Below are 57,671 nucleotides of genomic sequence, written 5' to 3'. Positions count from 1 at the left end.
AGCGAGTCGATGGGTGAGCCGGTCATCAAGCGGCTGTTTGAGGAGCTGTTGGATCGGCTGGATGCGGAGGGCAAGGCAGAGGTGCTGGCGAGGATGGCGGTGGTGATGCCCTTCCCGGGTCCGGCCTGGGGCTTTATCGAAGTGCCGGTGTTTGGCAGCGAGGAAGGGGAAGTGCGGATTCCGGTCATCGATTTCGTTGGGTGGCAGGCGCGGATGCATCAGTTGCTGGTGGTTTTTGAGGAGGAGGGCGAGGAAGAGCTGTATCGGTTTTACGAACGTTTGCTGCAAGAGGCGCAGCAGCTTGAGGCTCAGCAGGAGTGTGCGGTTGCCCGGCTGATTTGTGGCGAGGGCGATGACAGGCCGTTGTGGGACCGGCTGGCGTGGTTATTACAGGCGCGTTGTGAGAAAGGAGGACAGGAATGTATCTGAACGGACGTGTTGAGTTTGCCCAGATTGGTCGGTTTGTGGATAGCATCGACCTGGTGGTGGTGGATCGAGAGGTGCTGACTCCGCGGGGAGAGCGTCCTCAGTATCACATCAAGGTGGTTGGAGGGTGGCCAGGGCTGGCAGAGGTACAGCAGTTGCAGAAGGAGGTCAAGGCGGGTCGGGCTTCTCAGGAAGAGTTGCTCAAGTTTGCTCAGCAGCATCTCCGCCTGCCTGAGGAGGATGCGAATGTGGGGTTGCTGGTGATTGACAAGCGGGTGAAGGGGTTTCTCCAACTGGTGGCACAGGTGGTGCCGACATCGTAGGCAAGCAGGGGAGGTGACAGATGCGCTGGTTTGATCGCTTGTTGCATGAGATGCTGCATGGGTTGTTGCGGGTGGTGGCGTTGGTGTTTTCGGCAGCTTCCGCGGCTTCGATTTTCTGGCTGTTTTCGGACGTGGTGCAGGGTTGGCTTGGGATGATTGAGGCGGGGGCAGTCACGAGCGCGTTTGCGCTCACTGGCTTTCTGGTGATGCGGGCGATTGCGCTGCGCGTGCTTTCCAAGCGTCGTTTGGGCATGTTGCTGGGGGTAGCACTGGTGTACGAGTGGGTTGAAGTGGTGGCCAATGTGCTGCATGCGCTGGTGGCGCTGCCGCGGTTGCAGTGGCTCGGGAGCCTGGCGGCCCGGTGGCCGGCGATGTGGTGGGTGGTGGTGCTGACGCTGTCGATTCTGCCGCTGACGACGCTGGTGCTGGCGGCTCTGGATGCCGATCTGATGCGTGAGCGCGGCGCGGCTCCGGTGTCGGTGTCGGGGCCGGAGCCAAAGCGGGTGGTGCCCTCGACGGTGTCGCCTGCGCCACCAGCGCAGCGGGGGCCGGCTGGGCCGGTGGCAGAGGGGCCGCGGTTGCCGGTGCCGCTCAATCCTCTGCAGAAGTGGTACCAGGACCGGCGTACTGCGTCGGGGGGCTGAGGCATGGGACCTCGGGAGAGGAGAACCCTCCCCCGGGGGGTCTGCCGCGCCCTTTGTTCCCGCGCCCGCTCCTGCCAGGGAAGGCAGCCAGCCAGGAGCCGGGGTCAAGGCCGCCCGAAGGGCGCTCGTCTTGGCCTTGACGCCGGCGGGAGTGGAGTGGAAGGGGTGTGGGGCCTGGCTGGCGAAGCCTGGGCCGTCGAGCGGGCGCGGAACAGCTTCGCCAGGGGGCTGGCACGCGCGTGGGTCTGGATGCGAGCGGCGGCGGGCGGCAGTGCTGTGGAGGGCCTGGGGCCTGCGCGTGAGAGACCAGCGCGTGCCAGCCCTTCCGCTTGGAGGGGGGTGTGGCGAGCAGCCGCGCGAAGCGCGGCGTGCGCGCGCGAAGCGCGCGACTCGCCGCCCCTTCACTTGATCTCAAGAAGCGTAAGTCACACAAGTCTGTGAAGGAGGGATGGGCGATGACTGGCATGGACATCGTGCTGGCCTTGGAGCGGTCGGGGCTGGATCGCTATCAGGAGGTGGTTGAGCGCTTCTTGGAGGAGTGGCCGCGGCTGGGAGAGGAGTTCGCGAGCTTGATGTGTCTGGCGATGGTGGGCCGCTTACGAGGAGGGGCAGCGCTGCTGGTAGCGCTGCTGGTGTTTCTGCAGGGGCCTGCGGTGTATGGGGACGGAGTGACTGTAGGGGGCAGAGAGGTGCGTTTGTGGGACTGGTCTGGGTTTCGTTGGTCCATGGAGCGTTTGCGAGACTGGGCGAGGATGAAGCACAAGAGGGTGCTAGCGGAGGTCTGTGAGGCATTGGTGGCGTGGGCAGGGGTCCGTTGGGAGGTCCAGGACGACTGTTTGCTGTCGTGGCATGCCCGGTTGGGTGTCTTGGAGGCGTGAGGGATGTGGCTGGGTCTTGGTCTGGCAGAGCTGGCTTGCGAGCTGGTGTGGGGGGGTGAGCTGTGGTGAGGCAGGGCAGAAGAGGAGAGCGGTACTCGAGCTGGCGGCGGCCCTTCCGGTTGCAGTTGTCGGCAGAGGCGGCCAGGGGCTTTATTGGGCCGGCTGATCGGGGGCGGTGTCGGTGGCCGGAGTGTGATCGGTTCGAGTGGTGCAATGGAGCCAGGTATTGCCGGGAGCATTTCCTGTTGCAGTATGGGCAACAGGAGCTGCCTGACCGGCGTGCGATGTGGAGGAAGCATGGGGAGTGAGCAAGTGGCAGGGGCGGCGGGAGAGTGGCCACGTGCTGCTCTCCCGACTGTGGCTGTGGAGAGGAGTGCTCGTGAGCGGCTGGCGGATGGGACGTGGAGGTGGTTTGTCTGCGGGCATCCCTGGGCGTTGCGACATCGGCTGGTCTCGCGGGAGACGGGAGAGATGGTGCCGATGCGGTGTGGGCGGTGGTCGTGTCGCTATTGTGGGCCACGCAAGGTGCTGGTGTGGAGGCGGTTGATTGAGCAGGCGGAGCCGGCGCTCTTTGTGACGCTGACCAGGGCGGGTCGGACGCTTCAGGAGGCGTCGCGGGCGCTGACGACCTGGGTGCAGGCGGTCAGGCGTGGTTCCAGGCGGGAGGGCCGTCCGGCGTATCGGATTGAGTATCTGGCGGTGCCGGAGTGGCATCGCAATGGGTGGCTGCACTGGCATGTGCTGATCAAGGGGGTAGCGTATCTGCCGCATGGGGTGATCTCGGAGCTGTGGCGCTCGGCGACGCGTGGTCGGCGACAGGGAGAAGAGGCAGAGGAGCGAGAGGCGTATGTGGTGTATGTCGAGCGGGTGCGTTCGGGCAAGGTGGCTTCGTATGTGACGAAGTACCTGCTCAAGGCTGTGGGCAGGTGGCAGGTGCGGACGCGGCGGCTGCGGTACTCGCGTCGGTTCTTTGAACAGTCGGTGGCGGTACTGCGGCGGCTGTTGTGTGGCCAGGGGAAGGCAGAGGAGGGTCAGGAGGAAGAGCGAGCTGGGATGCTGCGGCAGGATGGTGGCGTGACTGATCATCCACCTGCGGGTGATCGGACCGAGGCTGGCTGGCTGTTGTGGGAGTGGCACGGGGAGTTTGACTCGGTGTGGCAGTACAGGCGGGTCTTGGAGCGGGTGTTGAGGGAGCGTCTTGAGCAGTGGAGAGCTGGGGAGTGGAAGTTGTCACGGTTCGTGATACGTTCTGCAGAGTGGTTTGCTCAGGAAGGAGAGGAGTAGGATGCGTTTTGATGAGGCTGTAGACCAGTTTCTGTTGGATCTGGAAGTACGTGGGCGGTCGGTTGGGACAGTTCAGCTGTATCGGAGGGTATTGTCTTTGTTGGCACGGTGGTTAGTAGGTAAGGGAGTGGAGCATTTGGAGGCTGTGACTCTCTTTCATCTCAGAGAGTTTTTACAGTTTCTACGTTCTTCTTCTTCTGAAGATCGTGGGATAGCTGGTGGTGGTCAGAGGCGGCTAGCATTGTCAACGTTTGTTTTGCATGTAAGTCTGATCAAGGCTTTTTTTCGATGGTGTCATGAGGAGCGTTTGCTAGATAGTGATCCCTCGGGGCGTTTGAGGAAGCCAAAGTTGGAGAAGAGGGTGAAGCTGACGTTACGTCCGGAGCAGGTGGAGGCTTTGTTGGGGGCTTGCGATGTCTCTACTAGGGATGGGTTGCGGGATTATGCAATTGTGGCGGTTTTGCTGGATACGGGGATCAGGGTTTCGGAGCTGGTTGGTCTTGAGCTGAGTGACCTGGATCTGAGGCATCGGTGTTTGAAGGTGAGGGGAAAGGGAAGGAAAGAGCGGGTGGTTGGGCTGTATCCTGCGGTTGTGAAGGTATTGTTTCGCTATCTGCAGGTGGCTCGGCCTCGGTTTGCTTCGGTGTCCTATAGTAGCCGTCTTTTTCTCGGGCGTCGTGGTCCATTGACGGTTAGGGGGGTTAGGTTTATTCTGGATCGTTTGGTGAGGTCTGCTGGTCTTGAGAGCCAGGTCGAGCGTGGTGAGTGCCCTCGTGTGCATCCTCACGTTTTTCGGCATACTTTTGCAAAGCAGTATTTGCTTGCTGGGGGAGATTTGTTCAAGTTATCGACAACGCTTGGCCACGCTTCGGTCCAGGTGACCTCAGAGGTTTATCTGTCTGATTTTAGGAGCGCGGATGCTTTGGTTGATCATGACCAGTATTCACCTGCAAGGAGGGTTCGCTTTCCTTCGGGGCGGCAGGTTCGTCGTGGTAGGTTGGAATCGTAGAAAAGCTGGTTGTATTCCTGCACAATGTGCGTTTGTTTGTGCCTTATATCGTGGTTGTTGTTAGTATTCTTCCTTGTGAGGGGGTCAGTGTGGCTTGTGTTGAGCTGGCTTTAGGTGTGGTTTGTTTTGGTTGGTTTATGGGAGCTGGTGCTTGTTAGTTTGAATAATGCTATTATAGGAACGTAATTCGCGTAGAAGGGAGAGGGATCAGTCGACCTATGCTCCGAATAATTTACATGGGCACTCCCCAGTTTGCTGTGCCCCCCCTGGAAGCCTTGATCGGTGGGGCCAGACCCGGGGCCGTGCTGGAGGAAGGCTATGAGATCGTGGCGGTGATCACGCGCCCCGATAAACCTGCCGGGCGAGGCCACCAGGTGGTCTTTTCGCCGGTGAAAGAGGTCGCCCTCGCTCACGGCCTCCCCGTCTGGCAGCCCGGTTCTCTCAAGCGCCCAGAAGCGATCGAGGCGCTGGCAGCCTACCGCGCCGACCTCTACATTGTCACGGCTTTCGGTCAGATTCTGCCGCAGGCAGTGCTGGATCAGCCGCGCTACGGCACCCTGAACATCCATGCCTCGCTGCTGCCGAAGTACCGCGGCGTCTCACCGATCAGCGAAGCTATCTTGCAGGGAGAGAGCGAGACCGGCGTGACCATTATGCTCCTCGATGCTGGCATCGATACCGGCCCCATCCTCCATCAGCGCCGTCTGCCGATTGCGCCCGACGATACGACGGCCACACTGAGCGCTAAGCTGGCCCAGTTGGGGGCCAGCGCCCTGCTGGAGACCCTGCCGCGCTGGGTCGCCGGCGAGATCGTACCGCAGCCCCAGGACGAGAGCCAGGCCAGCTATACTCGAATGCTGCGCAAGGAGGATGGTCAGATCGACTGGCAACGGCCCGCAGCCTGGCTGGCGCGTATGGTGCGCGCTTATACTCCCTGGCCCGGCAGCTACACGTTCTGGCAGGGTAAGCTGCTCAAGATCCTCACAGCCAGCGCACTGAGCGAGGAAGAGGCCGCTCGCCCACAGAGCCTGGCCCCCGGAACCGTCGAGCGGCAGATGGTCGCCGGCGAGGAGCGGCTGGCGGTCGCCTGCGGGGAAGGCTGGCTCCTGGTGAGTCGCCTGCAGATGGAAGGGCGCAAGGCCCTGAGCGCAGCCGAGTTCCTGCGTGGCTATCCCCAGATCGTCGGCAGCCTGCTCGGAACCTCGCACTAGCCCGCTCCAGCTCCTCTTCCCCGGTGAGGAGTCCTGGGAGACCAGCTGGTCCCTGCAGATAAAATAAATGGGCAGAGAGAGCAGGCCAGACAGACCCCTCTCTCTGCCTGAACTGTCCTCCCAGAAGAGAAGGTCTCTTGCTCGCTCCTCCAGCGCTTCCCTTCCCCTGGGGACTGGCAGACGCTCAGGCAGCTCGCGGGCGTGTCACCAGAGCGCCAATGACGCAGATGATGGCGATCGCGAAAAAGAGCACGGCATGCTTTACATGTACGGCAGTTGGCGGCGAAGCGAGCACATGCGGAATGCCCGGGATCAGATAATAGATCCCCGCGATCAGGGCCACGATAGCTACCACGATGGCCAGCACGAATACGGTGGGATTAGAAGAGTTCTTCACCGTTCCACCCTTTCCTAAAGGAAATAAGCTACTATATCAGTTTTGCCCGCCCAGCGGAGCGAGCGACCCACCCTCGCTCCGGCCTGCTCCAGGCCGCTCGGCCCTCGGCAGATAGGCCGGATCAGGCCGGACGACGATCTTGCTTCGAACAGGCAGAGACCTAAAAGAAAAAGGGAAACAGGGAACAGCCTGTCGGGAAGCCAGCCCTTCCTTCCCCCCTCGGGACAGCTCCCTGCCTCACCTCTCTGGTCGCTCAGCGGTTCAACATCTATCGGTCCTGTCCGCCCGCCCGACCAGCGCGGGCAACAACGAGCCAGCCAGGGGCCAGCACGAGCCTGGCCTGGCTAGGCCGTCTTGGGGCGCCCCATCACTAGACCGACGATCCCAACGATCAGCAGGATCGCACCGACGATCAGGCCGACCAGGCCGCGCGTAGGATGGTGAGTTGCCTCGAAAACGGCTCCGAGGATAAGGAGAATAATACCTACAGCAAGAGCGGCGTAAAAGAGATACTGGTTCTTCATACGCGGTGTTCCTACCTTTTCCTCAAGAGTTGCAAATAGGGACCTCGGTTCGCGAGAGAGGTACAGCTCTGCCAGGGCTGGCGGCAAAGCCCTCCCCCTTCAGAACGGGGCCATTGCCAGGCTGGGGAGCAGCAGCCGCTGTAGACAGCGCCTTCTTCGTCCACAGCAGCTTGCCTACCCCAACAGCCTCTAAGCAATTCTACCTAATCAGGGGGCGGTGTGCAATACGAAGAAGAGCAAAACAAGCCCGATCAGGCCAGCGATCCAGCAATAGACGGCAAAAGGATAGAGGTTACCCGTCTCAAAATACTTCAGTAAGAATTTAGTACTGAGGTAGGCCGCCAGCCCGGAAAGCACCATACCAGTGAAGACCAGCAGCAGGACGGAACCGGAGAGTCCAAAGAGCTGGGGGATTTCCAGCACAGCCGCCGCAAAGATGATCGGCGTTCCCAGCAGAAACGAGTAACGTGCTGCGTCCTCGTGACTGAGGCGCACGCCTAAACCAGCGACCATTGAGGCGCCGGAGCGCGAGATGCCAGGGATCAAGGCCAGGGACTGTCCCAGGCCCACCAGTACGGCCTCTTTCCAGGAGAGGGAGGCCAGGGGACGCAGGAGCACCTTGCTGTCATTGCGGGCCAGGCGCCGTTCCTCCTGAGCGGCCAGATAGCGACGCAGGGCCTCGCCAAAGAAGAGCAGTGAACCGTTGACTACCAGGAAAGTAGCTGCGATGACAGGGGAGGCAAAGAGCTGCTTGAGGGGCTTTTCTAGAAACACTCCCAGAATCCCAGTCGGGATTGAGCCGATAATGATCAACCAGCTGACCCATTCCTCGGTGCCGCGCCGTACCTGACCTTCCTTGACGCTCTTCCAGAGCGTGCGCAGTACCTGGAGCCAATCGCGCCAGAAATAGATCACAAGCGCCAGGGCCGTTCCCAGGTGGAGCGCCGTAATCAAGGGCAGAAACCTCTCATTGTCCACCAGATCTCCCCAACCCAGCAGCCCGGGGATCACAACCGTGTGCCCCAGGCTGCTGATCGGGAACAGCTCGGTAATACCCTGCAACAGAGCTAGGAAAATGACCTGTCCGAGATTCAGATTCATCAGCTCAACTCTCGCTGTTGCTTCCTTATGTTACTTTAGATACCGCTGAACCTCCTGATCGAACTCAGCCTTTGTCTTGGCAAAGACGGCCCGTCCATTATCAGGCCGGTTCAGGAAAAAGTAGTAGTCGGTTTTGGCTGGCGAGGCTGCCGCCTGCAGGCTAGCCAGACTGGGGCTGCAGATCGGCGTAGGCGGCCAGCCCTTATGTGTATACGTATTCCAGGGGCTATCGGGCATTACCTGACTACCTGACTCATTCAGGGCCGCCCAATAGCTCTTTGTGCCAGCTTGCGAATCGCGGGCGTACTGGACGGTGGGATCGGCGTCCAGAAAGCCAGCGGTCTCTGCGTTGGGGCGATAGATGCGGTTCCAATAGACGCTAGCGATCAAGGGGCGATCGCTATCAAAGGCCGCCTCGCGCTCAACGATCGAGGCTAGAATGACCATCTGGTAGAGGCTCATCTGGTTGGCCGCCGCCTTGGTGTCGAGATGATACTGCTGGACCTTGGCCTGGAACTCCGTCAGCAGGCGATCGATAACATCGGTGGTCGTCGCCCCGAGATCGAAAAAGTAGGTATCTGGGAAGAGTAACCCTTCCATTGTCGCCCCCGACGGGAGCTGCTTCAAAAAGGGGAACTTGTTGCGATCGGGAAACCTGGCCGGATTCTTGGTATAGGTCAGAAAGTCCTGCTTACTGAAGCGCGGCAGGCCAGCCGCGGCGATCTTGTCCGCAATCTGTTCCAGGCGCCAGCCCTCGGGAACTCGCACGACGATCTGATCGGGTTGCCCGGTCATGAGCGCATCGATGAGATCGCTCATGCTCATGCTGCTGTTCAGATTGCGATAGACGCCGGCCTGTAAGTGCTGATCCAGGCCCTTGATCTTGGCCCAGAAGCGAAAGGCCAGGGCGTTGCGGATCAGCCCCTTGGCCTGGAGGTCGTTGGCCAGCTGCTGGACCGTCTCGTTCTCTTGAACAACAATCGTCACTGTATGACCCTGGCCAGGAGGACTGACTGGTTCCAGGACCGCCGTGACCAGATTCCAGGAGACGTAGATGAGGCCCAGAACCAGGGCAAAGACCAGAAAGGCAATCAGTATGGCCCCCCGCGAGCGAGGAGGGCGAGGACCTCGTACTTTCATTGTGACGCTTCCTCTGAAGCTTGGTGCCGGTGATTCAGGTACTGCTGCAGAATAAGTGCCGCTGCCAGAGCATCGAGTCCCTGCCCCTGCCGGTTTCTTCCCTTTTTGCCCTGACCACCTTGACGGCTACCACGCCTGGGACGCCTCCCTCCCTCCTCCTGCTCTCGCTCCGCGAGCAAACGCTGCGCCTCCACCGTTGAAAGGCGCTCATCCCATAGGTCGACCGGGATCCTGATATGGCGCTTCAAGCGCTCGACAAAGGCTAGCACGCGCTCTCCCTGCTGATGGATCTGCCCATCAAGGCTCACGGGTAGCCCCACGACGAGGGCCTCGGCCTCGTTCTCCTCAACGATGCGTCGCAGTGTCTCCCAGAGCCGGGCCTCGTTGCCGGCCACTTCCAGCGTTGTATAGGGCGAGGCCAGAATCTGCGAGGCATCACTGATGGCCACTCCGATGCGGGCCTCTCCCACGTCTAAAGCCAGTATGCGAGCCATATAAAAGTGAAACTAGCCTGTTGTCCTTCCCTGTGACTTCACTACTAGAATAGAGCAGTATCCATAGCATTCTAACGAAGGAAGCCGTCTCTGTCTACGCCGCGAGAGAAAGAATGGCAATGGTTGGTCTGGCAGGCAGTGTCTCCCTTCTCGCGCGGTCGCTGGTCTTGCTCGTCCCATCCTGTCCGCTCTCTCCTGAGATTTGCATCCTCATCCAGACAAAGAAAAGGCCGACGGGCTGAGGGCCAGCTCCAGCCAGGCCGGGGCCGGCCTCCTCTCCCGTCGGCGCTCGTGTTGTTCGTTCACCACATGCGCTGCATGGTCACGAGACCAGGACGATGTTGCGATGGATATGAATGTGATCGCGCAGCAGTGGCATCCAGGGGTAAAAGCCTGGATTGACTGAGATGGCCGCCTGAATATCGACCGTTTGCTTTCCAAGACGCGCGGCCAGCAGGCTATTGAGATCGCTGAGGGCCTGATCTTTGGCCTTGCCGCTGAGTTGATTCTGCAGTTCCTGGTCACTGATTGCCGGAGCCACCAGCCCTGTGGCAGTAAAAGCCAGCGCGAGTGAGTTGCCCTTGTCGTTGGGCGTCCCCTTCAAGTGCGCGATGGTCACGGGCTTCTCGCTTAGCAGGGCATATCCCTGCTGTTGCTTCTGGATGGCCGCATTGAGAGCGGCGCGCGCAGCCTGCTGAATATCGGAGGCGCGGACCACCAGAATGGCGGCCTGCAGCGTCAGGGTTGCCTGGAAGCTGCCCGTTGCCGTTACCTGACCGACGGCGGGGACGGCATTCACCTGCTCCTGTACCACCGGTTTACCGGTCAGATCGCCATCGTGCACTTGTTGCTTGAGCCAGTCCTGCATCTCCTGCTCCAGCCGGGCAGCGAGCTGGTTCTTCAGGGTGTTGACATCGGCGGCAGTCACCTGGGGGACAGTGCCCAGGCCCCCGCCCGAGGTAGGTTGAGGATTGGTGACCGTCAGTTCGCTGGCCGAGGCTCCGATCTGCTGCAGACTGTCGGCGGGAATGACCGTGATGCTATTGGCTGGCACGTTGCCGCTGGTACCAGGATTGACGGCCTCGACCTGCACCGGATAGGTTGTCCCGGGCGTAATCAGTGGCTCAGCTGTAGTTTTGAATTGAATGCCCGAGGGAGTGGCCACGATGGTGCCGGTGGGGATCACGAGTGAGCGGTTGCTCTTATTGGTGAACTCGACCGTGCCATGGGCCTTGACCACACCTACCCTGGCCTGTCCGCTGGCCCGTCCCTGAGCTTGAGCATTGCGGCTAAAGAGCAGGACCTCTGCCGGCAGCGTATGAGCGGCCAGACTCAAGCGCGTGGTGGAACTGGCCGTGAACTGGAGATTCTGGCTAAAGGCCCGTGCCGGCAAGGTGAAACTCACCTCAGCCGAGGGGAGATAGTAGGCGAGAACGCCAACGAGGATCAATACGAGCACCAGCAGGCCCACAACGAGCAGCGGCCCCCGCGCTCCGCCGGTGCGCGTGGCGGCTGGTCGACGAGGAGGGCGCGCCGTTGTCGCTCGTGCGCCGACCCCGGTAGGGGGCGCGGCCTTGCTCTGCGGGCGACCCGAGACCGCCTCTCTCGGCCCGCGGGAGGCGCTTCCCGAAGGGGCCGTTCTCGCCCCTGACGAGCCAGCTGGCGCCTTGACCAACGAACCGCTGATCACCCGCGGAGGCTCAGGAGCGGAGCGAGGGGGCAGCGCGCGCGTGGGAAGTGCCTCGATATCGGGCAGACCAAAATCACCTTCCTCCTCGCCTTCCTCGTCAGGTTCAGGGCCGGAAACAGCCGTCTCTCTACCCAGCCCGCTCAATCGCGAAGAGGCCGATCGCTCGTAGGGCTGCCGCCCTAGCCGGGGCAGCGAGGACGGAAAATCCCCTTCTTCTTGGGATGGCTCCTCTTCAGGAGGGGCACTCCAGCGCTCGGCAGAGAGGTGCGTCGATGGCAGGGCGATATCCCCCTGATCACCCAAATCCTCGACTTCGGCTTCGAGCAGCGTACCGCGTCGACTGGAGATGGCCGGGATGTCGTCCTCGATCTCATCGACGGGTGCGAAGGCCCCGCGCTGTTCGGGAAGGGGACTGGGGGAGATATCTTCGATGCGACCGAAGGGGTCGGCTGGCTCCTCCGCTTTCCGGCCTTCTTTGGCTTCGAGGGGAGCAGTAGTATAGGACTGCCGATCCAGGCCGGCAGGCGTGGAACTGCGCTGAGCGGCCTGGCGAATGTGCTGGGCGGTGCGGAAATCCTCCAGCAGCGTATCTTCACCTTCATCCTCCTCCTGCTCAGAGGGAATGAGTGGAGAGATCGCCGCGGAGGCATCGATTGGTTCGATATGAAAGTCATATGAGTGCTCGGTCGATGGCTGAGAGTATCGGCGGGCGGAGCCGCCGGCCTCAGCGGGGCGCTGAGGACTGGCCAGGTCTTCGATGAATGGCTCCCGACTGTCTGGCTTGCGCCCAAAGGAGCCTGATAGAGCGCTGCTCTTCTTTTCCGCCACGTCCTGCCGCCCCTTTTGGTCGGCGAGCGGCGCACGCGGCGCTAGCGGTCTCCTCCCCTCTCCTTCAGCGCCGGTCAGGGAGCTGGGTTGCTCAGCGCGCGTACGGGCTGCCAGGCCGCGAGCAGCTGATCGCGAGCCAGAGCCTTGCTGCAGGGACCGGGCTGGCCGGCTGCCCGGGCGCGCCCGGCTGCTGGGGGGAGAGGTCAGCGACTCGGCCACCTTAAAACCTGCAGCCTTGACCACCACGCGGACCTGGCGATCCGAGCTGACGACGAGCACATCCTTGCCCAACTCGCGCGCGCGCGCATGGAGCAAGCGCCAACCTACGTGACTGCGCAATTTGGTCTGCGGGGGCACCACCAGAATGAGGCGCCGCGCCGGGGCCTTCTCCAGGCGCTGGCGCACGTCGGTCAGTTCCTCTTCGGGGCCTAGATAAATAATCTGCTGCTCGTCAGACATGTGCCCTACTCCCTGCATGCAGGCCAGCACGCGACTGCTTCTACGTGGGCCCTGTCTTCTTCTTCTTCTTATGCCGTTGTCTCATCCCTGTCTGTGCTCTTCAGCTTGTCGGCCAACGTGAAAGTGGGAACGCAGACCTGCCCTTCCTGACGGCTGGCTGGCTGGTTGGTTGGCTGGCTGGCTTGCCGCACGCCGATGAGTCAGAGATGCATGTTTTGGATTACCTTGTAGAGCGCTTGCTCCAGGGCACTGTTCTCGTTCTGCAGCTCGATGGCCTGGTAGGCCAGGGCCATCGGCGTGATGTCCTGGGCATCGCGCAGCAGCTGATGCGGATCAAGAATGCTGGTGACCATATCTGGCTGGACCGTCTCAATCAGCGGCGGGCGAGCGAAGGGCAGGCGCTCTGTCCACGGGAAGCTGCGCAGTTTTTCCTGAAGGTCGGGCAGCGCAGAGCCACCGCCGACCATGTAGATTGCCGGCGGCAGTAGCTCGTTCTTGGCCAGCTCCTCGATGAGCAGCTCGACGCTGTCCATCCAGGTCTGACACTCGGGAGCCAGAATAGCCTTGATCTCATCCCGCTCGTGGCCCTTGACCATCCCATTGCTGTAGAGCACCTTGAGCTTCTCCGCCTCTTTCAAAGGAAGGCCCTTGCCCGTCGCCAGGCGCCGCGTGAAGGTGCGGCCCCCCAGGGCAAACATGCGCGTTTCCTCGATCCCACCCTGACGCACCAGGGCGATATCGGTGGTTCCTCCCCCCACGTCGATGAAGATCGCCCCGCTATCAGCGCTGGCGTTGGTGCTGAGGCAGCGCGCCAGAGCGTAAGGCTCCGCCACAATGGCCACCAGACGCAGGTCCAGGCCCTGAGCTACCGTCTCCAGTGCCCCTAGCTGCATGAGGGGGGCAAAGGCACTGAAGAGCGTGAGGGAAAGATGGCGCCCGCGAAAGCCGATGGGATTCGTGACTACTTGCCCATCGACACGCACCGAGATCACCGCAGCGTTGGTGAGACGTACCTCAATATTCTGGTATCCGGTCTCCGCCGCGATGCGATCGCGGGCGCTCTTCAGCAGCTTCTGCTGCGCCATGCCAATCAGGCTCTCCAGCTCATCAGGCGTAATGAACTTGTTCGGCTGCTGACGGGTCTTGGTCACGGTGATCGAGCTACCTTTGACCAGCTCCCCCGCAATGCCGATCACAGCATCCGGCGCCACAATATCGCCGGCAGCCCGCTCAGCCTGGATGAGGGCCTCATTGCAGCCCTGGATGACCCCCTCGATATCCGTGACGATGCCATCGGACATATGTGAGTAGCTCTGGCGATGTCGGCCCACGCCCAGCACGATGCCCTGATCTTCCACCACCTCGAAGACAATCGCCTTGGCATACTCTGTGCCAATATCAAGGGCAGTATAGAACTGGCGCCCACTCCCGTTATCGTACTGCTCCTCGTAGCCGTCTTCGGGGATATACTCGTAGCTGCCTTCTCGGATCTGTCCCCCGAAGAGAGAGCGCAAGCGGTCAAAGAGCTTTACCATCAGAACTCACAACATCCCCTGTTGATGCATGCCACAGAGAACATGCCGCCTTTCGGTCCAGGCTTTAATAGGTGAACACGAGCACTACACGTACGTTATAACACAATGCCTGCTGGACAACAAGGGGCAGCCTCTTCGCCACTCCCACCTCTGCCAGCCTCCTTGCACCTGGTCTGGTTGGCGTCCGCCCTCCCATTCCACTGCTCGTCCCGCCATGCTCGGCGCTTCTTCTGGCTTTGTCTTCCTGACCGCGAGGCAGCTACCGCTGACAGGCAGAGCCGGCCCAGTGCCTGGCACTTGTGCGGCGGCGTTCCTGCCTTCTTGCCTCGCGCCTGACCTGGCCCTGAGAGGGGCCCATCGTCCCTTCCAGCTCGCTGCCTCGTGCCAGCCCGCCTGTCAGCTTCTCCTCTGCTGTGACGCCAGCTCTGAAGCAGGTCCCCAGAGTGGGCCATGCATGCCATGCATGGTCTGGCCTTTCTTAGCTGAGGGCCTGCTCTACCAGCGAAGGCACCAGAGCCAGAGCGGTGCTGAGAGCCTCTTTGTTGCGCCCACCCCCCTGGGCATATTCTGGCCGTCCGCCACCTTTGCCGCCAAGGTGCTGACCGACAGCAGCAGCAAGCTTGCCAGCGTGCAGGCCACGCTGGACCAGCTCAGGAGTTACCAGGACCTGGACACTGACGCGCTCGTCGTAGACGGCAGCGAGCGCTACCACTCCCGGGCGACCCAGCTTGTTGCGCGTCATCTCGGCTATCTCACGCAGTACCCGGTCATCGGGAGCCGTGACGCTGGCGGCCACGACTGCTACGTCCCGCACGTCGCGGGCCTGCCCCGCCAGGGTAGTCGCCTGGCGCTTAGCCTCGTCGCGCTGATACTGGGTGAGCTGGCGACGCAGGGCAGCCAGCTCATCGCGCAGCTGATCGACGCGCTCGATCAGGTGGTCCGGCTGGGTCTGCAAGCGGCTCGCCAGCGTTTCTACCAGCGTTTTACGCCCGCGCAGATACTGTTCGGCACCACGTCCGGTGAGGGCCTCGATGCGGCGAATGCCGGAGGCGATGCTCGTCTCCTGCGTTGTGACGTAGATGCCGATCTGTCCGGTGGCGCGACAGTGGGTCCCTCCGCACAGCTCCTTGCTGCTGCCCATCGAGACCACACGGACCTGCTCGTCGTACTTCTCTCCAAAGAGGGCCATCGCACCCGTCTTAAGGGCCTCCTCCAGTGGCATGATCTCTGTGATTACGGGGTAGTCGGCGCGGATCCAGCTATTGACCAGCTCATCGAGACGAGCCAGGTCCTCGCTGGTGAGCGGCCGCGGTGAGGCAAAGTCGAAGCGCAGGCGCTCAGGCTCCACCAGCGAGCCACGCTGCTCAACCTGGGGACCCAGCAGATCTCGCAGGGCTTTATGCAGCAAATGGGTGGCGCTGTGGTTGCGCATGGTGTCTTCGCGGCGCTGGGCGTCGACCTCGGCCTGGACGGTCTCACCGAGGTGCAGATAGCCCTCGGTCACTCGGCCATAGTGGACGATCAGGCCCTTGACGGGACGCTGCGTGTCCTCGACGATAAAGGTGCCTACCTCCCCTTTGAGCAGGCCACGATCTCCGATCTGACCGCCGCTCTCAGCGTAGAAGGGGGTGCGATCCAGAATCACCAGCGCTTCCTGGGGGGCGCTGACGCTCTCGACCTCTTTGCCATCGACGAGCAGGGCCACCACGCTGCCGGTGGCGCTTGTGCCTTCGTAGCCGAGGAAGGTGGTCGGCGGCAGGCGCCCGGCGATCTCGGCGAGCTGCTGGTCATTGCGCGCCTGGGCAAAGGGGCTGGCGGCGCGGCTGCGCTCCTGCTGCTGCCGCATGGCTTCCTGGAAACCCGCCACATCGACCGTGAAGCCCTGCTCTGCCGCAATCTCTTGCGTCAGTTCCAGAGGGAAGCCGTGAGAATCGTAGAGCTTGAAGGCTTCGACGCCGGGAATAACCGTCGCCCCGCTCTCCTTTAGCCCGGCCAGCAGTTCGGTCAGGAGCTGCAAGCCGGTAGAGAGGGTTTGATTAAACTTCTTCTCCTCCAGGCTGAGCAGAGCCAGGATACGCTCGCGATGCTGACGCAGCTCACTGTAGTGGCCGCCCATCAGCTCGATGACCGTATCGGCGGCTTCGGCCAGGAAGGGCTTCTCCAGTCCAAGCAGGCGACCGTGACGCACGGCACGGCGCAGGATGCGGCGGAAGATATAGCCGCGACCTTCATTGCTGGGCAGCACGCCATCGGCGGCCAGAAAGACCAGGGCGCGCCCATGATCGGCGATCACGCGCAGAGAAGTATCGGTGCGCGCCTCGCGACCATAAGTTACGCCGGCCAGAGCGGCGAAGTGGTCAATAATGGCGCGGAAGACATCCGTCTCAAAGACGGACTGCTTGCCCTGGAGCACCATCGCCAGGCGCTCCAAACCCATACCCGTATCGATGTTCTTGCGCGGCAGCGGCGTGCGCCTGCCGTCGAGATCCTGATAGAACTGCATAAAGACCAGATTCCAGATCTCGAGGAAGCGTTCGCAATTGCAGCCGGGCTTGCAGTCAGGCTTGCCGCAGCCGTGTTCGGGGCCGCGATCGTAGTAGATCTCGGAATCCGGTCCGCAGGGGCCGGCGGCCCCTGGAGGTCCCCACCAGTTATCTTCCAGGCGCACAATGGCCCCGTCGGGAATGCCGGTGATCTCCGTCCAGTAGCGCGGCGCCTCATCATCATCGGGATGGACCGTTGGATGGAGACGCTCGGGAGGAAGCTTCACGACCTGGGTCAGAAACTCCCAGGCGTAGGCGATGGCCTCGCGCTTGAAGTAGTCCCCCACCGAGAAATTGCCCAGCATCTCGAAGAAGGTCAGCGTGCGCTCATTGCCCACTTGATCAATATCCGTCGTGCGGAAGCACTTCTGCACCGAGGTGAGCCGCGTGGCGGGAGGTGTCTCGCGCCCCAAGAAGAAGGGAATCATCTGCTGCATACCGGCGGTGGTCAGCAGGACCGTCGGGTCGTCGCGCGGGATGAGCGACGAGCTGGGCATGGGGTAATGGCCCTTCTGGACGAAGAAGTCCAGGAAGCGTTGTCGAATTTCAGCAGTGGTAGGCTGCACTTTTACAGACACAGCTGCCTCCTCACTAGTACAATCGGGCCGGGCTCACCCGCGGCACCTGAGCAGGACGGTTTATGTGGTACCAATCCAAAACAGAAGATCTGGTTGGCACAGCGCTTGTCTTTCTTTCTTTATCCTGATTGGCCCTGAGTTGGCACGCTCAAGTGCGCCGCTTTGTCGATCCAGATCGCTATAAGTAGATGAGATCCGGTGTGGATAAGAGAACCAGCGTCCTGTCCTCCCCAGCACGATGCCGCGTCCCGCCAGATCGGGCATAGGTAATACTAGAGCCATTTGTGCACGGGCATTATATCAAAGCCAGGGACCTATCGCAATGCCTGTGGAAAGGAGCGAGGTGCATGCCTGTTTCCATGAAGCTTCCCCATCGCACGCTAATGGTCCTCTGCGGGCCTGCTGGCTCCGGCAAGAGTACCTTTGCCAGCCGCTACTTCAGTGCGGTACCAACGATGGTGGTCTCCTCGGACTACTGCCGGGCCTTGATCTGCGACGATCCAACCAACCAGCAGGTCAATCGTGATACATTCGACGTTTTCCACTATATAATCAGGAAGCGCCTCTGGCTTGGGCGCTTCACGGTTGCCGATAGTACGGCCCTCCACGCCGAGGCGCGCCGGCGGCTCTGGGAGCTGGCCTTTCATTTTGGCTACCTGAAATGCCTGGTGGTCTTCAACGTCTCGCCAGCTACCTGCCTTGAGCGCGACCGCCAGCGCGAGCGCCAGGTTGGCCCCCAGGTCATCGAATACCATGCTCGCCTCTTGCAAAAGGCTCTGCAGGAGATCCCAGGCGAGCAATGGGACCGCGTCTATGTGCTCAATGAGGATGATCTGGAGGCGACGGTTGAGATCGATCCCTGATCTGATCGGCGCTGGCTCGCCCAGCGGAGGGCCTGGCAGCTAGACCAGGCCCCGCGCGCTCTCTTGGTCCCGGTTCTTTTAATAAATTGATACCATTCTGAAAGAAAGGATCACCTTTATTCTTATGGAATCTTCTCTTCCCTGGAAACGTGAAGGTTTGCGCTGGCCTGCTCCTTGCGATACGCTCTTCTTCGATGTCGATGGCGTTCTTATTAAGACAAGCGAGTCGTTTCGCGCTACCGATATTGCTGTGGCGGAGTATGTCGTCGGGACGCTCCACGGCCTGGATTGGGGCCGCTCCGAGGGCCGCCCCTTGCTGACGCTGGATGATGTGAAATTCTTTAAGCAGGCGGGAGGCTTCAATGATGACTGGCACATGTGCTACTTGCTGGCCGGTCTCTATACGGCAAAGTTGCGCGAGTGGCGCGGTACTCCGCTGGCGCAGCGCAGCAATCGCGAGTGGATGGAGCTGGCGCGGGCGGCAATGCTGGAAGGGCATGGCGGCCTGGAGTGGGTGCGCTCGGTGATTCCGGCCAGCGCTTTGCCCGACTACGAGCTGGTGGGCGAGCTGTGCCATGAATACTATTGGGGCGCGGCTGAGTATCGCCGACGCTTCGGACGGGAGCCGCGCTTCCTGCCTGACTGGCCAGGCTTTGTGCATCGCGAGACGTTGCTGCTGCCGCCAGACCTGCCGATGCGCCTGCACGATGCCGGCCTGCGTAAACTGGGCCTGATCACGGGCCGCATCGGCCCCGAGGTCGATAGTGCTCTGGAGCGCCTGGCCGCTCACTGCGGCGGCGCATGGTGGGACGTGGTTATTAGCGGCGACGATTGCCTCAAGCCCGATCCCCAGGCGCTGCGCCTGGCTATCACGGCTGTGGAGTCAGGCGGCGGTCTCTACGTGGGCGATACGGCTGACGATCTCGATCTGGTCCTGAATTATCGCCGCACTCAGGCCCCCGGCGAGCCTGACTTTCTAGCGGTGATGCGCGTTTTTCCCGATGAGGTAACTCTTTATCGCGAGCGCGGCGCCGATCTGATTGTCGGCGAGGTAGCTGAGCTACCCGCTTTGCTAGCAGCTCGCTAGTCTGAAGGCTTCTCCACTATCAGTCAGTCAGTCAGCCGGCCAGCCGGCCAGGAGACCCCAGGCGGAAGACGCGGCCCAGGTCCGTAAGGCCGTCCTGGAGCTTCCTGGCCGGCGCTGATGGGGAAAGCATCGCGCTCCTGCCTCACCTGATCGGCGGTTGAATGTTGACCTGTCCCCACGGATAGCCCTTAGCCTGGGTCCGCCGGCGCTCAGGCTGAGCGCTTCAGGGAGTCAGGGCCTGCGCTTCTGTGCCTCATCGATGAGATTGACCAGGTATTGCAGCTTCTGAATAGCCTGTAAGGCGTTGCGTCGATTGCGCTCATAGCCCTCGGGGGCCAGCTGCATGAACCAGGCGCGGATGTCCTCCTCAGAAACGTCATACCACTTGGTATCGGCCTGGAGGCGCAGATAGACGCGCATGGCCGGGTCCTGCTGCTTGCGCCGCGGTACGAACTGGAGCGGCTGGGCCCCGCTGGCTGCTGCTGCGCTCTCTTGCTCATCGGCGGCGATGGCCTGCGCCAGTTCAGGCTCGGGATGCAGCTCTTTATAGAGGGCCTCGACATCGGCGGTCTTGAAAAAGTAGTCGCGCCCCACCCCTTTATAGGCCCGAATCCGTCCCTGTTGGACCCACTGGTCCAGCGTAAGACGATCGATGCCCAGGCGGCGAGCCGCTTCGCCCGCATCGAGAAAAGCGAAGCGTCCTCTTGCGGGTCCACCGGTGGTCATAGTGTGCACTCCTTTACTACCTCCGCTCCACGTCAGCGGCTGACTCTTCTTCCCTTCCGGACGACTCTGCCGGCCTCTTAGCCTGTCAGACGCTGCTGCAGGGTGATGCCCAGGCCATCGGGATCATGCAGGACGGCGATCAGGTTGCCGGTGACCTGCTTCTCTGGCGGCTGGGAGAAGGTCGCTCCACGGGCCTTTAGCTCTTCGTAGGCCGCCTGGATGTCGGGGACCACAAAGGCCAGATGGGCTACGCCCGCTGGCGGTCGCCCGGGATAGAACTGGGCCTGTCCCTGGCCGCCGGCACGATGGAGGGCCAGGCGCACCGAGCCGGTCTCAAATTCCGTCCAGCCCGGCGAGCTGAAGCGCAGAGGAAGGCCAAGGACATCGCGATAGAAGGCCGTCGAGCGCTCCATATCGCTGACGTAGACCACAATATAGTCAGGCTTCTCCAGCTTGATTGTCATAGCCAGGATACTCCTTCTTGACTTTGACGGCGTAGAAAAGCAGCAGAGTGCTGCCGTAGCGCCGTTCGTCGTCGAGGATCAAGCGCGTCAGGGGCACCGCGAGCAGCTCATCTCGCTCGAGCGGGTGGATCTGGACGATGACGAGGCCGTCCTCGCTCAGCAGCGGCGAGCGGTCGAGCAGGGCCAAGGCCCGAGCCGCGAGCTGATGATACTGCGGCGGGGCTACATAAATGATATCATAAGCGGTCACGTGCAGCGGCGAGAGGGTCGAAGCGCTCCCTTCGGCTGGCCCAGCCTCTTGTTGGGCCGCTAACCACTTGAAGGCGTCGGCGCGCAGCGTCTGAGCTCGCGCCTGCAGCCCGGTCAACTGGAGATTCTCGCGCAGCACCCTGAGGACACGTGGATCGATCTCGATGAAGGTGGCAAAGGCCGCACCGCGACTGAGCGCCTCAATGCCCACACTGCCGGTGCCGGCAAACAGGTCCAGAAAACGGGCCCCTTCGATGCGTGTGGCCAGAATATCGAAGAGCGCCGTCTTCACACGGTCGATGATGGGACGGGTGCCAGGCGTACGTGGAGATTTGAGACGCCTCCCCTTGGCCTCCCCGGCAACAACGCGCATGGTCTTCTTTCTCCTCTATCAGGATCGCTCAATCGAGGGCCAGAATCGCGGCCACGTCACGCTCAAAGTCGTCTCGCTTGGCCCAGGAGATCAGAGCCTCTACCTGATCAATACTGAGCTGCTTAAGGGCCGTGACTCCCCAAATGCGGCCTATCAACTGGCGTAGCTCATCTTCGCTGATCTGCTCTCCGATGACGTTCCAGAGGACGGTCAGCCTCCCCTGGCTCGCCGGCGTGCTGCCCCGCACCTCGCGGAGCTTGTTCAGGAGGGTACGCGCATGCACACGCTCCTGCAGCGAAAGCTGCCGCCTCTCCGTCTTTCCCGAATGAGCCTCTTCCTCCTCTTCGCCTTGTCCACGGCTTCCCTCCTCATCATCCTCATACCAATCTTCATTGTCCGCATCCTCTACCGCATCGTCTTGCTCTTCCTGGTAATCATCGTCTTCCTCATCGTAGCGCCGGTCCTGGGTGGAAAGGGAAGATGCGAAATGCTCCCTGGCGGCCTGCTCTTCTCCTTCTCCTGCGCTCTCCTCTTCGACGACCAGTTCCTGACGAGATCGCCCCTGGCTCCACTCGCGCTGCGAGAAGACGGCAGGATAGGCTTGCTCGGGAAGAGCGGAGGAGCCGGCTGCGCTTGTGCTCGATTCCGCCCTGCCCGTCGTCGAACTGCGCTGGGCGATGAGGTGGCGGAGCTGATCAAGAGCCTCACGCAGGTTGATGTTACTGAGGCTTCTGACTCCAAGCAGCTTCATGGCCTGCTTCGAGTCGATATTAAAGTTATCGCGTAAAATCTGCAAAAACTGGGGGAGAGTAAGATCGCTGTTGAGATTGCCGAAGACGCCCGGCGTTGAGGGCAAGGCTGGGGCCATACGGCGCCGGAGCTGCGAGGCGGAGGGCGAGACCCGGCTTTCGGCTGAAGCAGCAGGAGCGGAGGCCGGGCGCGAGAGAAGGCGTGGCTCTGCCGGCGGTTCACGCGAGCCAGTCGGGCCTGGACGCGCAGAAGGGCTGCGCCCCTCCTCATCGTCAGAGCCAGCCGGGGCAGGGCTTGCCTTGCGCGGCGTCGACGTCTGATTGAGGCGCTGCTCAAGGCGAGCGCTGAACTGATCAAGGCCAGCCAGAGCCTCCTGCAGAAGGCGTTCGCGTTCCTCAGCGCTGGCAGCCACCGGCACCGGTACCTCAACCTGAATGACGTGGAGGCGCCCTTGAGCCGCAAACTGAGTTTTATAGTGGAACCAGATATAGGACCCACCAGCAGAGTTTTTCTCTTTAGCTACAGCCTCATCCATAACGACACCTGCCTCTCCAGCGCGTGAGTCGCCGCGCCCTCGGCGACCAGAGATCATCTTCTGGCCATCCGCCTCGTGGCCTGCCCTGGCAGGGCAGACGGGCCAGCCGGGTCGAGGTGCCAGCGGGCTGCACGGCGCTTCTTGATTTTCCCATTATACCAAAATCAAGATGGCTCTGCCCCCGCTCACTGGAGACAGCGCCAGGCCCCGCCTTCCTGACTAAACAAGGACTTTCCCCGCCCGCCAGCTATCGACGGCCAGTTTCACAGTACGAACGTAGGCAGCAACATCGTTACCATCAGCGGCAGGGGCATAAACCGGCACAATCTGATCGACCGTGACCAGGCCGCGAGCAACGTATTCCTCAGCGATCAGCCGATACCAGTCGGTAAAGCCTTCTTCCCAGGTCGCGTAGCGCCGGTAGCCCGCATAGCTGGCCTGGCCAGCCAGAGCGCGGATATTGCCCAGCGAATGAGTAACACGCGCTACTCCCGCGGTCCCAAAACGGCTTTCCTCCAGAAAGAAGGCCAGAGCATAGACCGGATCGATGCGATAGGCCAGACCATCGGCATAGAGCGCTTTCCCCTTGCCCGCCGCCGGCGAGCCATAAGCCGACAGGACCTGATCAATGAAGTCAGCAGAGACCGAGGGCTGACCCACAACCGCATAGCGCCCTCCCTCCTCACGTGGCTCGAGGGCGAGCCAGAGCAAGATCGCCACCAGTAGGGCCGCCAGGGCCAGGATCAGCCAGTCGCTCAGCAGCCAGGGTCCTCGCCTGCTGTAGGTGCGGTAGCGACGCCGGCTTCTTTTAACTTTTCTTCCACCTCTTCTGCGCAAACGCTGGCTGTACATCATGCTCCATTGGCCCCAAGAGTACCAGGACAGGATCATAGTCTGCTTGCTGCCGGGGGCTATTATCGCACGAGTCAGGAGAGAAATGCCAGTTGCTTGTCAGATAACCGGCAGTTTGACAGCAGGGGCTGAATTTGCCACAGGAATCACTTGTCAGGCAGACTGGCACACCGTACAATACAGTCAAAACAAGGCGCCCGACCTGGAGGGGGAGGCAGCCAACAAGGCACAGTGCGCACGAGAGCCGGAGAGCGGGCCAGGGCGGCGATACAGTTCGGTAGCGACAGCAGGCCAGGGGAAAGTCACGGCGAGCGGTAGCACTGGAGCGGGCACCTCATCCGCCCCGACTTTATCTGCAGGAGCACGTCTTATGCTTCAGCCTTCACCCACCTATCCGCGCTTACCAGAAGCGAAGCGGAGCGAGCAAAAGCAGCCCAGAGCCACGCCCCTGCGTCCGCGCCTGGGAGAGAGGCCGCTGGCGCGCAAGATCAAGGCGATCCTGCGCCCACCGATCAAGGCCATCTACTATCTGATCTCTCAGATCCGCAGCCACAAGGCGCTCAGCCTGGGCGTGGTAGTGATCTTTCTGGCCACCGCGACCATCACCAATTACACGCTAACGGGCGAGTGGCCACTAGGGATTGCCCAGGATCCGTTCAATTTCCACATCAATGGCGGCAATGGCGGAGGCGATAAGGTCAAGGACTGGCTCTACGCGCTGCGCGACGGCGATGTAGCGACGATGCGCATGCTCGAATCGACGCTGATCATGGCTCAGCCGCCGGATCCGACGGAGCTGGTCAGCCAATATAGCCAGAAACAGACCAATCTGGTCTGGCGCGATATCCACGTTGTGGGAGTCTACCAGCAGTCAGACACGACCGTTGATAGCCTGGTGAGCGTCAGCTTCGGGGCTCGCGGACCGGGCGGCGGCACCAGTGGTTACATGCTCTGGCACTTCACAACGCTGGCGCAGAACGGCGGGTTGCTGCTCGTCATCGATCTGGTGAACGTTCGGAATACTCTTGGCTAGTGGCCAGTCACTGGAGTCAGGCCCTTACGGACGAGGTCACGCCCTCCCTTTTTTGCAGCTATCAGTTTGTTGTCTGTCTCTATCTGTCTGCTCCCTGTCTGAGCAGAGATAGAGCGGCCAGCGTTCGTTCCGTCACTAGAGCCAGAGGTCGCTCGCCGACCCCAGTTGGTCAAGAAAAGGGGACTGTCATGGCGACAGAGAAACAATTTGAGAAGCAGAGCGAGCTGGATAGGTCCATCGACCAGGGCCTCGATCAGTTTGGCCGCTTTGTGCGTCACAACTGGTTCTGGCTTCTGCTCGGGGGGCTTGTCCTCTGGTACTTTTTTAGCAACATTTTCCCGCAACTGAGTGCACCGTCTCCTGGAGCGCTTTTCGCCTATCTGCTCGAGATCGCCTTTGCCATCTTCTATATCCTCATTCAGTTTATTGCCCTTTTCTGGTTTCTGGGGCGACCTCGCCTCTACTGGCTGATGCCTGGCGAGACGGGCGTCAACTTCCAGGACTACAAGGGCAATCCCGAGGTATTGGAGCAAGCCCGGCGGATCGTGGCCATTCTGCAGGGGATCAAGGAATTTCGCGAGATGGGTGGTCAGCCGATCCGCGGGTTGCTGCTTTCTGGTCCGCCTGGCACTGGCAAAAGCTATCTGGCTCAGTGCATTAGCAGCGAGGCTCAGGTGCCCTTCGGCTACGCCAGCGCCGCCAGCTTTCGCAACATGTTTTGGGGCGTCGACGTCCTGATCATTATGCGCCTCTACCGACGAGCGCGCAAATTGGCCCGAGAGTATGGGGCCTGCATCTTGTTTCTGGATGAGATCGATGCCCTGGGAGCCTCGCGCACGAGCCAGGGCCGGATGCCAGTCCCTGGCATGGGGGGCGGTCTCTTTGGCTTCATGGGTACGGGCGGCTCGCTCAACCAGTTACTCATGGAGCTTGACCCTCCGCCGGTTGAAACCGGCTGGTTCAAGAAGATCCTCCGCCTCCTCGGCCTTTACCATGGCCGGGCTCAGCGCGAGCCGGTGCTGACCATCGGAGCCACCAATCTCCCCGAGGCCCTGGACCCGGCCCTGCTGCGCCCGGGGCGCTTTGACCGACGTATCCACGTGGCTCCTCCCACAGACAAGTATCGCGGCGAAGTGATCGAGTACTACCTGAATAAGGTCAAGCATGACCCCTCCATCTCGATCAATGCCCTGGTCTACCGCATGGCGGGCTACACGCCGGTCGAGATCAAGCACGTCATCAACGAGGCGGTGATCATCGCCTACTTTGCAGGACGCGATGAGGTGCACTACGAGGATATCATCGAGGCCCAGGATATCCATGAGCTGGGCTATCGCCGCGAGAGCAACCTCTCGGCCCTCGAGCGGCGCCGTCTCGCTTACCACGAGGCCGGTCATGCCGTGGCCTCTTACTACCTGCTTGAACGTTATCTGCCGTCTTTTGTGACAATCCATCAGCGCAGCAGCCTGGAGGGAGCGGCAGCCTTTGCTCTTCCACGTCCCAAAGAGACGATTATGACCATGAGCAAAGAGGAGGTGCTTGCTCAGATCCAGGTCGCTCTGGCTGCCCGCGCCGCCGAAGAGCTGTTCCTGAACACCCAACTGAGCGGCGTTACCAGCGACCTGCGCCAGGCCACCGAGCTGGCAGCTTCCTATATCGGCCTCTATGGCATGGATGGTACGCTGATTTCCTACGGCGCCCTCCTCTCGCCCTCTCATGAGGCCGGTCCAATGGTAAGCTCTCTTCCGCAGCAGCTCACGGAGCGGGTCGAGGTAGTGCTCCAATCGCAGTTGAAGGCTGTCAAGCGTCTGCTCCAAGAGCATCGCGAGGCTGTGATTGCCGTGGCAGAGTCCCTGATCGAGCGCGATGAGTTGACGCCCGAAGAGCTTGAAGAGCTGATCAACCAGGCCGATGCTCACCGGATAACGGTCCAGCTACTGCCCGAGCTGGCGCCGGTCCTCGGTCTGAGCGGCGAGCAGATCGACAGCAATGGGCACGCCGCTCTGCTGCCCGCCGGCAACGGTCACGCCTCAGCTGAGGCCGCGGGTTCCGAGACCGATCAATCGTAGCCCGGCCCTCTTCCTTCCCGTCCTCCAAAAAGGGCCAGGAGAAGAGGCATGTGCTACTGCTGTGCTTTTCTTCTCCTTCCGCTGCAGGCAAAAGCTCACGCTGCTGGCACGGCAGCGTGAGCTTTTTACTCTCTTCCGAAGCAGACCAGGCCATTCCTCTCAAGATGGTGACCTTTGCGCTATTGTAGTGTATAGTGAAATGCGTCTCTCCTGGAGGAGAGCCTAGAACCGCTTGAGGTTACACGACTATGGCCAACGAGGTCATCGTGGATAGCCAGGCCCCCATATCCACGACAGATGGCCCTCAGAGCACACGCGCGCGCTTGCTGTACCGAACGGCGCTTTGCCTGGTGCTCATCCTTGGCCTGGGCATGCGCCTCTATCAGCTTGGGAAGCCACTCGAACGCGACTTCGATGAAGGGGTATACCTTCAGTCCTTGCGCGCTATGAGTCATGGCTTCGCTCTCTATAGCCAGATCTTTTATTCGCAGCCGCCGTTCTTTCTCGAATCGGTCTATCCGATCTACGTCCTGGCAGGCCAGACGCTATGGGCCGGACGCCTGGGCATTGCCCTGCTCTCGCTCTTGGGCTTTATCGGCGCCTGGTGGCTGGGCAAGGCGCTGCATGGCTATACTGGAGCCTTGCTGGCCCTGTTACTGACGCTGACCAGCGTTTCGTTTCTCAATGAATCGCGTGTTCTCCAGGCCGATGGGCCTTCAGTGGCGCTCTCGCTGCTGGCTGTGGGTCTCGCCTTCCAATGGTGGAAGACGCCAGCCGGCTGGCGTGGGCTGTTGCTGGGGATTTTGAGCGGGGCAATCCTGGCGCTGAGCCTTCTCACGAAATTTCTAGTTGTTCCCGCTCTGCTTCCTGTTGGAAGCTTAGTCATAGCTCGCTGCTGGCGGCTGGCACGCCCGGCTCAGGAACAGTCACCTGGGGAGCGTCGCCAGGGACTGTGGTCTCTGGTCGCCGGCCTGCTAGCTTTTCTGCTCGTGACGCTCCTGCTCGTCCTTCCATTCAGCGGCTCCTTCGCGGTGATGTGGCAGAGTGTCGTGTCGTTTCACACCGACGCTGGGGCGGCCTTCCGTTATACCCTGCGCACGATCACTTTGCCCTTGCTGGGGCGTGGCCTCCTGACTCCCCTGACGCTGGCAGGTCTGGCCGGGACGATCCTGGCGGCTCGACGCCGCGACTGGCGCCTGGTCCCGTCGCTCCTGTGGTTTGGGGGAACTATCTTTGTCTTGCTGGAGCAGCGGCCTTTGTTTGAGCACCATCTCGTTGCGCTGGTGCCCCCGCTTGTGAGTCTGAGCGTCCTGGGCTGCCCGGATCTTGCTGCCCTGGGCCGTCAACTCAGGGCCGGAGACCACATCCGGCAAGCTCTCGCCTCGGCCAGCATGGTCATGGTGCTCATCCTGGCCATCACCTGTACGCTGGCCCTGGCTCAGGACGTTCTTTACTTTCTTCAGCCGCCACCGCCAGTGCTGGCGGCGGGGCCACTGCAGCGCGTGGCCAGGGATCTAGAGCGCTTCACCAGGCCCGGCGACGTCGTGATCAGCGACGAACTCCTGGCCGTGGCCCTTGCCGGGCGTGATACCCCGCCCTGGCTGGTCGATACCTCCTCAGTGCGCATCAAAAGCGGCTATCTGACGCTGCAAGATCTCATCGCAGCCAGCCAGGCACCCCAGGTGCGAGCAGTGCTCTTCTTTAGCTCGCGCTTTCATCTACCGGATGTCGAGGGCTACCATAGCTGGGTGGCCCAACATTTCCACCTGGTACGTGTCTACGGTAGGGACGGCACAGGCTATCCACAAGAGTTGTGGGTACGCTGACAGGGTCCTGCCATGTCGGCTGAATCGCCCGCAGTGTCCCAGCCCCAGGGCGGGGCGCTGCTATCCTTAGACCAGGAAGCGGCGATCAGTAAATAGTAGAGTAGAAAGGAGTCACAGTGATGGCCGGACGGCGCACTTTTAGCACGATGGAGATACTCCTGCTGGGTGTCTTGATCGGCTCACTGATCCTCTCATTTCTCCAGGCCCGCCGGCAAGCAGAGGAGCGCTAGAGCCGCTCTCACCCCTGTCCGGTGGTCCTGAACAGGGACAGCGGGCCGTGTCGAGAGAAAGACAAGCCGTGGGAAGAAGGCTACAGCTTGCTTGTGAGCTGCAGCCTTCTTTGGCTTTCCGCACCAGGCAAAGGGTCGGTGGGCAAAGCTCGAGCCAGCATGGTATCATAGCATAGGTAGCAGCAAAGGAGAGCAGGGCACTAGCCACGAGCCATCGACGCGCAGTCAACAGCGACAGCGGCCTCCCAGCGTACGGGCGAGAAAAGCCGCAGGGCAGCAAACAGAAACAGAGGGCGGCCCGGAAGAGGTCGGCTTAGCTGCTCACGCCGCAGCCAGACGTCTCCCAGCCAGGCAGGGTGCCCGCCAGAAGTTGGACTGTAAGCAAGGGCGCTCCCTTCCCGGCTGAGCCACGCTGTTGTCTGCTTGTCTGTCTGCCAGCTTTGCACCAACACCCTCACTGGCCGACTTACCGAGTCGACCAAGGCAGCGCCGCGCCGGTCCTCGGTCCTCGCTCTCAGCCTATCAACAGAGAGAGAATACTGGCCTGACGAAAGGCAGAGATTGCCAAATTCGTGAAAGAGAGTTGCTATCATGACAACGGTCACCTCAGATGAGCAAAAGCCACACCTGGAAGAGAGCATTGCCCCGGCTGCAGCGCACCCCCTACACAAGTGGCTGCTGGTGGTGGTTGTCTTTGTGGCTGGGGCTGCCTCATTGGGGGTCGAGATGGCCGCTTCGCGTCTGCTTGCCCCCTATTTTGGTTCTTCGCAGTTTGTCTGGGCGGCCCTGATCGGCCTGATCCTGCTTTATCTGACCTCGGGCTACTATCTGGGCGGGCGCCTGGCCGATCGTTTTCCTCAGCCTGTCGTCTTCTACCTGATCACCACCATCGCCGCCTTCACCATCGGACTGATCCCCTATATCTCACGTCCGATCCTGCTCTGGTCGCTCAAGGCTTTTGCCACTTACTCGGCCAGCGTCTTCATCGGCTCCCTAGCCGCTGTCATTCTCCTGTTCGCCATCCCTGTCATCCTGCTGGGCTGCGTCTCACCTTTTGCCATCCGCCTGCTCCTGCAACAGGTTGGCCGCTCCGGAAGGCTGGCCGGTCAACTGTACGCCATTTCAACCGCCGGTAGCATCGTAGGCACCTTCCTGCCGGTCCTCTGGCTGATTCCCAACTATGGTACGCGCTTCACGTTTCTGGTAACCGCCATCGCCCTCCTGCTGGTCTCGATTCTCGGCCTGGTAGTCAGCAGCTCTGGGAACGGCGGGCGCCCACGCTCCGATCAGAAGCCAGGCCGCCTCAACAAGAAGAGCCTGCTGTCTCTGCTGCTGCTGATTCCCTTGGGACTGGAGTTTCTGACCCTGGGTGGACCAATTAAGCCAGCCTCGGGCACCGACGGCGGCGGAGTCCTCATCGCCGAACGCGAATCCGATTACAACTATATTCAAGTGGTACGTGTCGACAGCGAGATGCAGCTTATTCTCAACGAGGGACAGGCCGTTCACTCGGTCTACGATCCCAACTCGATCCTCACCGGCGGCCCTTGGGACTATTTTATGGTCGCTCCCTACTTCAACAGGCCACCGTTCACACCGGCCATGGTGCGACGGGTGGCCATCATCGGCCTGGGCGCTGGCACCATCCCCCGCGAAATCACGGCGGCCTACGGCCCAATCCCTATCGACGGAGTCGAGATCGATCCGACTATTGTCGAGCTGGGCCGCCGCTACTTCGCCATGAACGAGCCGAATTTGCATGTGATTGTCCAGGATGGACGCTACTTTTTGCGTACAACCGCGCAGAAATATGATATCATCGGCATCGACGCCTATCAGCAGCCCTACGTTCCATTCCAGCTCGCCACCGAGGAATTCTTCAGCGAGGTACGCGCCCACCTGACGCCAACCGGCGTGGCCGTCATCAACGCTGGCCGCACGAGCCACGACTTCCGCCTTGTGGAGACGCTCGCTCAGACAATGCACGCGGTCTTTCCGAATGTCTATATTATAGATACAGCGCGCTTTACGAATAGCATCATCGTTGGCACGAACGCAGAGACCTCCCTCAGCGATTTCGCTATCAATGCGGAATCGCTGACGAACCCGCTGCTGGCCAACGTTGCTCAAGCCAGCCTCGCCTTCGGGAATATACGCGAGGAGCAGGGGCGCCACGTCTTCTACACCGATGATCGCTCTCCGATCGAGCAGCTCATCGACCAGATGATTCTCGATGCTATCCGCAGCGGCGACGAGTGAGGGAGGAACTCTGACCGACTGACTGCCGGCGCCCACCGCGCGAGTCAGCTCCAATTAACGCCGCTGCTGTAGCATAATAGATTTCACTCTGCTGTGCTGGAGGAAAGCGGATGCCTTTTAGTCCGATTGATCTGAGCAATGTGCGCGTGCTTGACCTTTCTCAAAACTGGGACATCCATACGCCCGGCTTTGCGACCTACGAGGGGCCGACGGTCAAATGGATCAAGCGCGTGGCTTTTGATAAAGTAGGGGGCCAGCATATTGCCTCAACCCTGCACGTGGGCACGCACCTTGATGCCCCTCTGCATTTTATTACGAATGGCCAGGATATCGGGAGCATCCCGCTGGAAAAGCTGGTGGGACCAGGGGTCGTGGTTGATCTGGAGGCGATGGGCATCGGCGACTACGATATCTATACCTCGGCCCACTTCGAGGAATGGGAGCGCAAGACTGGCCTGCGCATCGAGCCTGGCGATATCGTGGTCGTGCATACCGGTTACCACAAGTATTATCCCAGCAACTGGTACGGCGAGACTCAACCGGACGAGACACGCTATTTTGTGAAGCATCCTGGCCCAACGCGGGAATTCGTGCAGTGGGTGCTTGACCGAAAGATTTCCTGGTTTGCCATCGACGCCGGCTCAATGGATCATCCCATGAACACCGTCATCCGCAAGATTCGCCCAGACCTGGCGGCCAGGTGCGCCGAGAAGCTGGGGCGTCCTCTGGAAGAGATCTGGCCCGAGGAGGATCTGCAACTGATGCATTACGATCTCTTTCCTCACGGGGTTTTCCACGTTGAGAACGCTGGCGGCATGATCGACGAGGTCCTGGACCAGCGTGTCTGGATCGGCTGCTTCCCGTGGAAGTTTAACGGGGGCGAGGCGGCCTTCTGCCGCCTGGTGGCCTTTGTGGGAAAGTAGGGCGGGCCGCGATAACGGGCAGAGATGGGCAGGCGGCCAGCAGGAACCGCGACGATATGGGTCTCGAGCCCCTCGGCGCGTCCAACTCTGCTTTGTGGCGCTCCAATCCGCCAGCCAGTTCAAGGCATGCCCAGATAAAGGAGCAAGCGGTCCGGAGCGGCCTGGTGCCGGCTCCGGGCCGCTTGTAGCATCGTGGCCAGCCGCCAACAGACTCGCCAGCGTTCTTCTTTTTCAAGCTTCAGGCTCGTAGAGGGCATGGCGCTCTTCTTCTCCGGACTCAAAAGATCGGCAAATAGCGCTCCAGTTCCCAGGGATGGACGTGCTTGCGGTACTCGTTCCATTCGATCGATTTGGCCTCCAGGAAGCCCTCATAGATCAGGTCGCCGAGAGTATCGCGGATCAGGGCGTCCTGGCGCAGATCATCGAGGGCCTCGCCCAGGGTAGCTGGCAGGCGAGACAGGCGGCTGAGTGGCTCGCCCTCATCGCGCAGGAAGAGGCTCTCATCCATAGCTGGCGGCAAAGGCAAACGATGCTGAATGCCGTCCAGTCCGGCGCGGAGCATGACCGCCAGGGCCAGGTAGGGGTTGCAGCTCGGATCGCAGCTACGCAGCTCGATGCGTGCTGAAAGCTGTGGGTCCTTGCCAGGGCGTGGCACACGGATCAAAGCCTCACGATTGACTCGCCCCCAATTGACATAGACAGGCGCCTCATAGCCCGGCACGAGGCGCTTATAGGAGTTGACAAGCGGAGCGACGATGGCGCACATGCCGCGGGCGTGGGCAAGCTGACCGGCCAGGAAATGGCAGCCAACTTCAGAAAGGCCATATTCACCGTGCTCATCGAAGAAAGCGTTCTTCCCCGTCTTAATATCGATGAGCTGCTGGTGAGTATGGAGGCCCGAGCCACTAATATTGTAGAAGGGCTTGGGGAGAAAGGTAGCGTAGAGGCCGTGCTGAGCGGCAATGGCCTTCAGGACATATTTGGCGGTCATCAGGCTATCAGCAATGTAGAGGGCATCGCCGGCCTGGAAATCAAGCTCGTGCTGGCCCGCCGCGACTTCGTGGTGGCTGGCCTCGATAACAATGCCCATCTGCTGCAGAGCGTGCACCATCTGGCGCCTGACGGTAGCCGCTAGATCGGTCGAGAGATCAAAGTAGCCCCCACGATCGTGCGGCAACGGGGTCGGTCCGCTGTCGTCGAAACGCAGGAGGAAAAATTCCAGCTCGGGCGCTACCTGAAAGCGATAGCCCAGCGACTCAGCCAGCTTTAACGAACGCAAGAGTGTGGCGCGCGGATCACCCTCGAACGCCTCCCCATCCGGCGTCATGACGTTACAGATGACGCGAGCCACAACATCGCCAGCCTCCATCTGGTCGGCGATCTCACGGTTGAGCGCCTGGGGCCGTACATGTACCGGGAGGACGGTAAAAGTACGTAGATCGGGGAAGAGATACATATCACTCTCGGCGACGCGCGCAAAGGCCTCGATTGAGGAGCCGTCAAACCACTTGCCGCGCTCAAGACAATCGGGGAACTGCTCCACCGGAATGGTGACACACTTGGCCATGCCAACAACGTCGGTGAACTCCAGGTTGACGAAGCGCACCCGCTCCCTTTCGATGGTCTCCATCACCTGCGTCACCAATGCCTGATCCTGCTGCTCCGCCATGTGCTGCCTCCTGGATGCCCAGCCAGCCAGGCAGGCATCCCACATTTCCATGATAGATCTCTTATCAGTCTACCGAACGATTCGATGCTCCAGAGTGGGTACCCATTATATCAGAAGTTCCAGGCCGTTGATATCTCTGAGCCGCCAGCGCCGGCCAGGTCCTCTCAGGCGTTCTTCGCTCCTGTGCCACTTTTCTATTATTTCAGACAACGTAGACATTTCACAAGTAATTCCATTTATGGATAGTACTTGTATAGTTAAGTATGTAAGATACCTATATCGGGCGTCTTCAGAGAGAATGACTATGGCTGGCTGACCAGATTCTCTTTCCGGCAGAGAGGTCAGCAAGATCCTGGGGATTCTGAATAAGCGGGTTTTACCCACAGGTGATGGCAGGACAGTTGCCAACCCCAGCCAGCGGATTGGCCAGATGCTCACTTCCTCTGTTGAGGAGGTACAGCGCTGCCAGACATCAGCTTCAGGAAGCTATGTGGAGTCCTTGCCAGTCAGCAGCGAGCGTTGGCGAAACGCGGGTATCAAGAGTCGGCAGCCAGTGACCAGCAAAACAAGGCCAGGCGCTTCTGCGGTTAGCCTGCCAGCGGCAGGCTGGCAGGAGGCTGGAAGAGGATCTCAGCAGCCTCTACCTGGGTGGGTCATCACCGGAAATGGGGCGGACAAAAGGGCAGACCAGCCGATTTGGCCGATCTGGCGGCCCACAGAATCGCCGCTCTGCCTTCCAAGCTGCTTTCAGCGCTTATCGCCTCCCTCTGCCAGCGTCGGTTTCTCAACCGGGTTCTCGACAGCCCCCAGTGAGCGCAGGATAGAGCGCTGCGAGAGCGAGAGGCCGGTTGCGGCGTAGATGTTCATGCCCTCGTAGGGTCGGTCGCCGCGCAGGACGCGGACGCGCAGAGCACGCTCCACATCCCAGACCTCGATTGTTCCCGTATGGCCGCCGGCTACCAGCAACACGGGCTGCTCGCCACGGCTAAAAGCAATCTCGCGAATGCGATAATCGAAGCGATTCAAGATCTTCAGCAGCTCACCGCTCTCCAGGTCCCAGAGGCAAACGAGCTGATCGTTCCCCCCACTGGCCAACAGGCGACTATCGGGACTCACCGCCAGCGTCCAGACGGGCTGTCTATGCCCGGCAAGCAAAGCCCGTGGGAGGCCCTCCTCTAGTTGAGCCAGATCCCAGAGACGCAGCATCTGATCGGCCCCCGCCGTGATCAACCAGCGGCCATCGGGACTGATGGTCAGCGTATAGATCGCCCCGATATGAGCAGAGAGCTTACGCAGACAGCGATAGTCGCGGGTATCCCACAGGCAGATCGTCTGATCCTCGGCGCCGCTCACCAGAAGGCGACCATCGGGACTATAGGCCACCGCGTAGACACGTCCGCGATGCTCGCGCAGAACATGCAGGCACTGGCCAGTGGCCACCTCCCAAATGCGCAACGTTCGATCGGCGCCCCCACTGGCCAGCAGCGACCCATCGGGAGAGAAGGCCACCATGTAGACACGGGCCGCATGACCTCTGAGAATCCTGAAGCATTGGCCTGTCTCTACCTGCCAGAGGCGCACCGTACCATCCTCGCTACTGCTAGCCAGAAGCCGGCCCTGCCGATCAAAAGTCACTGTCCACACGCTGGCCGTATGGCCCTCCAGCGTCCGCAAGCAGCGCAACTTCGTCAGGTCCCAGAGGCGCACCTGGCCATCATCGCCTCCGCTGGCGAACAGTTGGCCATCAGGGCTTGTGGCCACCGTGCGCACCTGACTGCTGTAGCCCTGCAGCATGCGCATGCAGCGCCCGCGGTCGAGATCCCAGAAGCGCACCGTTTGATCGTCGCTGCCGCTGACCAGGGTGCGATCATCGGCACTCAGGGCCAGGGAATAGACCCGCCGGCTGTGTCCCTCCAACGTCTTGAGGCACGAGCGTTCCGCCACACTCCACAGACGCAAGAGGCGGTCACCCCCTGCGCTGGCCAGCAGGCACCCATCGCTGCTAAAGGAGAGAGCGTAGACCAGGTCGCGGTGAGCCTTCCAGGAGGCAACGAGCGATAACGAAGTCAGATCCCAGAGCATAATCTGCTCTTCGCCTCCACAAGCGAGCAGCCGGCCATCACGGCTGAGCGCCAGCGACCAGATGCCACGGCTGTGGCCATCAAGCCGGGCCAGGCAGGAACCACTCTCGACATCCCAGAGGCGGACGATGGCATCCTCCCCGCCGCTGATCAGCCTGCCATCGGGAGTGAAAGCAACGGCATAGATTCTGCCGCTCAGGTCCGGGCCGGAGAGCACGCGCACGCACTCGGTGAGGCCCGAGGTCCCTTCAATGCGCCAGAGACGCACGGTCTGGTCGCCGCCGCCACTGGCGAGCAGGCCACCATCGGCGCTGACGGCGATCGAATAGATACGCTCGCCATGACCGTGCAAGGTCTGCAGACACTGGCCAGTTTCCACATCCCAGAGGCGGATCGTCCCATCCTCACTACCGCTAATCACCATGCGTCCATCGGGGCTAAAGAGGACCGAGCGCACCCAGTCGGCGTGCCCCTGGCAGGTCACGAGGGGAGCATAGTCGCGCAGACGAAAGATGCGGATCTCACAAGTCGTTGTGCCAAGCGCCAGCAGCGAGCCATCGGGACTGAGGGCTACCGACAGAATGCTGCCGAAGATCTCGGTGAAGGCCGAACCTGTCAGATCGGCCCAGGCGAAATTGACGTTGGGCAAGGCCTTGCCCCGAAGATTGGCCTGCCAGACCGCCAGGCCGGAGAAGTCCCAGCCACGCAGATCACACTGCAAGTGGAGCAGCAGATTGAGAAGGTTGCCAGCGGCATAGCCCGGCTTATTGCGCTCCAGTCGAGCCAAGAGAGAGCGCAAGAGCTGCTCACAGCCGGCCTGCCCTTTGGCGGTGCGCAAAATACGGGCTAACGGCTCCAGAATAGCGCGCCCCTGGTCCTCGCGAATATAGTCCCGCGCCTGGGCCTTCAGGAGGGCGTGGCTCTGCAGCAGAGAGAGAGGTCGCTCCTGGAGAAGCTCGGCGGCCACATGCTGCACCAGACGCTCCGTAACATACTCACAGATTACCGGCTGAAGAGTATAGCCAGCGGCACCGCGCACCTCGACCAGCGAACGATAGCGCAGCGACTTGAGCACCTCCAGCAAGGCCCCTTTGGGTGTGCGCGCCAGGCGGTCCTCCAGCAGCTCGGAGAGCGTCACCACCTCGCGCCCAATCGCCAGCCAGTAGAGGACATCGCGCTCATCGGGCGTCAGACGCTCAAACTGCTTATCGAGCAGGTCCCTGATGCCCTGAAGGACCAGCACCTCCTGCTCGAGAAAGCGGGCAATCTGGCGATCAAAGACCTCGCGAATTGTGGGAGAGACCAGCTTCAGAGCCAGAGGATTGCCGGCATAGCGTCGAATAAACTCGGCCCAGTGCCCGTCATCGCCCTCCAGCCCCTCACCGGCCAGCAGGAGGCGACCAGCTTCAGGAGAAACCCCGGCCAGGGTCATCGTGCGTACTGGGGCATCCTTTCCCTCTTGCAGAGGGATGCCATTAGGCTTCTCGCGGCTGGTTAAAACTACACAGCTCTGCAAGGGATGGCTTCCCAACAGATAAAGCAGCTCCTCGTAGCCCTTGTAATCCTCCTTATACTGGCCCGCCAGAGCCCCGCTCTGCAGCAGCGAATCGAAGTCATCGAGGACCAGCAGGAAAGGCTCCTCTTCCAGCCGCTGGATCAGCAGCTTCAGGCGATCCTCCTCGCTCTCGGGAAGGACCCCCGGCTGATGGGCCTGCTCGCCGAGGATGAAGCGCAAACAGCGATCGAGCAGGCGTCTACGGGACAGGGGAGCGTGCAGCGAGAGCCAGAGCAGGCCCCGAAAGGGGGAGGAGCTGCGAAGACGCTGAACCAGAGCCGCCGCCAGGGCAGTTTTGCCTACCCCTCCTATTCCCACAATTGCAATCAGGCGACAGCGCTCCTGCATCACCCAGCGCCAAAGCAGCTCTTGCTCTTCATCGCGGCCATAGAGACGGGAGACATAGGGGGCCTCCTCAAGATCGCAGCGCGGCAGCGAGGCCGCAGAGGCGGAGACTATAGGAGGGAAGGACTGAGCCAGCGTGGAGGCCGCCCGCCGCCGTCCACGCGGGAGCTGCTCTAACTGCTCCCCAAGGAGAACCTCAACTAGCTCTCCGCCGCGCAGCTGCAGCGCCCGCTCATACCCCTCCAGGAGCTGGCGCGAGGGCAAGGTCACATTGTTCTCAACAGCGGATAAATAACTCTTCGAATAGCCCACCGCGCGGGCCAACTCGCTCAGGCTCTTCCCCTTCTGCTGGCGCAGGGTGCGCATGCGCGTTCCAATGGCCACGGCGCTCGCGGGAGCTTGTCGGTTTTCAGCCATCGCAACCTCTTCTCTGCCCACCACGGCGGGTTATCCTCGATTGCCCTACTGGGTAGTATAGAACAGAAGTGCACTCCTGTAAAGAGGAGCGCCGTTCTCTCTCTGTTCAACAAGACCATAATGAACGTCGCTTCTTCTTGCTCTCTTCTCAAGAACCTTGAAAAACTTCGATGAACATTGTATACTGTTCTCTAGAGAACAAACTGGTGTTCACTAAACTCTCAGACGCCACTATAGAACCGGCAGGCGACGATTCCAGGAGCCTCGACGCCCGCGATCTCACCTCGTCGCCGGCCGACCTGAGCAGGCAGCAGGTTGTTCTCCTTCCCAACTTCTTGCTTGCTGGTCATCTCGATGGCCGACCTGGCCTGGCCCAGCAAGGAGCAGGCTGGATTCCCCGGCTCCAACATGGAACAGACAGAACAGGCATCGCCTACGATGCGTGCCGACTGGTTTGCTTGCTTGTTTGCTCGCTTGAAGGAGGAGAAGCGTGAATCCAGCAACTTCGCTCGGGGTCTCTGCCGCCGATAGCGACTCCGAGGATGCCCTGGTGCGTTCCTATGACGCTCAGATCATGGCCCAGGTACGTTACTACTTCTCGCGTGCCGGCCATAGCCAGCGCGAGGACCTGGAAGCTCTCTACCAGGACGAAAGCCAGGAGGTGCGCATCGCTCTTCTGAAGATGAGCCGAAAAGGGCCTCTGCGCAGACCTGCCTTCTTGATCCGCATCGTTATTCGCAATCGGGTGCGTGATGCCCTCCGGCGCCGCCGTCGTCATGCAACGCCTCTTCCTCTGGAGGCTGAGCAGTCCGAGGTCGTTGCGCTCAGCGAGCAGTGCGTGGCCACAAACGAGGGAGCCCGTGACCCGGCCTACGAATGCGAGCTGCAGGAGTTCCCCGCAGAGCGCCTCGCGCCTTACATTCGAGCTATCGCCAGCCTGCCAGCCAGCGAGCGGGCGGCGGTTCTCTGGCGCATTCGCGAGTGTGGCTTTGAATTGCAGCCCGTCATCGTAGCGCTGCGCCAGGCGGGCCTGGATCCCGAGCAGATCCCCTCGCCGCGGAGCCAGGCGGAGCGGCGGCGCTATCAGGCCGCCCTCAGCTCCGCAAGGCGGCACCTGCGTAAGCCCCTCGGGATCTAAGCCAGCCCGAGTGCCCGTCGTCACTGAGTCCAGGCCAGGCTGACCAGTCTGGTAAGGCAGGTAGCGAGACCATCAGACCAGCGAGCGAGCCAGGCAGCACGGCTTTCCGGGAACAGAGAGGGCAGCATCCTCGCGCTGGTGCTGCCGCTCTGCTTCTCAAGGAGAGAGCCGCTCAGCCAGGTATTTCAGGCTCAGAGGATAGCGGTATTCGATCCCGCCGTGTCGCCCATCGAACAGCTCGAAGAAGACATCGGTAACGCCAATCTGGGCCAGGGCCTGGCGAAAAGCCTCCGCACCCAGATCGAGATAGTACTCATCACGCTTGCCCGCATCGATGTAGATGGCCCGCATCGAGCGCAGCGCCTCGGCATGCAGGGGAACCATCCGTACCGGGTCCCAGGCCAGCCAGCGCTCCCAGACATCGGGGATCAGTTGACCGCTGGCAATGTCGAACGGCAAATGCACCGTGCCATCCAGATCTGCCGAGTAGCAGGCTGCCATGCACCAAATGTTGAGCAGATCGGCATCGCTCTCCTTCGTGAAGGCTGGCCGACTACGGAAGTCCTGCCAGAAGCGCTCGTAGGAACCACCATAGTGATCGCGCAGCGCGCGGGCAACCTTGGCAAAGTCGCGCTGATAACAGACCTCGAAGAGAGCATCGCCGGCGTGGGTTGCCAGGCCTCCCCACAGATCGGGCCGCAACATGGGAGTGACCATAGCGCCATAGCCGCCGCTCGATTTGCCGGCAATCCCCCGGTGTTCCCGGGCGGCCAGCGTACGATAGTGAGCATCGACCCAGGGGACAATTTCATCGCAGAGATAGGTGTGGTAGCGCCCAACGGCGGGCGAGTCCAGAAACTGGCTTCCCCCCAGGGAGGTCCAGCAGTCGACCCAGACAAGGATGCATGGCGGGGCTTCCCCCCTGGCAAACAGCTCGTCGGCCAGCTCGGGAAAGTTCCGCCGAAAAGCCGAGCGATTGCGCCACATGTCGAGCTGGCCCGTCAGACCCTGAATCAAATAGATGCTGGGGTAGCGCCGCTCCGGCTGCTCGTCGTAGCCAGGCGGCAGGTAGATCCAGAGCGGGCGCTGATAGGGATCACCCAGAGGATTGTCTTTGAGGACCTGGCTCTCAAAGGTCACTTCGTCAAAACGTCCCTTGAAGTCATGCGACCAGGGATACACGCCTTGCGCCTCCTTTTCCTTCTCTTGTCCCAGTGTTTCGGGTCCTAGTCTAGCACGCTTCCCCTTGGGCGTCTATCTCTCTTCGGCCAACCCCTTTCCTCCCTCCCCCGAAACAGAGTTCGCCGGCCCGTTCAAAAGAGGGGCAGAGATGGCTCTTTACGAAGAGCATGGTTGTGCCTTAGAATAGGAGCAGATCGCCTACCATCTGCCGAGTCGATCTTGAGAGGAACAGATGGGAGAAATCGACAGCATAGAGAAACTTCTCCAGGAGGCCACCGCCCAAGTCTATCTGAACGGGCAGCCGGCAGGCACTGGCTTCTTCGTAGGGCCAGGGAAGCTGCTCACCTGTGCCCACGTGATTTGGCCCGATCTCACGGGAAAGGCAGACGTTCAGATTTACTGGCAGGGACAGTATTATAAGGCCAGCATCCTGGAATGGCCTGGCCAGGACCCAGCCCCAGAGGAAGACGTGGCGCTACTGGAGGTGGAGGCTGCGCTTAGAGACCACCAGTGCGTCTTGCTCTGCGGCGAAGCCCGACCTGGCAGCGGACTCTACAGCTATGCTTATCCAGCAAAGTTAGCCTCGGACGGCACGAGCGTCATCTTCCAGGCCGCCGGGCCGGCAGGCAGGAAGAACGAGTTGATCACCTTCCAACATGGGGCTGTTGAGCCTGGCATGAGCGGCGCTCCCCTGCTCGACAGAGAGAGCGGCAGTGTCTGCGGCATGATCCAGTTCTCGCTGGACCTCAAAAGCGAGCGCGGAGGCCAGGGGCTGCAGGCGCGCGTCATCCTCGATCGGCTTCCAGCAGTTGCCGGGTGGCAACGGGCCTTTCATGGCCAGAACCGCCGCTGGCTTGAGGCCCTCTCAGGCGAACAGCGCCGGCTCCTCAGGCAGCACTGCCCCCAGTCTCGGGATCTGCTCCAGATCCCGAGAGGAGGCAGAAAGCTGAAAGTCTTTATCTCCCACTCCAGTGCCGGACGGGATCTTAAACTCAAAGCTGATCTTGAAAAGCAACTGGAGCACCTCCGACAGCAGGGTCTGATCGAGAGCTACGCCAGCGGAGAACTATCTGGGGGCAAGGAGTCCAGCGAGCTACAGCGTCAGCTGGAGGAGGCAGACATCATTCTCCTCCTGATCAGTGCTGATTATCTGGCCTCCGAGCAATGCTACAACAGAGAGATGCAGCAAGCTATGCAGCGTCATGAAGCGGGCACAGCGCGCGTCATCCCCATCAAGCTACGCCCGACCGCCGGGCTAGACACCTCTCCCTTTGGCAAGCTGCAGGCTCTACCGCGCTACCAACCCGCCGTCAGCAAATTCAGAGACAAGGATACAGTCCTGAAAGAGATCGCTGAGGAACTTACCCGGGTCATTAAGGAGCTGCAAGAGGAGCAGGCTCATACCTGAGCCTCAGTCAACAGCCCAGCAGGACGAGGCAGCTGCGACCAGGGGCTCGGCCCGCTGCCTCGCTGCTCCTTTCTCAGCCCCCAGGTCCAGAGCCAGGAACGGGCAGTACCGAGGACCACCGGCAAATGCTAGCAGGCGAGTTTGTGCCCCTCAAGAGAGAGAGGCACGGAGAGAACTGCGCACCCTCTACCCCCTGGCAAAAACGCCGCAGGGGGCCACTTTGCGGATAATGGCGTAACTTCCATTCACATCGGCATCGATGAGCGCGCCGAACTGTGACCGGAATAGGTCACGCTTGATGCCTCTGCCGCCCCAGGCCTCCTGGCGCCCGATCGGCTCATCATCCAGAAAACTGCACTTACTGGTGTAGGTCTCTTCTGTGATGATGACCTCAATTCCAAGCAGTTGTGCTTTCCAGGTGAGCATCTGGACAAACCTGGCATGGGGCACCTGCAGAAAGCTCCGCTTGTTCCGTCTGCCCATGCCTGCCTCTTGCTGGCCGTTCGAGTTTTTCCCGATGACGAGCCGCCCGATGCTCGCCTGCTACGAGCAGGCACTGATCTGCTTGCTCACTATGGGCAGGTAGTGGTCAGTGCGGCGCGTGCGCCGATTGGTGAGCGCCTCAAGTCGAAGAGAGGTCTATCGTTTCTCAGCAGCAAGAAGGGCTTGCAATCTTGTCCGCCCTTTGTTATGCCACTGGTACCAGTGGTTGATTGATGTGACGGGGCGCCCGTTAACGACCCGTGGCACGACGAGAATATTACATTACGCCCCTGCTGTTTGTCCTTGTACTTCGGCAACTGCCGACGTCCCAAAAGGTCCCCACAATGCTTCCGATACGCCTTAGAGGCGGCAACGGAGGACTTCCAATTGTTGTCAAGCAACCGGAGGACATCATTACTGGCTTGACATGGTCATGCTTTCTAGCCAGGCTTCATGCCCTTTGCTCAGATGGAGGACCTCCGCAGAGCCTGGGGACTTCCCCTCGTGACTGAAGGGCTAACGCACGATATAGCTGGCGGCCTCCTAGAGGCTCTTGGAGACAAAGGCCGTACGATCTGGCGCCGCAGAGCCTGGGTCACTGCGGCTGATAACCTGCCGCCCAACGAGTTGCATCAGGCGCCTCCGGCTCCCTGGCCAGTTGGTCCGTCTTGCGTCTGGCGTGGCGCTGCCCATCCAGACGTGCCATGAACGAGTACCCCTGACACCCTGAGCGAGCCTTTGCGCTGCCGAAGGCGATATGGCTCATAGTAGCCGGCCAGAGCGGGCGGTAGCCGTCCCGCCAGAAGCGTTCCCTCAGCGCGGTGCTCCTCCAGCTCAACGCGCCCACGGCGATGGAAGAGTTCCACCAGGTCACCACGCGCATAAGGGACAAGCGCCTGCACAGGCACCATCTGTTCGGCCACCACCTGGGCCAGTTTCTCGCGCAGCGCCTCCAGACCCCAGCCGCGCAGAGCCGAGACCGGCACAGCATTGGTATAGAGCGAAGGATCGAGGCGATCGGGATCGGGCAGCAGATCGACCTTATTGAGCGCCGTCACCCGCGGCTTCTCGTGAGCTTCCAGCTCACGCAGGACCTCATTGACCGTCTCGCTCTGCTCGATAGCATTCTCATGACTGACATCCACCACCTCCAGCAGCACATCGGCATCGACTACCTCTTCGAGCGTCGCCCGGAAGGCGGCGATCAGGCGTGTAGGCAGGCGCTGAATAAAGCCGACCGTATCCGTGAGCAAGATCTCCTGATTACCTGGCAGCACCACGCGGCGCGTGGTGGGATCGAGCGTAGCAAAGAGCTTGTTCTCGACCAAGACCTCGGCCTGGCTCAGAGCATTAAAAAGGGTAGACTTACCAGCATTGGTATAGCCCACCACGGCCACCACCGGCATCGTTAACGCCTCGCGCTGGCGGCGGTGCAGCGTACGCTGCTCACGCACCTCCTCCAGCTCACGACGCAGCTCCGCCAGGCGAGTGCGAATACGCCGGCGATCGATCTCAAGGCGCGTCTCGCCAGGACCACGGACACCGATGGCCCCTCCCACGCCAGCCGCGCCGAGCGAACCGCCAGCCTGCTGGGACAGCTCAATGCCGCGCCCACTCAGACGAGGCAGGCGGTATTCCAACTGCGCCAGCTCGACCTGGAGACGCCCCTCGCGCGTCCGCGCATGCTGGGCAAAGATGTCCAGAATCAGGGTCGTACGATCGATCACGCGCGCATTGAGAGCCTTTTCAAGGTTGCGCTGCTGAGAGGGGGACAGCTCGTCATCGAAGATCACCAGATCGAAGCCTAGCTCCTCCTCCAAAGCGGCCAGTTCTTGAACCTTCCCCTTGCCAAGATAGGTAGCCGGATCGGGGTGGCGCAGATGCTGCAACATCTTGCCAACCACCTCAGCCCCAGCGGTCCTGGCCAGGGCCTCCAGCTCGTTGAGCGAATCCTCAGCACTCCAAAGCGTCTCCTGCCGCTCGCTCGCGACTGCCACCAGAAAGGCCCGCTCCGGCCCTTCCATGCCTCTTTGCCTGATCAGCACAGTGTCGTCTCTTGCCGTAAACAGCCTCCTTTGTCCAGGCGAAACACGATAGCTCTAGAATAGATAGAATGCTCCTTGACTATACAGGTATTGTATGCGCCGGCACCGCGGAACGCAAGCCTAGAAGCCTCAAGCCGGCTGAGCCTGGAGGAAACCGGAGGAGAGCCTCGTGGCTCCTCAGGGAAGCCGCTTTAAAGGCAGCAGAGCCAGCAGCCACTGGTTAATGCGCACAAAGAGGCTCTGAGCGATCGCCTCATTGTACGCCTGCTGCCAGGCACTGAACTGGCTCAGATCGCCGCCGGGAATATTCTGGGCTGTGCTCAGAACCCCATGCAGGGCCAACAGCAGAATCAGCCAGAGCAACCAGGCTTCGACGAATCCCAGGACCACCCCCAGCAGCTCGTCCATAAAACCCAGCATGGGGATACGATGGACAAAGGCCCGAACGAGTGTGGTGACGATGTGAACGCAGAGAACGGTGGCGAAAAAGAGCAGGGCATAGGCCGGCAGGGGTGCAGCCACAGCGCCATTGCTGGCCAGCAACATGGTCAAGGAAGGGCCGAAAATCAAGGCCACGCCCAGGGCCAGGGGGAGGGAGATGAGATTGATCAGGCTAGCAATAAGGCCATTATGAAAACCATTGATGACCAGCACAATGGCTGTAGCCAGAAAGGCAATATCAATCCAGTTAAACGAAAGAGGCATTTAGTTTTTCCTCCCAGAAACATGAATGAGAAGTAATGAAAGATAAAGTCGAAGCTCCTGATATATAATCAAACGAATTTTCAGGCCAGCTGTCACAGCCAGGTTCTCAGGCGCCGTTTTGGAGAGGCCCAGAGCGAGCGAGTGAGCAACGAGCGAGAGCCGGGGGAGGTATGGCCCGGCGGCTTGGCCGGAGGTGGGCCAACGTGCTATAATGAAGGCATGAGCATCAGGGGGAGAACCACAGAGACAAGCGCCTCCCAGCGCGACCTGCTTGGGCTGACACTCAGGCAGCTTGAAGCCTGGTTTCAGGAGCTGGGAGAGCCAGCATATCGTGCCAGGCAAGTCTACAACTGGATCTACAAGCACCTGGTTACAGACTTCGCCGCCATGAGCGACCTGCCCCTGAGCCTGCGGGAGCGCCTGGCGGGCGAAGCCACCATTGGCCAGGCCACTGTCCGCAGCGAGCAGCATTCCAGGGACGACCGCACGCGCAAGATCCTACTGGAGCTGGCTGACGGCAGGCTGATCGAATCCGTGCTCATGCTTTATCCGCCGCTGGGCGGGAGCAGCGCGCGGGCCACCGTCTGCGTCTCCAGCCAGGCGGGTTGTGCCTTTGGCTGTACCTTCTGCGCCACGGGCCAGATGGGATTTGAGCGTCACCTGAGCGCCGGTGAAATCATCGCTCAGGTTCTGCACTTCGCGCGTGAGCTGCGAGCCGCTCCCTGGCGTGCCCAGGGACTGCCCAGCAGCCAGGCCATTGACCACATCACCAACCTGGTCTTTATGGGCATGGGCGAGCCACTTCACAACTACGACAACCTGATGCAGGCCGTGCGCATCCTCAACAGCCCCGAGGGCTTCAACCTGGGCGCGCGGCACATGACCATCTCCACCGTTGGGCTGCCGCACGCCATCCGGCGCCTCAGTCGGGAGGGATTGCAGGTCAATCTTGCCATCTCGCTGCACGCCCCCAACGACGAGCTGCGCTCCCAGACCATGCCCGTTAATCGCAAATATCCGCTGGCCGAAGTGCTGGCGGCCTGCCAGGACTATATCGCCGCCACCCGACGCCAGATCACCTTCGAATACGTCCTGCTGGCCGGCGTCAACGACAGCCCCGCCTGCGCTCACCAGCTTGGCGAGCTGTTAGCTCCGCTCAAGCAGTATGCGCATGTCAACTGCATTCCGGTAAACAAGACAGCGGCAGCCTACCGCCCGCCGGCGCCGGAGGCGATCCGTCGCTTCCGCGAGATCCTCTTCCAGCACGGCGTCAGCAACAGCGTGCGCGCCGAACGCGGAGACGACATCGATGCCGCCTGCGGACAACTGCGTACCCGCTTCGTGGCCCTGCAGCGCCGGGGAAGGGCACAGGAAACCGGAGCAGAGCCAGCTCGCACCCTATGACCTCACAGACAGTCACAGTCCCCCCAAAAAAAGAAAAAGCATCGTGCGTGAGAGGATCCCTCAAAATAAAAAAGCGGGTAGCAGAGAGCAACCGGACAGGCCGGGGCAGGAGCGCCGCTTGTGCGACGCTCGCACCTGCCCCCAACCAGCATCAGGCCTTGGGAACCTTGAGCATCGTGCGCAGGCAGCGCGTGCAGACATGCACCCTGCGCCGCACACCATTGATTTCCAGACGCCGGCGCTGCACGTTGACCACGAAACGCCGCCGCGTATGGCGCTGCGAATGCGAGACCTTGTTGCCATACATCGGCTTGCGCTGACAGAGATCACAACGACCAGCCATACGAATCTCCCTTCCTCTCTTCGTTTTTTCTTCTCTTTCACCTGACCACAGCCGCTGGGTACCGTCGCGGAAACGGGTCCCCGCCCGGCAGGGTAGGACCTCAGCGCGGAAGAGCTGACCCCAGCCGCATCTTGCTGGCAGCGCCTGGAAAGGCTGCCAGCCGGGATCAGTCGGCCCCAACTCAGGCCCAGCATGGGCCGCTTAGAGGCGCTCCCTTCAACCGCATGGGAGCCAGAAGACGAGGCACCTGCCCAGTGAGCGTCGCGGATCAGGCCAGATAGGGACACCCGACCAGGCGTCTTCCCGCCTCCCTTCCTGCTGGTCCGCTGCACTGGCTCCGGCCCGAGGAGGCTCCACCCACCTGGCCCTCGCGGATAAGGCTTGCTGCCGGAACAGAGGGTCAGCCAAAGCGCCCTTCCATCGCCCTGGGCCATAGCAATGAGAGCTACAGGACGCACGTTCGCGCCCTTGATTCTGACGGGGGCCTTTGATATACTGCAACAGAACGCAGACCTTGCACTCTAGTGAGCAGAGAGCAAAGCGTTGAGTACGCTCTGCGAGTATAGCAGATCGCCCTCGCTTTGGCAAGTGCGTAGGCCAGAAGAGCAGCAGAGCAAAGAAAGATTAGAGAAGACATGGGTATGCCGAAGCCATCGACGATTCAACCGCAGCACGGAACGCGCCCTCTAGGCAGGATCGAGGTCCTCCCCCATGCGATTCACACGATCGCGGCCCGCGCCGTCAGCGAAAGCTACGGCGTTGTGGGCATCGCCGCACCCCGCCTGCGCAACGGAGAGGCCATTCTCCTTCCCCCCGAACGAAGCGGCGAGGGTATCCAGGTGCGCATCGCCAACGGACGCCTGATCATCGAGGTCTACGTCGTGCTGGAATACGGGCTGCGCATGTCCGAAATTGCCCATAACATCATGAGCAGCGTCAAATTCTCGGTTGAAAAGATGCTCGGGGTACCCGTGCAGCAGGTCAACGTCAACATCCAGGGGCTGGAGCACAGCCCCACCGCACGGCGCGAGCACTAACGACAAGGTGTGGGCCCCACCTACCTCACCACCACCACCACATAAGGTAAGCGATCTATGCAGGAACAGGCATCAGGTGCTCTACACGCGCAAGATGCGCAAAGCCAGCAACAGATGCAGCGGATCAGCCGCCCGCGGCGGATCAGTGTGCTGGATGGCCAGGACCTGAAGAGGGCGATGATCGCCGGGGCCACCTGGCTGGAGGAGCGGCGCGAGAGCATCAACGCTCTCAACGTCTTTCCCGTTCCCGATGGAGACACCGGCTCGAACATGTCCGCCACGATGCAGGCCGCCATTCGGGGAATCATCGATAGCCAGGAGACGGCGGCGGGAGTGATTGCCGCGCGCATCGCTCACGATGCCCTGTTGGGGGCACGGGGCAACTCGGGGGTCATTCTGTCGCAGGTGCTCCGTGGTCTGGCCCAGGGGCTGGAGAAAAAGCAGACCTTTACGTCGCTCGATCTGGCCAACGCTTTGATGGAAGCCTCACGGCTGGCCTCACGGGCCGTCATCAAACCGGTCGAGGGCACTATTTTGACAGTGGTGCGTGACTGCGCTGAGGCGGCGCAGGCCAGCGCCCAGCGCGGCGATGACCTGGTGACCCTGATGCACGAGGTAGTAACCGCCGCCCGACAGTCGGTCGCCCGTACGCCTGATCTGCTGCCCATCCTCAAGCAGGCTGGCGTCGTCGACGCGGGTGGCCAGGGACTGTGCGTGATTCTGGAAGGGATCTGGCACGCTCTGCGTGGCGAGGGGCGGGAGTCACGCGCCCTCTCCACGGCACTCTCAGGCGAGACGGCCCCCCGACGCGGACGGGTGAACGTCGAAGAGGAGCAATATGGTTACGAGGTGGTCTTCCTGCTGCGCGGCGAAAACCTGGACGTAGAGCGCATCCGCCAGACAATCATCGACATGGGGGGCGTTTCAACGGTCGTGGCCGGCGATGAAAAGCTGCTCAAGGTGCACACCCATACGCAGTGGCCTGGCAAGATCCTGGACTACGGCGTGAGCCTGGGCAGCCTCCTGGACATCAACATCGAGAATCTTCAGGAGCAGAGTCTGGCCTACGCAGCAGAGAGTCGGGCCGAACACGAGGGGGCCACAGGCTGGGATCAGGAGGGCGCCGCAGGCCATAAGGCCCCAGCCCCCAGCGCCCCGATCGCCACGGTCGCCGTTGTCTCCGGCCCCGGCTTCGAGAAGGTCTATCGCGGCCTCGGTGTGAGCGCCATCGTGCCGGGCGGACAGACGATGAATCCCAGCATCGAAGAGCTGCTGGCAGCCGTCAACTCCGTTGAGGCCGACCAGGTCATTATCTTGCCCAACAACGGCAACGTGATTCTCAGCGCGCAGCAGATCCCTCGCCTCACCAACAAACAGGTGGAGGTCATCCCAACCGAGACGCTGCCCCAGGGAATAGCCGCCCTGATGAGCTTCAACTACGGCGCCGATCTGGCCACCAACGTCCAAAGCATGAGCACTGCCGCCCGTCGCATTCAAACCGCCGAGGTCACTACCGCGGTGCGCGCCGTGCAGATCGATGGCCTGCGCGTGCGCGAGGGCGACATCATTGGACTCATCAACGGCAACCTGGCCGTGGCCGGCAACAACCTGGATGGGGTCATTAACGATCTGCTCCAGCGCATGCACGTTGAGCGCTACGAGCTGCTCACCATCTACTATGGTGAGGGGACCAGCGAGGTCCATGCGCAGGAAACGGCGGCCCGCATCAAGCAGACCTATTCCCACCTGGAGGTGGAGGTAGTGGATGGTGGTCAACCCTACTACACCTATATTTTCTCAGTGGAATGAAGAAAGACAGGTAGCCAGTCGCAGCCAGCGGAGGGCAGCGCAAGCGCAGCAGCAAGCCAGGCCCGGCCCGGCCCGCTCGGTCCGCGTTCTGCCGTGCCACGTCGCGCCACGCCGTGCGGAGCCTTAAGCCGACCAGAACAGGACTGACTGAGTGGGTGACCCTCGTCCCGGCGCTTTTCCCGCTACCCTGGCAAACCTATCCTATCCACGCTTAGCCTACCATGTGCGCCGGCGCACATGGTACAGACAACTCTCTCGCGTTCAGGAGGTGCCTCATGGCCGTCCGCATCGTCACCGATAGCACGGCGGATCTCCCCAAAGAACGGGCCGCGGCCCTGGGAATCAGCGTTGTTCCTCTCAAAGTTATTTTCGGCAGCGAAGAGTATCTGGACGGGGTTGATCTGGATACAACGGGCTTTTTTAAGAAGCTAGAGGAGAGCAAAGATTTCCCCCGTACCTCACAGCCAACACCCGCCGATTTCCTCGCCGTTTACCAGCGTTTGATCGAGGAAGGCGCTGAGGCCATTCTTTCGGTCCATCTGTCGGCGAAATTCAGTGGCACATACCAGTCAGCCTGCGCGGCGCGGGCCGCTCTGCCGCCGGAGCTGCAACATATTCCCATTGAGGTCGTGGATTCAGAGAGCATCAGCCTCGGGATCGGCATGGCGGTCATGCACGCCGCCGAGGAGGCTCAGCGCGGCGATGATCTGGCCTCCATCAAGGAGCGCCTGATCGACCGCCTGCGGCGAACGCGCATCCTGGGCGTGCTGGATAATCTGGAGCATCTGCGCCGCGGGGGGCGCATTGGACGTGCCAGCGCCTTCTTGGGCACGATGCTGAGCTTCAAGCCAATTATCGGGATCCAGGCCGGCGAGGTGGTCCCTGTGGAGCGCCCGCGCACGCGCGCTAAAGCCTACGAGCGCGTGGCCCAGCTCTTCCAGGAAGCCTGCCCAGTAGATGAGGTGGTCATTGTGGAGTCGAGCGACGAGCTGGGGGAGCAGCTCGCCACCGCGATGAAGGCCGTCTATCCCCAGCCCATCCCGCGCTATAAGCTGGGCGCCGTCCTCGGCACGCATACAGGGCCCGGCACGGTGGGCATTATCTTTACTACCTCCCATTAGTCAGACTGTTTCTTCCTCCTCTTCCTGGCTCCGCCGGGCAGGGCGGCAACCAGATCGAGCGCCCGGCTCGTCCGCCCGCCCAGCGGGCAAGATTGGACGGCATGAGGTCATCTGATGCAATAAAGCTGATACATTATGAGATAACCATTGACGACTTGCATCTTCACCGGTACAATAGTAGGTAGTAGAGCGCTTACCCACGCCAGAAAGGGCTGTGCTGCAGGCACTGCAGGGCTCGCTTTAGGGGAGCGCCTCCAACCGCTTTGCGACGTGAGCCGTAAGAGGCGTGGAGCATCAGGCTTCGCTTCCCTCTCCACCCAGGAAGGGAAGGGACACCAGACCTGGTGCTGAGGCCCCCAGGGCAGTTGCCGGTACCTGAGCGGGAGCTTGTAGCCAGAAGATCATGCGTTCACTCACTGGAAGGTTCGTTAGTCAGCCACCATCCTCGATGGTGCAAGCGACGAAGGAGGAACAACCGTGGGAATGCTACGGGTGATGTCACGGCGCGGTGATGATCGTGTCACCTGGGATGAGCAGAAGGTCCTGGCAGGTGACCCCGAAGCACTGGCCGCCGTGCGAGAAGCTGAGCGCATTTTCGCCCAGGAGCGCGCCAGGGGAGCCACTGCTTTTCGTGTCGAGCCCGGGAAGCCTGCTCAGCGCATCGATCAGTTTGACGCAACCGCCGAGCAGATTATCATGGTTCCGCGCGTTGTCGGTGGATGAGCTTGATCTCTGAGATCCTCACTATCCTGGACTGGGTGATCATCGCCACCGCGATGGGAGCCGTTGTCTGGCTGATCACTCAGCCATATTTACGGGGCTGGTCACGGGCCGAGCGACGGGCCTCCGACCTGTTGCGCGATATCCTGACGCCCGAGCAGTTCCGCCAGCTCCTCTGGCATGGCTATCTGGAGGTGCCTAGCCCTACCGCCCCCCAGCGCATCTATCGCGTGCCTCGCGGCAGGGGTTTCGTCCAGGTCATCGAAAATGGACGCGCGACAATGCGCCTCTGCCTTCAGCCAGTGGAAAATCTGCCGGACGCCGATATCGTCGTCCTCCATAAGTTGATGATCGAGGGGAACGAGGAGCTGTATTTGCAAAAGGCAAATAAGTATCTCTGTACCGATTGATTGAAGATCTGCGCTCGTCCGCTCGTTCGTTCAACCAGCCGCTGAGGCGGGCTAGCCCGTCCGCCCGCTTACCCTTCGTAGCAGCCATGACCTGACTGGCTGCTCGCAGATGGCCCCAGGCCCGGCGGAGCTTCCTCCCCCAACGAAGGCAAGGAAGAGGGCTGACGGGTCCCTGGCCTGCTCGCTCTGCTTCTCTGGCCCGGCGGTCCCTGGCCAGTGCATCGGACTGCCTTGAGGCTTCCGCTGGATAGAGTGCCTTGCGCCCGCAAGTCAGTGGCCTCCAGCACTTTTGCCGCTTCCCTGGCCGGTCTGGCAGCCCAGTGGCCGGACTGGTCGCCGTTGGTCTTTTGTCTGCCGCCGCCGGCCGGCTTGCCAGGACGAGGCCGGCCAATGGCTTGCTCACTTGCTTGCTTGCTCGCTCACTCACTCATTGTCTTCTCCCTCGGCAAGTGTGAGCCTGCCTCTCCTCGTCCCGCGGCAGCAGCCGGCTTACGACCTGCTAATCCCCCTCTTCTTCGTCATCGTCGTCGTCCTCCTCCTCGAGTAACTGAATGATCTGGCGATGACCATTCTGCTTCTCACACATGTGGGGTCCTCCCTCTAGCGGCATATGGCAGAAAGGACAGACCGGTCGACCCGCGGAGACCACGCGTGTGATCATGCCGGTCAGAGCCTGGGCCTGAGCATGGGTGAAGGAGAGAGTGACCGCCCGATCTTCTCGAACGCGCCCGCGCAGCTCTTGACCTGTCTCCATGATGATCTCCAGAGGGACCACCATGAGAATGATCAGCTCTCGACGGAAGTCATAGCTGAGCTTTAGCTGGGCTACCTGAAATTCTTCGTCGGGAACCAGGGGGAAATCGGCAGGCATGCCTACTGGCACTTCTTCTTCTTCTTCGCCTTCTTGCCTGGCCCGCGCCTCGACGCGCAGAATCTTGCCCTGCGTTACTTGGGTCAGCAGGCGATCGATGGCTAGCCCCAGCTCGTTAAGCTGCATCTTTTCCATCCACATCACGGCTGTGCCGCTCTCGCTGCGCGCAAACAGGCGAAAGCGACGCTGTCCCGGTGGGCCAACGGCATCCGCGCCTAGTAGTTCCACCAGACCTAAATCTTTGCTCATCGGACCTCCTCTTTACCCCTAGGTGAAGAGTGTCTTGCTCCCTTCTGATAATCTATTCGCCTCTTTTTATGCGAAAGATGCTGCTCAAGCACTCCCTCGCTTGGGCTGCGTCCAACGCTCTTCTTCCGCTTCGCCCGTTCGCCTGGCCCCAAACCGACAAGCGACCTCTGCCCTCTTTCAGCAATTGTAAACGCTGCTTGCCAGAGAGGACAGGGTCCCAGGGCAGGAAAAGGGTCACTGTCGTCTACCTCGCTGCCAGACCGAGGTCAGCTCAGATGAGAGGTTTTGAACGACAGGAGGCGCCGTCGCACCCCCACTCCAGCGGGCGGGCCGTTGCTGGCTGGCTTTTCCCCTCTTTCATCGAGCGATGACAGCTTCCCACACCTCTCTATCTGCCCACCTGACCCACCCGGACGGCGCTCCTCCCTCGCTGCCCAGAGGGTCAGTAGCCGCGTTCCGGATCGTAGCGATTGCGCAGCGGCTCGCCACGGCGATAACGCTGCAGATTATCGACGAAAAGCTCAGCCAGGCGGGCACCGTAGTGGACGCTTTCGCCCGAGAGATGGGGCGTCAGAATGACGTTGGGCAGCGAATAGAGCGGACTGTCCTGGGGCAGCGGCTCCACCTCGGTGACATCCAGGCCGGCCCCGGCTATCCAGCCCTCGCGCAGGGCGCGAATGAGGGCCTGCTCATCGATGACGCGTCCCCGCGCCACATTGACCAGGTAGGCGGTGCGACGCATGGCCCGCAGCTCCGGCTCGCCGATCAGGTGCTCTGTCTCTGGCGTCAGGGGCGTGGCGATCACAACGTAATCGCAGAGCGGCAACATCTCTCGCAGTTGGCTGAAGGAATAATAGCGCTCGACATCCTGATCTTGCTCGCCTCCCCTGGCCGAACGCCTCACTCCCAGAACGCGCATGCCGAAGGCCCGGCCCAGACGTGCAACGTAGCGACCAATGCTGCCGACCCCGATGATCCCCAGGGTCTGCCCATAGAGTTCCTGTGTGCGCAAATGATACCAGGCCGTATTTCCCCAAATATGGCGGTCCTGCAGGCGCACCAGCTCAGGCCAGGAGCGATTGAACATGATCATGCTGCCAAAGACATATTCCCCAATGGTTGAGGCATGGATGCCTGAAGCGGTCGTGACAATCACCCCACTGGCCGGATCAAGCAGGCCCGTGTCGCGCAGGCCATCAACGCCCGCCCCGGCAAACTGCAGCCAGCGCAAGCGCGGGGCCAACTGGCGGATGTTCTTGGGTAGCCAGAAGCCGCAGATGATCTCGGCGCTCTCGGCATGCGCGGCCAGTTCCTCATCCCGCGTGGCGAGCACAACCTCGCCCTGAGCCGCCCGGCGAATCTTCCCTAGCGCTTCTTCGTCGAAGGGGAAGGTACAGAGCACGCTCAAACCCTGATGTTGACTCACAGCCAGACTCTCCTTACCAGATCAGACAACGGGCATGTGCTGAGACAGCATAACAGTACAGCGAAACCAGGCTCGCTGAGCATCACCAGGTTCCTTCCCTCAGTCTATCCGAATTAGTTGCCTTCTGGCAAGCCATCGCCCAGGCAACTCCGGTCTCGCGCAAGGCTATCTCGCCCATGCCTCGCCCATGCCAGCCACCCAGCCACCCCCAACCGCCCACCCTGCCCAGCACAAGAACCGTATGGAAGCATTTTAGATGCTTCAGATCTTTCATAAAAATTTAAATAAATATAACAGGCAAAATTTTGTCCAGGCTTTTAGGAATTATTCTGGAGCAGTATAGAAAGCAGGAGCAAAGGAAGTCAAGAGAGGGAAAAAGAAACCAGGTCCAACGAAGGGAGGGTTGGGCACAGACTCAGAGGCCCACCAGCAGCAGGAGAGCGAGCGCCAGGCCCATGCTGAGCAAGGCCCCAGCAATCACCTGGGCGGGCGTATGACGACCCAGAGCTACACGTGACCAACAGACCAGGGCCAGCAGCAGGAAGGAAGGCAGGAAGATCAGACCATAGAGAGCGGTCAGGAGCGTGGCCGCGCCGGCCAGCGCCGCCGCATGAATGCTAATTTTCCACCAACAGGTAATAAGCAGGAGCAGCAGCCCCACCAGCAGCGTTAGACTGAGCGCCAGCTCCAGGCTGCGGGGGGCATGCAGCCAGAGCAACAGGAACAGGCCCAGGGCATAAGAGAGCAGGCCAGCGAGAAAGGGATGCCAGCGCTCCTGGCGCCGCGTGAGGTCCAGGTCGCTCACTATCCCCAGACGCCAGGCCAGAAGGACATAGAGTAAGGGACCGGCGCAAACAAAGGCCAGGGTCAGCAGGGCGAAGCCAAGCGCGGGCCAGGCCGAGGACGAGCGGTAGAGGGCCACCAGCAGCACAAAGGGCACCGAGATCGCCGCCGGCGAAAGCAAGAGCGAAATCCCGCGGGCAAAGCCCAGCAGATGAGCTGAGTGTCCTGCTGGCGGCCCTTCAGGCCGAGCAAGCTCCTGGGACTGTCGAAGCAGAACCAGGGGTCCGCCAGCTCGATCAAGAGTGGTTTTCTCAGGCATTGGCATCTTTCTTCCTGATAACTTCAGCCCAGAGATCCATGAGAGGTCGACAGAGATCTCCCGCCAGGCACTCCTCTCAGGCAGGAGGCGCAGCGAACAGGCTCAGGCCGCCAGGAGCGTCTGCTCCGTCTGCCGAATGACCTCTTCATAGCCGCGCAGCAGAGACTCCATCGCCTCAGACCAGCTGTATCTGGCGGCCTGAGCCAGGGCAGCGTAGCGCATACGTTCTCGCGTCGATCGCTCATAGACCAGGCGCTCTAAGAGACGCCGATAAGCGACGACCTGGGCCGAGGGACTAAGGCCAGCGGGGTCGAGCAACAGGCCATGCTCGTGCTGCACCACCAGATCACAGACTCCTTCGGCCTGGAGAGCAACGACCGGCAGGCCCGAGGCCAGGGCCTCAAGGACCACCTGACCGAAGGTCTCAGTGGTCGATGGGAAGGCAAAGATGTCAGCAGAGGCATAGGCTTCGGCCAGGGCTTCGCCGGTCAGGTAGCCGGTAAAAGTGACCGGTAGCCCAGCCAGGGCCTGGCGCAATTCAGCCAGAGCCGGCCCCCCACCGACAACGACCAGATGGCAGCGGCGATGGTCCATCTGGCGATAAGCGTTTGCCAGCAGCAAGAGGTTTTTCTCGCGCGAGATACGCCCCACATAGAGCAAAACACAGCGCTCGTCGGTCTCATCCTCGGTCCCCAACCAGGCAGCGCGCAAGGCCGGGCGGCGCCGCTCAGGTCGAAAGAGCGTGCCGTCCACTCCCCGGGGCCAGAGGCGCACACGCTGAAAACCCTGCTGGCGCAAGACGCGGGCCGTCGAAGGGGACGGGCAGAAGGTCAGGGCACAATGATTGTGAAGAAAGCGATTGTAGCGCCACATCGGGCCCGTCAGCCAGGGAAAACCAAAATGGCGACAGTAGGCAGCGAGATTAGTATGGTATGAAGAGACGAGGGGGCGCCGCAGCAACCTGGCCACGGCAACCCCCACCGCGCCCAGCACGACGGGATCGACAACGTGGATGACATCCGGCTGGAAGTCCTGGAGCTTCTTCACAAAGAGAGGACGGAAAAAGTTGAATCTGAGTTCTGGGTAGAAAGGGAGCGGGATACCCGGCGTTGTCACAATCTCAGCACCAGCATACTCCCGCATTCCACAGCGCGGGCCTAACAAGATTGCCCGATGACCGGTGGCCTCCAGATGGGCGAGCAATCGCGCCAGCGTGCGCGTGACCCCATCCAGCTTGGGCAGAAAATTCTCCGTAATGACGGCGACCCGCATAGCAGTCCTCCTGTGTTTGCTGCTCCGCACCGCTTAGGACATCTTTCGGCCTCGCCTCGCCCTTTGGATGGCTCTCCGGCAGCCGCAGCTGCAGAGCGCGCAAGGGCTGGCAATGTACCGGGAACGGTCAGGTCCTTGCCGCCACGCCTCCTCATGAAGAATCTTCAGTCAGCAGCATTATAGCTATGTAAAATTCCTTCAAAGAACCCGTTAAGTCTGGACAAAATTTGTGCGCGCAGCAGAAATCTCACTGTTCATCTCTCAACAGAGGAGATAAAATATTCATAGGAAGAGAAAGTCAGGGTGTAAGGAGAGGGAGGGAGAGAGGGAGAGACTCCAAAGCGGCCAGCAGGAGCCATGCCGAGCACCCAAAGGAGGTCAGCATTGTCAGCTTCATCCGCTCCATCGCCAACGATCATCAGACTACTCCTCTGCGAGGACCAGACGCTGATGCGCCAGGGCCTGCGCACCATTCTCGACCTGGAGCCAGGCATGGAGGTCGTTGGAGAGGCCGCCAACGGCGAGGAGGCGGTCAGGCGCTATCGCGAGCTGCGCCAGGCCGGCTTGGGACCAGATATCGTCTTGATGGATATCCAGATGCCCTTGATGAGCGGGGTTGAAGCCAGCGCCGCTATTCTGAGCGCCTACCCAGACGCCAGGATTATCATGCTGACCACCTACGACTACGACGATTACGTGCTCGAATCCATCAAAGTCGGAGCCAGGGGCTACGTGCTGAAGGACCTGCCCGCCGAGGAGCTGGCTGCCGCCATCCGCCGCGTCGCCCAGGGAGAGCCTTTCATTCAGCCGAGCATCGCTAGCAAGCTGCTCATCGAGTTTAGCCGGCGCGAAAGAGGAGTTCGCGACCGGCTCCGAAGCGCCGAGAGCGCCTTGGAGGAGCTGAGCGCCCGCGAACGAGAGGTCCTGCGTCTGCTGGCTCAGGGGGCCAGCAATCGCGAGATCGCTCAGCAACTGTGCCTGGCTGAGGGCACCGTCAAAAACCACGTCTCCAACATCCTGAGCAAGCTGCAGGTGGCCAACCGCACCCAGGCGGCCAGCAAGGCCCGGGACCGCAAGCTGATCTGAAGGGGACCGACCCGCGAAGGTCCCTCACCCCCCGCCCAATCAGTCCGCCTACCGATCAGCCAGATGGCTGGCCAAGCCGCGCCAGGGAAGGGAGCAGCCTGAGCGGAGCGAGCCGGGCCGCGCCAGGCTGCACAAATAATAGATGCCCGTCGAGAGAGAAGAGGTTGCCTCTTGCAGGCAAGCGCCGCCTACTCGCAAGAGGAGCCTGGCTCACTTGAGCAGGGCTATCCGTAGAAATACGCAATCGGCGGGGTGCCACATTGGCAGAGCGCTTGCTTTCTGAAGGCGAGAGAGCGGCCTGGAGGAGGAAGCCAGCCGGGAGCGAAGGCGCTTGAGGGATGCTGTGGCCGCGTTGCACAGACAGTCAGCCTTATGCTATAATCCTCACGGTATGATATAATCGTGAGACAAGCGGGACAACATAAGGATGAGTAAGAAGCCTCCCCCCACCCTGTGGGAAATCGTGGGGCCAGTGGGAGGATTGGGGTTC

General features: G+C 61.2%; 47 protein-coding genes (1 of these 47 running past the window's edge). 23 read left to right on the top strand and 24 right to left on the bottom strand.

The features are described from left to right. The 7 genes from ACFMO7_RS20040 to fmt all read left to right on the top strand — a co-directional run. A protein-coding gene (locus ACFMO7_RS20040; protein ID WP_376797255.1) for a hypothetical protein crosses the window boundary here: on the top strand, window positions 1–429 show its 3' portion. It extends 3 nt beyond the left edge of the window; the window shows 429 of its 432 coding nt (coding positions 4–432); its start codon lies off the left edge, out of view; it ends in the stop codon at window positions 427–429. After that, window positions 420–749, top strand: a complete 330-nt coding sequence (locus tag ACFMO7_RS20035; protein WP_376797254.1) for a hypothetical protein — start codon at window positions 420–422, stop codon at window positions 747–749. The genes ACFMO7_RS20040 and ACFMO7_RS20035 overlap by 10 nt, the downstream gene beginning before the upstream one ends. A 20-nt stretch (window positions 750–769) precedes the next feature. Next, entirely contained in the window at window positions 770–1,393 is a 624-nt protein-coding gene (locus tag ACFMO7_RS20030) for a hypothetical protein (RefSeq protein WP_376797253.1), read from the top strand. Window positions 1,394–1,848: 455 nt separating this feature from the next. Next, window positions 1,849–2,271 carry a hypothetical protein gene (locus tag ACFMO7_RS20025; protein ID WP_376797252.1) on the top strand — a complete coding sequence of 141 codons (423 nt, stop codon included), beginning with the start codon at window positions 1,849–1,851 and terminating at the stop codon, window positions 2,269–2,271. A gap of 297 nt (window positions 2,272–2,568) precedes the next feature. Next, window positions 2,569–3,555, top strand: a complete 987-nt coding sequence (locus ACFMO7_RS20020) for a hypothetical protein (protein WP_376797251.1) — start codon at window positions 2,569–2,571, stop codon at window positions 3,553–3,555. Between the two features lies 1 nt (window position 3,556). Beyond that, complete coding sequence (locus tag ACFMO7_RS20015; RefSeq protein WP_376797250.1) at window positions 3,557–4,564, top strand: tyrosine-type recombinase/integrase; 1,008 nt, start codon at window positions 3,557–3,559, stop codon at window positions 4,562–4,564. A gap of 218 nt (window positions 4,565–4,782) precedes the next feature. Then, window positions 4,783–5,775 (top strand): methionyl-tRNA formyltransferase, encoded by a 993-nt coding sequence (fmt, locus tag ACFMO7_RS20010; RefSeq protein WP_376797249.1) that lies wholly within the window; start codon window positions 4,783–4,785, stop codon window positions 5,773–5,775. 184 nt (window positions 5,776–5,959) lie between these two features. On the opposite strand, the gene ACFMO7_RS20005 is transcribed toward fmt, so the two are convergent. The 8 genes from ACFMO7_RS20005 to alaS form a co-directional block, all read right to left on the bottom strand. Continuing rightward, window positions 5,960–6,172 carry a hypothetical protein gene (locus ACFMO7_RS20005; RefSeq protein WP_376797248.1) on the bottom strand — a complete coding sequence of 71 codons (213 nt, stop codon included), beginning with the start codon at window positions 6,170–6,172 and terminating at the stop codon, window positions 5,960–5,962. Between the two features lie 344 nt (window positions 6,173–6,516). Continuing rightward, the gene (locus ACFMO7_RS20000; RefSeq protein ID WP_376797247.1) at window positions 6,517–6,696 is read right to left on the bottom strand and encodes a hypothetical protein; all 180 of its coding nucleotides are present in this window, start codon (window positions 6,694–6,696) and stop codon (window positions 6,517–6,519) included. 207 nt (window positions 6,697–6,903) lie between these two features. Next, on the bottom strand, window positions 6,904–7,797 hold the full coding sequence (locus tag ACFMO7_RS19995) for an undecaprenyl-diphosphate phosphatase (protein ID WP_376797246.1): 894 nt from the start codon (window positions 7,795–7,797) through the stop codon (window positions 6,904–6,906). A gap of 30 nt (window positions 7,798–7,827) precedes the next feature. Next, window positions 7,828–8,937 carry an endolytic transglycosylase MltG gene (mltG, locus tag ACFMO7_RS19990; protein ID WP_376797245.1) on the bottom strand — a complete coding sequence of 370 codons (1,110 nt, stop codon included), beginning with the start codon at window positions 8,935–8,937 and terminating at the stop codon, window positions 7,828–7,830. Next, entirely contained in the window at window positions 8,934–9,431 is a 498-nt protein-coding gene (ruvX, locus tag ACFMO7_RS19985) for a Holliday junction resolvase RuvX (RefSeq protein ID WP_376797244.1), read from the bottom strand. Before ruvX ends, mltG begins: the two co-directional genes overlap by 4 nt. A gap of 322 nt (window positions 9,432–9,753) precedes the next feature. Beyond that, a complete protein-coding gene (locus ACFMO7_RS19980; protein ID WP_376797243.1) occupies window positions 9,754–12,408 on the bottom strand; it encodes a baseplate J/gp47 family protein in 2,655 nt (884 codons plus the stop codon). 200 nt (window positions 12,409–12,608) lie between these two features. Beyond that, window positions 12,609–13,943 carry a cell division FtsA domain-containing protein gene (locus ACFMO7_RS19975; protein ID WP_376797242.1) on the bottom strand — a complete coding sequence of 445 codons (1,335 nt, stop codon included), beginning with the start codon at window positions 13,941–13,943 and terminating at the stop codon, window positions 12,609–12,611. 478 nt (window positions 13,944–14,421) lie between these two features. Then, entirely contained in the window at window positions 14,422–17,064 is a 2,643-nt protein-coding gene (gene alaS / locus ACFMO7_RS19970; RefSeq protein WP_376797241.1) for an alanine--tRNA ligase, read from the bottom strand. 347 nt (window positions 17,065–17,411) lie between these two features. Here alaS and ACFMO7_RS19965 point away from each other — a divergent pair, with 347 nt between their 5' ends. Further along, on the top strand, window positions 17,412–17,927 hold the full coding sequence (locus tag ACFMO7_RS19965; RefSeq protein WP_376797240.1) for an AAA family ATPase: 516 nt from the start codon (window positions 17,412–17,414) through the stop codon (window positions 17,925–17,927). A gap of 124 nt (window positions 17,928–18,051) precedes the next feature. Next, a complete protein-coding gene (locus tag ACFMO7_RS19960) occupies window positions 18,052–19,014 on the top strand; it encodes an HAD family hydrolase (RefSeq protein ID WP_376797239.1) in 963 nt (320 codons plus the stop codon). Between the two features lie 231 nt (window positions 19,015–19,245). Here ACFMO7_RS19960 and ACFMO7_RS19955 read toward each other — a convergent pair whose 3' ends face one another. From ACFMO7_RS19955 to ACFMO7_RS19935, 5 genes are all read right to left on the bottom strand, one after another. Then, window positions 19,246–19,740 carry a helix-turn-helix domain-containing protein gene (locus ACFMO7_RS19955; protein ID WP_376797238.1) on the bottom strand — a complete coding sequence of 165 codons (495 nt, stop codon included), beginning with the start codon at window positions 19,738–19,740 and terminating at the stop codon, window positions 19,246–19,248. Between the two features lie 77 nt (window positions 19,741–19,817). Next, a complete protein-coding gene (locus ACFMO7_RS19950) occupies window positions 19,818–20,204 on the bottom strand; it encodes a VOC family protein (RefSeq protein WP_376797237.1) in 387 nt (128 codons plus the stop codon). Continuing rightward, window positions 20,179–20,826 (bottom strand): 16S rRNA (guanine(966)-N(2))-methyltransferase RsmD, encoded by a 648-nt coding sequence (gene rsmD / locus ACFMO7_RS19945; protein ID WP_376797236.1) that lies wholly within the window; start codon window positions 20,824–20,826, stop codon window positions 20,179–20,181. The genes ACFMO7_RS19950 and rsmD overlap by 26 nt, the downstream gene beginning before the upstream one ends. A 28-nt stretch (window positions 20,827–20,854) precedes the next feature. Then, window positions 20,855–22,111 (bottom strand): hypothetical protein, encoded by a 1,257-nt coding sequence (locus tag ACFMO7_RS19940; RefSeq protein WP_376797235.1) that lies wholly within the window; start codon window positions 22,109–22,111, stop codon window positions 20,855–20,857. A 219-nt stretch (window positions 22,112–22,330) separates the two neighbouring features. Continuing rightward, a complete protein-coding gene (locus ACFMO7_RS19935) occupies window positions 22,331–22,966 on the bottom strand; it encodes a glucosaminidase domain-containing protein (RefSeq protein WP_376797234.1) in 636 nt (211 codons plus the stop codon). Window positions 22,967–23,333: 367 nt separating this feature from the next. On the opposite strand from ACFMO7_RS19935, the gene ACFMO7_RS19930 reads away from it, so the two are divergent. The 5 genes from ACFMO7_RS19930 (at window position 23,334) to ACFMO7_RS19910 (ending at window position 31,303) form a co-directional block, all read left to right on the top strand. Further along, window positions 23,334–23,996 (top strand): hypothetical protein, encoded by a 663-nt coding sequence (locus ACFMO7_RS19930; RefSeq protein ID WP_376797233.1) that lies wholly within the window; start codon window positions 23,334–23,336, stop codon window positions 23,994–23,996. A 188-nt stretch (window positions 23,997–24,184) separates the two neighbouring features. Further along, a complete protein-coding gene (locus ACFMO7_RS19925) occupies window positions 24,185–26,065 on the top strand; it encodes an AAA family ATPase (RefSeq protein ID WP_376797232.1) in 1,881 nt (626 codons plus the stop codon). Window positions 26,066–26,313: 248 nt separating this feature from the next. Then, complete coding sequence (locus tag ACFMO7_RS19920; protein WP_376797231.1) at window positions 26,314–27,891, top strand: ArnT family glycosyltransferase; 1,578 nt, start codon at window positions 26,314–26,316, stop codon at window positions 27,889–27,891. Window positions 27,892–28,712: 821 nt separating this feature from the next. Beyond that, a complete protein-coding gene (locus tag ACFMO7_RS19915) occupies window positions 28,713–30,380 on the top strand; it encodes a spermidine synthase (RefSeq protein WP_376797230.1) in 1,668 nt (555 codons plus the stop codon). A 110-nt stretch (window positions 30,381–30,490) separates the two neighbouring features. Beyond that, a complete protein-coding gene (locus ACFMO7_RS19910; protein ID WP_376797229.1) occupies window positions 30,491–31,303 on the top strand; it encodes a cyclase family protein in 813 nt (270 codons plus the stop codon). Window positions 31,304–31,580: 277 nt separating this feature from the next. On the opposite strand, the gene glnA is transcribed toward ACFMO7_RS19910, so the two are convergent. Both glnA and ACFMO7_RS19900 read right to left on the bottom strand, forming a co-directional pair. After that, on the bottom strand, window positions 31,581–32,972 hold the full coding sequence (gene glnA, locus ACFMO7_RS19905; protein ID WP_376797228.1) for a type I glutamate--ammonia ligase: 1,392 nt from the start codon (window positions 32,970–32,972) through the stop codon (window positions 31,581–31,583). A gap of 747 nt (window positions 32,973–33,719) precedes the next feature. After that, window positions 33,720–37,370 (bottom strand): helix-turn-helix domain-containing protein, encoded by a 3,651-nt coding sequence (locus tag ACFMO7_RS19900; RefSeq protein WP_376797227.1) that lies wholly within the window; start codon window positions 37,368–37,370, stop codon window positions 33,720–33,722. A 490-nt stretch (window positions 37,371–37,860) separates the two neighbouring features. On the opposite strand from ACFMO7_RS19900, the gene ACFMO7_RS19895 reads away from it, so the two are divergent. Beyond that, window positions 37,861–38,508: a hypothetical protein gene (locus ACFMO7_RS19895; protein ID WP_376797226.1), complete on the top strand. Its 648-nt coding sequence runs from the start codon at window positions 37,861–37,863 to the stop codon at window positions 38,506–38,508. A gap of 156 nt (window positions 38,509–38,664) precedes the next feature. Here the strand turns inward: ACFMO7_RS19895 and ACFMO7_RS19890 are convergent, their stop codons facing one another. Next, window positions 38,665–39,690 (bottom strand): alpha/beta hydrolase, encoded by a 1,026-nt coding sequence (locus tag ACFMO7_RS19890; protein ID WP_376797225.1) that lies wholly within the window; start codon window positions 39,688–39,690, stop codon window positions 38,665–38,667. A gap of 232 nt (window positions 39,691–39,922) precedes the next feature. Here ACFMO7_RS19890 and ACFMO7_RS19885 point away from each other — a divergent pair, with 232 nt between their 5' ends. Continuing rightward, window positions 39,923–41,098, top strand: coding sequence for a trypsin-like peptidase domain-containing protein (locus ACFMO7_RS19885; protein ID WP_376797224.1), 1,176 nt, complete (start codon window positions 39,923–39,925; stop codon window positions 41,096–41,098). Between the two features lie 186 nt (window positions 41,099–41,284). Here ACFMO7_RS19885 and ACFMO7_RS19880 read toward each other — a convergent pair whose 3' ends face one another. The 3 genes from ACFMO7_RS19880 to ACFMO7_RS19870 form a co-directional block, all read right to left on the bottom strand. After that, entirely contained in the window at window positions 41,285–41,581 is a 297-nt protein-coding gene (locus tag ACFMO7_RS19880; RefSeq protein WP_376797223.1) for a zinc ribbon domain-containing protein, read from the bottom strand. A 632-nt stretch (window positions 41,582–42,213) separates the two neighbouring features. Next, window positions 42,214–43,605, bottom strand: coding sequence for a GTPase HflX (hflX, locus tag ACFMO7_RS19875; RefSeq protein WP_376797222.1), 1,392 nt, complete (start codon window positions 43,603–43,605; stop codon window positions 42,214–42,216). Window positions 43,606–43,803: 198 nt separating this feature from the next. Beyond that, complete coding sequence (locus ACFMO7_RS19870; RefSeq protein ID WP_376797221.1) at window positions 43,804–44,331, bottom strand: CvpA family protein; 528 nt, start codon at window positions 44,329–44,331, stop codon at window positions 43,804–43,806. A gap of 219 nt (window positions 44,332–44,550) precedes the next feature. Between ACFMO7_RS19870 and rlmN the strand changes: the two genes are divergently transcribed. Continuing rightward, complete coding sequence (rlmN, locus tag ACFMO7_RS19865; protein ID WP_376797220.1) at window positions 44,551–45,735, top strand: 23S rRNA (adenine(2503)-C(2))-methyltransferase RlmN; 1,185 nt, start codon at window positions 44,551–44,553, stop codon at window positions 45,733–45,735. A gap of 151 nt (window positions 45,736–45,886) precedes the next feature. Here the strand turns inward: rlmN and rpmB are convergent, their stop codons facing one another. Continuing rightward, window positions 45,887–46,078, bottom strand: coding sequence for a 50S ribosomal protein L28 (rpmB, locus tag ACFMO7_RS19860; RefSeq protein ID WP_376797219.1), 192 nt, complete (start codon window positions 46,076–46,078; stop codon window positions 45,887–45,889). 641 nt (window positions 46,079–46,719) lie between these two features. On the opposite strand from rpmB, the gene ACFMO7_RS19855 reads away from it, so the two are divergent. The 5 genes from ACFMO7_RS19855 (at window position 46,720) to ACFMO7_RS19835 (ending at window position 51,175) form a co-directional block, all read left to right on the top strand. Then, window positions 46,720–47,115 carry an Asp23/Gls24 family envelope stress response protein gene (locus ACFMO7_RS19855; RefSeq protein ID WP_376797218.1) on the top strand — a complete coding sequence of 132 codons (396 nt, stop codon included), beginning with the start codon at window positions 46,720–46,722 and terminating at the stop codon, window positions 47,113–47,115. A gap of 57 nt (window positions 47,116–47,172) precedes the next feature. Continuing rightward, a complete protein-coding gene (locus ACFMO7_RS19850) occupies window positions 47,173–48,924 on the top strand; it encodes a DAK2 domain-containing protein (RefSeq protein WP_376797217.1) in 1,752 nt (583 codons plus the stop codon). Window positions 48,925–49,199: 275 nt separating this feature from the next. Further along, the gene (locus ACFMO7_RS19845; RefSeq protein ID WP_376797216.1) at window positions 49,200–50,045 is read left to right on the top strand and encodes a DegV family protein; all 846 of its coding nucleotides are present in this window, start codon (window positions 49,200–49,202) and stop codon (window positions 50,043–50,045) included. Window positions 50,046–50,528: 483 nt separating this feature from the next. After that, entirely contained in the window at window positions 50,529–50,768 is a 240-nt protein-coding gene (locus tag ACFMO7_RS19840) for a hypothetical protein (RefSeq protein ID WP_228026331.1), read from the top strand. Between the two features lie 2 nt (window positions 50,769–50,770). After that, window positions 50,771–51,175, top strand: coding sequence for a hypothetical protein (locus ACFMO7_RS19835; protein WP_376797215.1), 405 nt, complete (start codon window positions 50,771–50,773; stop codon window positions 51,173–51,175). A 499-nt stretch (window positions 51,176–51,674) separates the two neighbouring features. On the opposite strand, the gene ACFMO7_RS19830 is transcribed toward ACFMO7_RS19835, so the two are convergent. From ACFMO7_RS19830 to ACFMO7_RS19815, 4 genes are all read right to left on the bottom strand, one after another. Then, window positions 51,675–52,295, bottom strand: a complete 621-nt coding sequence (locus tag ACFMO7_RS19830; protein WP_376797214.1) for a DUF3090 family protein — start codon at window positions 52,293–52,295, stop codon at window positions 51,675–51,677. A 442-nt stretch (window positions 52,296–52,737) separates the two neighbouring features. After that, window positions 52,738–53,721, bottom strand: a complete 984-nt coding sequence (locus ACFMO7_RS19825; RefSeq protein WP_376797213.1) for a D-2-hydroxyacid dehydrogenase — start codon at window positions 53,719–53,721, stop codon at window positions 52,738–52,740. A gap of 415 nt (window positions 53,722–54,136) precedes the next feature. Further along, window positions 54,137–54,823: a phosphoesterase PA-phosphatase gene (locus ACFMO7_RS19820; RefSeq protein WP_376797212.1), complete on the bottom strand. Its 687-nt coding sequence runs from the start codon at window positions 54,821–54,823 to the stop codon at window positions 54,137–54,139. A 102-nt stretch (window positions 54,824–54,925) separates the two neighbouring features. After that, the gene (locus tag ACFMO7_RS19815; RefSeq protein WP_376797211.1) at window positions 54,926–56,095 is read right to left on the bottom strand and encodes a glycosyltransferase family 4 protein; all 1,170 of its coding nucleotides are present in this window, start codon (window positions 56,093–56,095) and stop codon (window positions 54,926–54,928) included. A gap of 384 nt (window positions 56,096–56,479) precedes the next feature. Between ACFMO7_RS19815 and ACFMO7_RS19810 the strand changes: the two genes are divergently transcribed. Further along, window positions 56,480–57,181: a response regulator gene (locus ACFMO7_RS19810; RefSeq protein ID WP_376797210.1), complete on the top strand. Its 702-nt coding sequence runs from the start codon at window positions 56,480–56,482 to the stop codon at window positions 57,179–57,181. Window positions 57,182–57,671: the final 490 nt, after the last annotated feature.

It is taken from the genome of Thermogemmatispora sp. (genome assembly GCF_042408735.1).
Taxonomy (GTDB): domain Bacteria; phylum Chloroflexota; class Ktedonobacteria; order Ktedonobacterales; family Ktedonobacteraceae; genus Thermogemmatispora.
Note: the sequence above shows the minus strand (reverse complement) of the source record. Positions and strands in the feature narration are given on the sequence as shown.

Excerpts from the sequence above, each read along its gene's own strand:
- ACFMO7_RS20035 (WP_376797254.1), top strand. The coding sequence starts at position 420 with ATGTATCTGAACGGACGTGTTGAGTTTGCCCAGATTGGTCGGTTTGTG.
- ACFMO7_RS20030 (WP_376797253.1), top strand. The coding sequence starts at position 770 with ATGCGCTGGTTTGATCGCTTGTTGCATGAGATGCTGCATGGGTTGTTG.
- ACFMO7_RS20025 (WP_376797252.1), top strand. The coding sequence starts at position 1,849 with ATGACTGGCATGGACATCGTGCTGGCCTTGGAGCGGTCGGGGCTGGAT.
- ACFMO7_RS20020 (WP_376797251.1), top strand. The coding sequence starts at position 2,569 with ATGGGGAGTGAGCAAGTGGCAGGGGCGGCGGGAGAGTGGCCACGTGCT.
- ACFMO7_RS20015 (WP_376797250.1), top strand. The coding sequence starts at position 3,557 with ATGCGTTTTGATGAGGCTGTAGACCAGTTTCTGTTGGATCTGGAAGTA.
- fmt (WP_376797249.1), top strand. The coding sequence starts at position 4,783 with ATGCTCCGAATAATTTACATGGGCACTCCCCAGTTTGCTGTGCCCCCC.
- ACFMO7_RS20000 (WP_376797247.1), bottom strand. The coding sequence starts at position 6,696 with ATGAAGAACCAGTATCTCTTTTACGCCGCTCTTGCTGTAGGTATTATT.
- ACFMO7_RS19995 (WP_376797246.1), bottom strand. The coding sequence starts at position 7,797 with ATGAATCTGAATCTCGGACAGGTCATTTTCCTAGCTCTGTTGCAGGGT.
- mltG (WP_376797245.1), bottom strand. The coding sequence starts at position 8,937 with ATGAAAGTACGAGGTCCTCGCCCTCCTCGCTCGCGGGGGGCCATACTG.
- ruvX (WP_376797244.1), bottom strand. The coding sequence starts at position 9,431 with ATGGCTCGCATACTGGCTTTAGACGTGGGAGAGGCCCGCATCGGAGTG.
- ACFMO7_RS19980 (WP_376797243.1), bottom strand. The coding sequence starts at position 12,408 with ATGTCTGACGAGCAGCAGATTATTTATCTAGGCCCCGAAGAGGAACTG.
- ACFMO7_RS19975 (WP_376797242.1), bottom strand. The coding sequence starts at position 13,943 with ATGGTAAAGCTCTTTGACCGCTTGCGCTCTCTCTTCGGGGGACAGATC.
- ACFMO7_RS19965 (WP_376797240.1), top strand. The coding sequence starts at position 17,412 with ATGCCTGTTTCCATGAAGCTTCCCCATCGCACGCTAATGGTCCTCTGC.
- ACFMO7_RS19960 (WP_376797239.1), top strand. The coding sequence starts at position 18,052 with ATGGAATCTTCTCTTCCCTGGAAACGTGAAGGTTTGCGCTGGCCTGCT.
- ACFMO7_RS19955 (WP_376797238.1), bottom strand. The coding sequence starts at position 19,740 with ATGACCACCGGTGGACCCGCAAGAGGACGCTTCGCTTTTCTCGATGCG.
- ACFMO7_RS19950 (WP_376797237.1), bottom strand. The coding sequence starts at position 20,204 with ATGACAATCAAGCTGGAGAAGCCTGACTATATTGTGGTCTACGTCAGC.
- rsmD (WP_376797236.1), bottom strand. The coding sequence starts at position 20,826 with ATGCGCGTTGTTGCCGGGGAGGCCAAGGGGAGGCGTCTCAAATCTCCA.
- ACFMO7_RS19940 (WP_376797235.1), bottom strand. The coding sequence starts at position 22,111 with ATGGATGAGGCTGTAGCTAAAGAGAAAAACTCTGCTGGTGGGTCCTAT.
- ACFMO7_RS19935 (WP_376797234.1), bottom strand. The coding sequence starts at position 22,966 with ATGATGTACAGCCAGCGTTTGCGCAGAAGAGGTGGAAGAAAAGTTAAA.
- ACFMO7_RS19930 (WP_376797233.1), top strand. The coding sequence starts at position 23,334 with ATGCTTCAGCCTTCACCCACCTATCCGCGCTTACCAGAAGCGAAGCGG.
- ACFMO7_RS19925 (WP_376797232.1), top strand. The coding sequence starts at position 24,185 with ATGGCGACAGAGAAACAATTTGAGAAGCAGAGCGAGCTGGATAGGTCC.
- ACFMO7_RS19920 (WP_376797231.1), top strand. The coding sequence starts at position 26,314 with ATGGCCAACGAGGTCATCGTGGATAGCCAGGCCCCCATATCCACGACA.
- ACFMO7_RS19915 (WP_376797230.1), top strand. The coding sequence starts at position 28,713 with ATGACAACGGTCACCTCAGATGAGCAAAAGCCACACCTGGAAGAGAGC.
- ACFMO7_RS19910 (WP_376797229.1), top strand. The coding sequence starts at position 30,491 with ATGCCTTTTAGTCCGATTGATCTGAGCAATGTGCGCGTGCTTGACCTT.
- glnA (WP_376797228.1), bottom strand. The coding sequence starts at position 32,972 with ATGGCGGAGCAGCAGGATCAGGCATTGGTGACGCAGGTGATGGAGACC.
- ACFMO7_RS19900 (WP_376797227.1), bottom strand. The coding sequence starts at position 37,370 with ATGGCTGAAAACCGACAAGCTCCCGCGAGCGCCGTGGCCATTGGAACG.
- ACFMO7_RS19885 (WP_376797224.1), top strand. The coding sequence starts at position 39,923 with ATGGGAGAAATCGACAGCATAGAGAAACTTCTCCAGGAGGCCACCGCC.
- ACFMO7_RS19880 (WP_376797223.1), bottom strand. The coding sequence starts at position 41,581 with ATGGGCAGACGGAACAAGCGGAGCTTTCTGCAGGTGCCCCATGCCAGG.
- hflX (WP_376797222.1), bottom strand. The coding sequence starts at position 43,605 with ATGGAAGGGCCGGAGCGGGCCTTTCTGGTGGCAGTCGCGAGCGAGCGG.
- ACFMO7_RS19870 (WP_376797221.1), bottom strand. The coding sequence starts at position 44,331 with ATGCCTCTTTCGTTTAACTGGATTGATATTGCCTTTCTGGCTACAGCC.
- rlmN (WP_376797220.1), top strand. The coding sequence starts at position 44,551 with ATGAGCATCAGGGGGAGAACCACAGAGACAAGCGCCTCCCAGCGCGAC.
- rpmB (WP_376797219.1), bottom strand. The coding sequence starts at position 46,078 with ATGGCTGGTCGTTGTGATCTCTGTCAGCGCAAGCCGATGTATGGCAAC.
- ACFMO7_RS19855 (WP_376797218.1), top strand. The coding sequence starts at position 46,720 with ATGCCGAAGCCATCGACGATTCAACCGCAGCACGGAACGCGCCCTCTA.
- ACFMO7_RS19850 (WP_376797217.1), top strand. The coding sequence starts at position 47,173 with ATGCAGGAACAGGCATCAGGTGCTCTACACGCGCAAGATGCGCAAAGC.
- ACFMO7_RS19845 (WP_376797216.1), top strand. The coding sequence starts at position 49,200 with ATGGCCGTCCGCATCGTCACCGATAGCACGGCGGATCTCCCCAAAGAA.
- ACFMO7_RS19840 (WP_228026331.1), top strand. The coding sequence starts at position 50,529 with ATGCTACGGGTGATGTCACGGCGCGGTGATGATCGTGTCACCTGGGAT.
- ACFMO7_RS19830 (WP_376797214.1), bottom strand. The coding sequence starts at position 52,295 with ATGAGCAAAGATTTAGGTCTGGTGGAACTACTAGGCGCGGATGCCGTT.
- ACFMO7_RS19820 (WP_376797212.1), bottom strand. The coding sequence starts at position 54,823 with ATGCCTGAGAAAACCACTCTTGATCGAGCTGGCGGACCCCTGGTTCTG.
- ACFMO7_RS19815 (WP_376797211.1), bottom strand. The coding sequence starts at position 56,095 with ATGCGGGTCGCCGTCATTACGGAGAATTTTCTGCCCAAGCTGGATGGG.